The organism is Catenovulum agarivorans DS-2, assembly GCF_000568405.1.
GTDB lineage: Bacteria > Pseudomonadota > Gammaproteobacteria > Enterobacterales > Alteromonadaceae > Catenovulum > Catenovulum agarivorans_A.
In genome coordinates this window covers 1-57,671 of the sequence record NZ_ARZY01000023.1, presented here as the reverse complement: position 1 = coordinate 57,671, position 57,671 = coordinate 1, and the positions used below count along the sequence as shown (strand labels likewise).

Genomic DNA, 57,671 nt, shown 5'->3' with positions numbered 1-57,671 from the left:
GAAATGATCCAATAAATGCCTTAAGTTGTTTTTCGACTCTAACATCCTTAAAACAAGCTAATTGAGAAGTAACCGCGGAAGAATCTAACCCACCACTCAAAGAGGTTGCCAGTTTGACATCTGTGCGAGTTCTAATACGGCAGGCATCTTCAAATAAATCTGTCAGCAAATCCGCATTCACTGTTTCTTCAACTTGAAACACACTCTCGTATGTATCCCACCATTTAGATATTCTAAGGTGGTTTTGTTCGACGACTGCAAACTCCCCCGGCAACAGTTTTTTTATATTTGAATATATAGTTTCTCGATGAGCTTCAACGCTTTGCGGAAATATCAAAGCATTATTCACATTATTAAGGTCAAAAGTGATACTCCCGTCTAAGTGCTTAAATGCTTTCTGCTCTGATGCAAATGAGACTTCGCCTTCGTATTCTTTATAATACAAAGACTTAACACCGAATCTATCGCGAGATAAAAATAATTTTTGTTTTAGATCATCCCAAATAGCAAATGCCCACATTCCATTAAATTTTTGAAGACAATTTTCACCCCATTCAATATAAGCAGCCAATAGAACTTCAGTATCTGATTGAGTATAGAAATAATGCCCTAGCCTCTCTAAATCTGCTCTAAGTTCCAGATAATTATAAATCTCTCCATTAAAAACCAAACTATATCTTTTATCGTTGGATAAAAAAGGCTGATTTGCATGTTCATGAGTATCAACTATCGAAAGTCGACAGTGTCCCAATCCAAGAAAACCAGAGGTAGAAATATATACATTTTGAGCATCCGGACCTCTATGGGTAAGCGCGTTATTAAAATTAGCTAAGCGCTCTTTATTAACCTGCCCGCTAAAACTAAAAATGCCACTAATACCGCACATATTATTCCCCTAGGTAAAGCCAAGTAGAATTAAATTAACTCTGGCAAACATTGTTTTATATTTTCTTCAACTGTAAAAAAACTTACTTCTTTATCAATTGAGCGCTTAAATTTTTCGATGTCTTCTTTTGTGATATGTTTAATATGGTCTGCAATTTCTTGTAAAGACTCATTTAAAAATGATAGACCGAACCCGTATTTATCCGTATACATCTTCATATCAATGGAACCACTTGTAATAACGGGTAAGCCTGCATACAAAAATTCAAAATACTTATTTGGTAAGGCATACTTGTTTTGACTGCCGTTATCAGGCAATAAAAACAGCCCCAAATCGTATACCATGGTTGATTTTATTATTTGCTCAGGAGAAACAGCGTCAATTAACTGAACATTATCAGTTTTATCAACGAGCAATTCGATCTCTTTAATATATGAATTTCCAGGTTTATATACCAACATTAAATCAAGCTGAAAGTTTGAACCAAGTAATTGCATTAGTTCAATCATTTGATGTAATTCACGTTTTCTGTCGCAGGAACCGTGATGTATAAGCCGAATAGGTGTACCAATTGCTTTATCTAGTGCGTTGACCCTATAACTCGAATGCGGATAACTTGGAAATAATTCGGGTTTTCGACCTGTGAGCGCTTGATAATACGTTTGTAGAGAGGGGGACACTGTAGTTGTTTTGTATACTTTTGGAATTAACTTTTTACAGGCAAATTCGGCTAATTTTCCGTGAGTAGACAGCCATTTCTTATTATTAGCCAGTTGAAGTGGATAACATTCACGCGCATCAAAAATCACTTTCGTTTTTTTAAACTCGATAAAATGAGGTAACAGATATAATTGATATACGAATATATAATCAAAATCGCCATCCTTAACATTACCAACATCATAACAACGACTTTTATACCCTAAGGCGAAATTCAATAAGTTAAATTTTATAGCGAGATCGACTAATTTACGAGTTAGTGGGCTGTGTAAATTTTTATTTAAATGCCAAAGTAAGTTGCCCGCTTGATTGTTTTCATTTAATAAAGGCCTGCATATGTGTTTAACTTGATGCCGTGCTGCTAAAGCCATAAAAAGTCTTCGGGCTCTCGGGCACTTTTCAAATTCATTTTCCATCACTAGCAATATTTTTTGAGACATATAGCGACCTACAGTGTAATAAAGTGACCATTGAAGCCAGCCGTTCTTGCGCTAGTGATCATTTCTTTTTTGTATACCTCGCTCGCGATTATCAAATATTCACAAGGCTCATGACTCAAGTTGTCTATTGACCAAACTTCACGTTTACAAAAATAAGCTTTTCCCTGTTTTACTGATGAGTCATACCATCTGTTAATGTTTATTGGTTTATCGTGCAAGTACTGAATTACTCCCCGCCCTAAATCCCCTGCCCCGAAAATGGAAACTTGGGTTAATTTTAACTTTAGAACCTTTGATGCTAATAACCTATCCGGTGGATATATATAAGACGTAATCTTATCAAACATATTTTTATGCGCTTTGTAATTCCGTATATATAAATATCGGACTAACATGTAAAAACTTTAATTTTCAACTTTCTCAGATGATTATACAAATTTAGCCATTTGCATACCGCTTTAGAATCTCGTTTAAAATCAATTCTGCCGTATTTCCATAACCATAAAGGGTTTGTTCAAATAAATGTTCAAGTGATTGTGAAGACATTTTAATATAAGACGTGTATAAATCTTCAGCTCTAGTCAGTATATTTACACCTAAGTCACATAACTCAACCCACTCAGTTTCTTCTCTCAATGTGAGGCAAGGCTTATGATGGAAAAATGCTTCTTTCTGAACGCCTCCTGAATCAGTTATAACTGCTTCACAACTGACTTCCAACCAAACCATTTCAAGATAACTTACGGGTTCAATTAACATTAAATTGTCGGGAACTGTTATATTCAAAGCACTTAACTTTTGAAGGGTTCTGGGGTGAATAGGACAAATTAAATGATACGGGAGTTTAGCGCATGCTTCGATTATTGCACTAAGTTTTGCTGGGTTGTCGGTATTTTCAGCTCTATGAATAGTCAACAGAAAAAATTTTTCAATTTCTAATTTTAAACTGTCTGGTTTTTTGGCAAGCTTTTTATAATAGAGTGCAGCATCATACATTATGTCGCCAACTTCGCATATTCTTCCATGTTCAATTCCCTCGTTCTGTAAATTTTTTGAAGCTGTTTTCGTGGGCGAAAAAAGTAAATCAGATACATGGTCTGCCATCACACGATTAATCTCTTCAGGCATAACTCTGTTGAACGACCTCAAACCTGCTTCAACATGAACGATAGGGATGTTTAGTTTAGAGGCTGATATCGCCCCGGCTAAGGTCGAATTAGTATCACCATAAACTAATACAATATCCGGTGTTTCCTTAAATAATACCTTTTCAATTTCGATAATCATTTTGCCAGTCATATCGCCATGACTTCCGCCATGAATACCTAAATTATAATCAGGCTCAGGTATACGCAGTTCATCAAAAAACACCTTGCTCATATTGCTATCAAAATGTTGACCGGTGTGAACTAAAATCTCTTTAACTGGGTTTGCAGGATCATATTTTTCGCGCAAAACACGACTGAATGCAGCAGCCTTAATAAATTGGGGTCTTGCACCAATAATCGTAACAATTTTAATCAAAATATCCCCTTTAAAAATTATTGTTGAACAGACTTACAATATCTAACGTTTTTTACTTAACCGTTGGTAGCATTCATAGCACAACTTAGACTCATGTGGGTCTGTTGCTAACTCTGAAAGCAATAGCCAAAAGGCCTCTACATCCGGAAAACGGTAAATAAGATTTTTTGTCTTTTGATAGTCTCTTGATGCATGCAACTCTTGAATTAATAAAAGTAAGTCTGGTATTTCCGTCAACTTAATAGCTTTTCCGGGAAGCTTTATATCTAAAGAATTAAGTTGTGCTTCGATCTCTGATTCATACTCAATACTACTGATAAACAGCAAATCATATTCCATAGAGGTTAACTCTGATATTGGAAAGATCTTAGCTTGCCCTTTAAATGTGACTTGTTTAACTGAAGAATCAACATATCCGAGAATCTTGTGTTGTGGCCATTTGGAGGCTAATAAATTATAGATAAGTTCTCCAAATTGGCCGGCCCCCCAAATGACTATCGTGTAAATGTCATCTGAGATACCAAGGTGTAATTTAATCCGTTCTTCCAAAATGTCCATTAGTGACTCGACTCTAGTAAAGCAATATTAATTAAGGGCCAATGAGATAATAGCTTAGAATAAGAGTTACGTTTTATTAATTCGTTGATCGTATTAATTAACCCTACACCGTCAAATGTTGTTGAGTTTCTAACTTTAATATCATTCAGGCGTTCCTGAATTTCAACAGCCAAACCGGCTTTTAACCAAGAAATCATAGGGGGCGTAAAACCAGATTTATCGGTTCTATTTGCAATTTGCTCGGGCAAGTAAATTAAACCATCTCTTAGAAATCGTTTAGTTTTCCCTTCTGATATTTTAAAGCTTTGAGGTGCTCTAAATGCAGCAAGAACAAACCGATAATCAAGAAAAGGAGATCTTACCTCTATACCATGCTTCATTGATAACCGGTCATAGTTTCTCAAAATATAGGGAAGTGTTAAGTAATGAAAATCTTCGTATAACTTTCTAAACAGCAAACCCTCTGATAAATACTCTCCATCGTCAACTTCTGCCACTTTTAATTTAACAGGGTCCTTGTCTGAGTTTATAAAACGTCGTAAATAAAGCTTGGAGCTACTCCCTTTCATATGGAGTTTTTGAGGATCAGTGGAAAGCTGAAGAATATTTCCTTTCAAATAAGCATTGTTTCGCAATGGCTTAGTATTACTTAGACTAATAATACCATTAGCTAAATCACTAATTGAATTTCCGTTATAAATACTTTCTGCCATATAAGCATTTATATGTCTGGGATAGCCCCCGAAAAGCTCATCACCACCATGCCCTTCAATCGAAACCTTATACCCTTGTTCACGCATGGCTGCATATATTTTTGACTGTCCGATAGCAGGTAACTCGTTTATATCTTCTAAGCACAATGCATTTTCAGAAAAAGAGTTAATAACATCTTCTTGATCGATATTAACTCTAACAAAACTAATGTTATTCTTTTTACAAACTTGTTCCGCCCATTTAAACTCATCACATTCTAGATCATCAAATGAACCAATAAATGCCTTCATCTCATGATGAGGTTTAGAATGTTTTGCAATTTGTGATGTTATAACTGACGAGTCTATTCCGCCACTCAATGCGGTTGCGACTTTGGCATCACTCCGAGTACGAATTTCACAAGCTTCGTGAAATATAGACTGTAGCTCTTCTGTACCACTATTATTCCGCCCTAACTTTTTTAGTTCACTGTATGTATCCCACCACTTATATATTTGTAATTTACCGTCCTTGAAAAAGGCATATTCACCAGGCAGGAGTTTTTGCACATCGCGATAAATAGTAAAACGTTGAGACTCTATAACTTCTGGAAAAGATATTATTTGATTGAGATTATCAGGATCAATAGACACGGAATGTTTTAGACTAATAAATGCTTTTTGCTCTGAAGCAAAAGCAAAGCGACAGCCAATATTTTGGAAATATAGGGACTTAACGCCAAACCTATCTCTGCTTAAAAACAAACTTTGCTCTAAGTCATCCCAAATTGCAAAAGCCCACATCCCATTAAACTTGGACAAACAATCTGTTCCCCATTCTAAATATGCGTGAAGTAGAACCTCAGTATCGGATGTAGTGAAAAATTCATGACCCAAGAGTTTTAGCTCAGATTTAAGCTCAATAAAGTTATAAATTTCACCATTAAAAACTAATATATACCTACCATCGGAAGACTTGAAAGGTTGATGTGATGATGTTGTCATATCTAATATAGACAACCTACAGTGCCCCAAAGCAGCACGCTTACGGGGTGACAAATAAACTGCTTGGTAATCAGGTCCACGATGAAAGAGTGAATAATTGAACTTATCAATCTCGCTGGCCGATACTCCGGCCTGCATGTCAATAATACCTGTAATACCGCACATTAAGTCACCAATAAATTACAATTCTAATTCTGGAAAGTTGCTTCGTATATTATTTGCTGTCGTCCATGTTTTTGTTTTTTCAGCAACATTTTGCTTAAATCGAGCAATATCAGCAGTTGTCAATTGACGTATAGACTCTGCTATTTCTTCTATACTTTCCTCTAAAAAACCCACTCCAAGGTCATTTTTATCAATAAGCGTTTTCATATCTTGGGAAAAGCTGGTGATTACAGGTAAGCCAGCGAATATAAATTCAAAAAATTTATTCGGCAAACAATAACGGTTCTGGCTTTCATTTATTGACATAATATATAAACCGAGATCATATTCAGCACAAGTCCCTATAATGTCATCGGGATGAACTGTATTAATAAATCTTACATTTCGTAAGTCTGCTGCCATGGCTTTCAATTTACCAATGTAGTTCCCTTTCATCATAGGCACTAGCATAAGATCTAACTGATAATCATCACCTAATAAGCGCATAAGCTCTATCATTCGTTCAATACCACGATTTTCAATTGCTGCACCGTGATGAATAAAACGCAGTGGAAACTGACTGTTTAAATTTGGCTCTCGTATTCTCAACTCTTCTCTAGGATAACTTGGAAAATAATGTACATCTCTTTTGAGCATAGACTGATACATTTCTACTAAAGAGTTGGATACAGTGAGCATTTTATAGGGTTTTTTAAGATATTTTTTACAAGTATATTCAGCCAACTTACCATCGGTATTTCGCCAAACAGTATCATCCGCCATTTCTAGCGGGTAATATTCTCTAGCATCAAAAATGACTTTAGTTTTGGTAAAATGAGAGAAATAAGGAAATAAATATAAGTCATGAACAAAAATGATATCAAACTGTCCATCAGATATGAGAGGAAATTCATATCTATCAGATTCGATCCAACTTGCTAATTTAAACAATCCGCATTTGATGGAAACCTTTTTTAAGTAACGAATAAATGGAGATTGAATTTTCCGATACAAATAGCCAAAACGCTTTATATCTTGTTGTTCGCTTTCGTTGATTTCTGCGGGACAGAGATAACTAACTTCGTGCTTGTTTGCAATCGTTAAAGCCAAACGCCTTGGTCTGGGGCATTTAATAATAGGGTTTTTAAATACAAATAATATTTTTTTATTTATCATGGCTTCAGCTTAACAATGGTTCCGGAGTATAAGTTATCTTCAATAACCTTTTGAATTTGCTCGGTAAAAGCTTCGCTAGCAATAATAATAGCTTCAGAACGATCATGCTTTAATTCTGCATAAGGCGTTAATGTATGACCTAAATAGTGATTATTTTGAGTTGCTATCTTAGAATCATACCAATGTTCCAGCTTTATCCCTTTACCCGTTAACAAACTAACGACGGCAACGCCAACTTCTCCAATTCCATAAACTGATACAGTTTTATATTGGTGTTTTTGTACTTGTCTAACAAGCAGTTGGTCTGCAGATAAAAAAAATTTCTGAATCCTGTTAAGCACTCTATACAAACCTTTTAAAGCAACCTTATAAATATATATCGACACAAATTCTCAGGACTTTAATTAAGGCATTATCGTCGATGCTCCAATATTTGATTAGGTACTAATTTCATAATGAGATTTGCAGTAAACATTGTTAGTGTGCCCCTTCACTCTCGGATATAAACTGCAAATGTTCAGCTGAAAAAATTTTCGAATATCAGCGTCATCAACTAAGTACTGTCTAAAAATTAATGATTTGAATTTGTGAACATTATGGAACGCCTACAATTGTAAAGCATCCCAATCAATTGTTTTACAGATAAAATCTATAGATTTATCTGCTATAACTGAATCAAACAACATAGTTGGCACAAGTTCCAACTTGGAATGTATAACGCCCCTGTTCCCTCCCATATCAATCATTCTGCTTACTAATTCTTCGTACTCAGCAAATACTAAATATTCTCTATATTCAATAAAATATTGATATTTCTCTGTAGCGGCCTTCACTCTTTCATAGTATTGAATAAGAGATCTATCATTGTGCTCTGATTGAACTGATTGAATTTTTGGCGCGATATATCGACTAAATGGGCACAAAAAATCATATTTTAAAATTGCATAAGTTAAATGCTCTTTAACCCAATACAGTTTTTCACCTCGTTTAAAAGATTCTTTTCCTGAGTGACCAGATAAAAAATTCGGTTGCAAGAGAATACTAGAGTTATATTTTAACTTCGAATAACTGAATTCGGTAACATTATCTCCTAACCAAAATACATTTGCTTGATTTACAGGCATCTTATTAATGTTAGCAATAATAGAATCAACCTGAGTTTGACTTTCAACTAAGAAAGCAAAACGAATATGTTTAAATTCGCCAAGTTCGCAGTTGCCCAGTATACTTGGTTCATAATACTTTGGAATCACAACATCCTTAGCGTAGAATTGTTCACAAAAGTTCTCAAACATATGCTGAAAAGGTATCTCAGTAAAATAAAGAGTTTTATCTGTCCACGATTTGAGTAATTTCTTTTCTCTTTCACATAAAAAAGATGCTGATAAATCAAAATTGTCAAAGACAACTGGAATAGCAACTTTAACTTCATTTAAAAACTCACTCCAATATTGGATTATTTTTAAAATATAATTGGAAAATACTTTTTCATCAGTGATGCTATTACACTTACTGAGCAATGCGTTGCAATAATTAACTGTACCGTAAAGCAAGTAAAACAATAATGACTTACCATGTGAATACGATGCAAATAACATTTCTTTTTGCTGATTGATTAAATTTTCAACGTCAGAAAATGACAGGGTTGGTAAACTAACTTGTTCCATTATACCATCTAATTCAAACTCGAAATTTTTATCTCGGAATTTATTCTTAAACTGTTCCAAATAATTTTGCGCATTTTCGATAGACACAAATGCTTTATGTTTAAACGATTCTAATGCTTCGTTTTTTACTGATACAGAGTTAGTTAAAAGCACCATCTCTTTATCCAATGGCGTTGTAGCAAAAATTTTCGCGCCATCGGAACAGTTAAAGCAATCAATCTTGCTATTCGCAAGTGTCTGCTCCAATATAACTTTAGATACCTTAAATTCGTGTTTGGTGAAAACCGTGTTCCTAAAATTACCTGGTACAACCATAGAGGTATTATTCTTTTCTCTATAGTTATACATTTCTTCACCTGTATCTTTGTAATAGCCAGACTCTTTTGAGTGATGCTTTTTATCGTCAGCAAAACCAAGATCAACCCCAAACAAATATATTTGGTTAAAGCCAATTTTAGAGAATATATTTAATGAAAAGTTAGAGACGGTTGGAAAAGCAAATTGGAGTTCTTCATACACTCCCTTACCAATAACCTCTATGGCTGAAGCGGTTGAAGATTCCCCTTCTTTAAAAGATAAATATACATCTTTAAATAAATCACAGGTGTCAGGATGAATACCATTACAGCTAATCAAGCTGATATTTTTTAGGTATTCAAAATCACCAATTCGGCATATCCAGTCAAAGGTAGAACGGTTTTGTTCTATTTCCGCATGAAAATCTGGCACTATGCCATTTTTGTATAGCGGCATTAATGCGGTACCACACGAAACAACAATAGCCTGCTCGCGCCATTCTTTAATAACTTCAATAGATTCATCTAACGAAGGTCCGTTTCCAACTAAAAAGACTGGCACTTCTTTTTGTTGTACCGTTAATTGTTTGGCTGGATGTTTGATTAAAAAAGGATAGCCTCTAGATATGGTTTCAGTTGTATGAGCAATACCATATTTCGCGTGATCATAGTACTCACCCATAGATATTACTACTTGCAACTGCTCACGTAATTGTGCAACTGCCTGAACCAATGTTGAATTATAATAAGCTTGGTAAAAATAAGTACTGGCTAATATATAGGGGCCTATCGAATAAAATTGGTTGAGTAAGTCTTTAAATAAATTGGTGCCATCATCTCCGATATTTAAATAAATTCGAGCGCCGGATTCATCTATATTTTGCAGTATTTCAGCCCAATTGATTGCAAATAGAGATGCATAAAAATAATCACGGTTGGGCTCACATATAAAAAGTTTTTCAACCTTATGTTGTGCAAAAAGAGCCTCTATTTGATAGCCAGTGCCTATACCAAACATAATCAGTGATTTTATGGTTTCTGGCAGGGCGCCTTGTTCTTCTTCTAACGCCTCTAAAAGTTTTTCAGTTTTTTCAACAAATTGGTAATGCAAATAGTGTTTTAATTTGGTGCCTTTATATCCCAGAACCAAACCGTCTTTATTTGGAAAAGTCGCAAAATTATTAAAATTTAATGCGCCTTCTTCTCTCGGAAAGTCTCCATGAAAACAGGCAAGTTGCTGCTTCTCAATTAAATTAATTTGTTTATTTGAATTTTCGGCAATAGCCCAATATTTTGGCTTGTAAGATTTAAACTCTTTTGCAATTTGAGGAAAGTACTTTTCAAACGCCTTGATATTGGTTTGGTAAAGTGAGCTAGTCTCCTCACAAACTGATTTGAGCTGGGTTAAATCAATCGCTTGTGTCCAAATTGGCAGGTAGGTATTTTTATTTTCAACTTTCGATTGAATACCATTGGCTAAACAATGATGCCATCCTAATTGAAATGAAGTCACAATCGAATCAAAAATAGGATGATGATAGTGTTGATATAAAAAACCTTCAGTTGCGGGATACACAGCTAAAAACTCTTTTAAGTCTGAGATGATATCCCGCCCATCTTTACCTAATTGCAAATAGATGCTAGTGCCTTTTTCTTTTGCTAAGTCGAGTATTCCATCCCAATCAGTAGCTAATACCGAACATTGAAAGTATTGAATTTCTGGTTCATAGATGACTAAGTGCTTAATCTGTTTTTGATTAATTAGCAATTCAATATGCTTAGCCAAACCAATTCCAAGTACAACAACTAAGTCACAATTATCAGGTAAAGCATCCCGCGAAATTAATTCTTGATAATTTGTTTGCGATTCTAAACTTTGTCTAGGTTCATCTTGTTCGTCGGCTTTAGTTATAGGCTTGTCATTTTCTTGATGGGTAAAAGTAATTAACTGGGGGAATCTATTAAATAATTCAAACTGTTGGGTAACTTCGGATTCTGGCTCTAATCCATACAGAGTTCGACCATTTCCATAATCTACTATATTTTTTTGTTTGTACTTATTGCAGAACAAACTGATATTACTACTTCTAACGTTTTGTACATATTCAAGAACAGAGGGGATATGATAGCTAAATGCTTGGATGTTTTTAGCATGGGTACGAGCGATATCAGCAGCTAAAAAGGTTTCTATTTCTTGTTGTTTTTCTTCATCCTGCTCTACATGTAATCGAATATCTTTTAACATCTAATTTCCAAGTGTGTTGTTAATTTCAATCTCTGATGCTAGCTTTGAGCCACATATCTCATCCAACATGTTATGTAGGTTGGGTATTATTTTTAATAAAGACTGGAACTCATTTATACAAAAAGTCAGTCTTTGTTGACTTCTAATCAAATCGAATAAAAAGTTGACCTTTTCTGGACGCCCTTCTCTACACAACTGAATGCTAAAGTGCACCATAAAGTCGTAATCTTTTAAAATACCTTCACCATACTTTATACAGTAATGATTGTATAAAGATTCAATCAAAAATTGATCTCGATGCCTAAATTTATAACTTTTGTTTTCCTTGAATTTTTTTTGAAAAACATTCGCTAACTTTTTTAATCTGGTTTTGTCTAAAGATATAAATGCATGACTCGGAATAAGATAATTATCGCTAGAATAACCAAGCATGGCAGCCGCATTTACTGTACCTTGCATGTGTAATTTAACGCTTTCACTTTCGGGCAATGAATACCAACTTGCTCTAATAATTGGCTTATTCCCTTCAAAATAAAAATTGGGTGTAACATCACCACTTAACATCAAATCATCATTGCCTAAAATAAACTGCTCACTTAAAGAGTCAAGCGTATGCAATGCAGTAACTATAGCTCTTGAGTTAAAAGTTGGTAAATATTCCGGGAAGTCTTTAAAAAGCTCACTATGATCAACGATTTCAATTCTATCTAAAAATAGTTTATCTACATCCAAAAAACTTGGCACTTGCTGATCAGTAATCAAAATAATTTTTCTATACCATGGTGCATACTTTTTTATAGAACGCAGGCAATACTTTAATTCATCACTTTGTACAAATCTTAGATCACTGACCGACTCTTCAAAATCATCTTGGCTTTTGATGCTTAGCTCATCATGCGTTAACTTAGACAAATAAGATGCTCGTTTGGCTTGATGCTTTTTGTCATTACCATCAACCCAAATAATTACAAAGTCAATCTCTGATTGCGTCATATCTTTCATTTTTTATAAAGGAAAAAGTGACCGGTTCTCACCTCGTTCGGCAAATAATCAGGCACTATAGTATTCAGTAATTCAGGGTTATCCAATACAGCGCTATGCTGTTGATGTACATTAAAATATTTTTTCAGATGGTATAAATTATATGAGTAATTCCGCTGGTGATGGATTAAATGTCTTTCAAATATACTAGAACAGTAAAATTTAAAGTTGCGGTAATAGGCGACATAATTTTTAGATCTATAATTTTCTTTTCCTTGTAATAATGTACTTTCTCTAATGAGCAGTATTCCGTTTTCAGATAACAAACTGACTAATAACTTAAATAATTCCTCAACATTTGATTCATGGGTATACATGAAAATGTCGCCGATAAAGATAAAATCGTAACCATTTTCAACTAATTTGCTAGAGTTAGATATATCACAGCACTGGTATTCGACATTCCCAAGTGTATTTTCAGCTTTGTTGTCAGCAATTCGTTGCTCACTTAAATCAATACCAATACAACGCGAGAAGGTTTCAGCCAAAAATTTTGTATAACGACCATTGCCACACCCGACATCAAGGCATGTCTTATACCCATTGGCATACTGCCGAATAAAGCTATCAATAGTGACTTTTTCATATTTAAAGCGCGCATCTACAATAAATGGGTCGTTGGTGATATAACCACCATCTAGATATTTACCATAAGCTTGCGCCCAAAAGTTACTAATAATGTGTTTTTCTGCTTCGACCGTTTGGTATTTATTTGAATCGAATGCCAAATGAATTTTATCTTGCAAGTAGTTATATTCTTGCTCTAATTTTTGTTGTTGCAGCTCTATTTCAGATAGCCGAGCTAAAGCATCAATAATATCCTGATTATTTTTATCCATAATACTTCTCTGCAACGTAGGCTTTTATGCGCTCATAGTCTTCAATATAATCTACTTCAGCCCAGAAATTACCTTTAATATCCTTTACCATAACAGGTTTAATATCACTACTACGGTAAAATATATCTTCCCACCAATAACTGTGTTTTTGCTGTTGAATTAAACTATTTAAAACACTTTTGCAAAATTCAATATCCCTAGCAGCTATTTTGGCAATACCAACATATTCACCTGTTGTCTCATTAGCGGTTAGTTCTTTACCGTATTTAATCAGCACGTTTTCTTGCCAGTTAAATTTATAATCAGCGCCTTCAATCCGAGTACTATCTGCTAGAAACAACGGCGAATCTTCGGCTTGTAATAAAATGTCGATTACGGCTTCTTCAACAAACACATCCGCATTCATTATCATATAATCATCGTCAGCGTTTAAAAATTCTTGGGCAAACCATGTGGAAGCAATCGAATTTGTTACATCAAAAAAAGGGTTTTCAAAATGAGTATATTGATATCCTTCGAGCTGCTTTAATATGTGCTCCTGTTTATAACCAGTTACAATGGCAATGTCGTGAATCCCTTTCCTCTTCAACATTTCAAACGTGTACTTTATCAAACTAACATTGTTAACTGGTACACAACATTTTGGGATACCATTTAAATATCGGCTAATGCGTGTTCCTACGCCAGCGGCCATTAGCAGTGCTTTCATGATAACCTCTCTTGATAAAATTCATTTAGAGCTTCAATTAATACATCAAAATGTGCTTTATCAACATGTCCCAGATGAGCGACTCGAAATACTTTTTTGGATAAATCGCCCGCACTTGGAGTTAAAATTAGATTGAATTTTCTTTCAAAGTATTCAACTAAATAATCTGCATTTTGTGCCAACGGCGACAATGCTGTGACTGAGTTTGATAAGTCGTTCACGTAATTTTTTAACGGTAGGTGACAAATTTTTTCTCTAAAATAATTAACCAAATCAGCTCGTTGAGCAATTAAATTGCTTATCCCTATTTGAGTTAATTGAGTTAATTGATATTGCAGTTGTAGGATTATTGAAACGGGTGGGGTAAAAGGCGTTTGCCCCCTTTGCATATTTTTTAAACTTTCTTTGAAGTCAAAATATAATGAAGGAGACTGTTTTACATTACGAATAGCTTTTGGACTTAGTATAACTATGCCTAAGCCTGGAGGTAACGCAAGTCCTTTGTTTGAACTTATAATCAGCGCATCTATATTATGCAATTGCATGTCGATTGGATCAGATAAAAAGGCACTAATTGCGTCAACAATATGCAAAGCACCTTTATGTTTACAAAGCTTACCTGATTGCTCTATGTCTAATTTTCTGCCTGTAGTGGTTTCACAAGCATTAACAAATAGGGCATCAAACTCTAGTTGTTTAAAGTCATTGTAGTTAATAACTTCATTAACCGTGTATTTGGCGTCATGTACATCAAGGTTTTTCCGTTGACAAATATCCACAAAACGCTGACCAAAGCCCCCCGTATTTATAACTAAAGCTTTGTCTGATTTTTGAATAAAATTATCAACACATGCCTCCATAACCCCTGTACCTGAAGATGCAAAAAAAAGTACTTTACTTCCAGTTTCTGCATTCACAAGGTCTAACAACTTATGCTGGCAATCTAACATTAGGTTAGAAAACGCTTTATTTCTAAAATATGGCACTTGGGTTGCCCCTATGGCTAAAACTTCAGCAGACATGGGAACCGGACCAGGTGTGTACAATCGGGGTATGCTACTCATGTTTTGAATACGGTTGAGTTACTTAACATAGTTATGTTCCATTCTTTATTTGGTGTTTTCCAATCACCATAATGTTTTGTTAAATACGCATCAACGTTATCAGGGATCCTAATATTTTGCCCTCGAAACTCTTTTATTTGAGTGTTGAGCATATGATAAGCGGGCATGGTAATCGCCCTAGAAGACATCAAATAATTCATCTCATCACTCTTTTGGTATTTAATAAAAACATCTAAAGACGGAGCAACTGTTTTGTTGGTCTTAGGTTTTAATTTAAAAGATCTTAAATCGCCGATATTTATATTTTTAAAATTATGTTCTGCGTAATACGCATCTAGTTCTAATTCAACATCCCGTTTTTTATATATCTTGTCTATGGCTTGTTCAATTGCGAGTTCACACTTTTCAATATGAGTAGAACAAACAGCTATATCTAAGTCATCGTCCCAAGGGATTAAAGCATCGTCTCGAATGATGCCTAATAATGTTCCGGCATCAACATAATAATTGATTTGGTGTGCTTCTAGCTCTCGACATACATCTAGCAACAAATTTTCAGCTAACGCCTTTTTGGAGCTATTTAGGCCAAACTGAGCAACAGAATCAACTGAGTTGAACACTGAAATTTGATTTTCATTAATGGCGAGTTCGACAAGTAGTTGCTGCTTAATCTGCTCAAAATATTCGCTTGCTATAATAATTTTGGTCGGGTTTATATTTGATAATTCGTGTGGAGATTTGATTGGTAAACCATCTATATGTGAAGTATGTTTATTTTTATCATTATCTATAAATGCGCAAATATTTAATTTAGCTCTGAGGCTCTCATAGGCTAACCGGCCCATTTCACCTGCACCAAAAATTACGTTTTTATCACTTTGCAAGCTGTTCATATTTTAAAATACTCATAAGCCTTTTTATTGTTATCGCCCACTAAATACAAAGCTTTACTTTAAAGCAAACACATCAATCAAATCCAAACCATCCCAAACTGTATCAAATGCCAATGCTTGGCCGATTTGCACGAAGCGTTTACCCACTTGCAAAGCCTCCCCCAAGGTTTGGTCGTCAATAATCACCGATTGCAGTTTTTCACTGTTGGCAATTGCAGCTACATCTTCAATATCAGTTTGCAACACTAAACCATTGCCTGAGTGGGCAACTAACATTTCACTTGTCAAATTTTTGACTTTACATTGACCTAACGGCCCTATGCTTTTTATCTTAGCAAATGACTTGCCAGTATGGTTGGCTAATTCAATTCCATGTTCTACCGCAAGTTTTTGCAGCAGTATATGCTGCTCTACTTTGTTGCTCATGGTCAGTTGGTTGCGACTATTCGGCAACAAGTTTTCTATGTTTAACCAAAAGTCTTGTTGTTTTTCTTCTGGCACATTTAGCCAATAAATTGCTTTGGGTGACGAGCAAGCTTGTTGGTTAAATGGCAACACATCGGTCAAAAACTGCTGTGCGGTTTGTTTGATATCTTTGTTTAAACTCAGTAGCGCTATTGAATATCTATCTGGAAACTCTATTTGTTTGGTATTGGGCTCAATTTGGCTAATGGCTGCTATGCTTTGGTCACCGCCCCAAATTACCCTTAAATCACACCATCGGCTTAGTTGCGCGGTTACATTTTCGAGTTGCGCTGAATATTCGGCCACGGCTAGGTAATTAGCTAACAGTTTACCTGTTGGGCTTTGGCAATATATTTTTAAGAGCTCCACCAGCATGCTGGTAATATCACCACTACGCTCACTGATGCGCACTATATTTTGGTTGCCACATAAAACCGACAGTAAAGCCGAGTACAAAAAAACTGTATCGACATTAGCCGGTGCTATATGAAATACCTTACCGGCTGCTCTACCAACTAGGGGGCGCACCTTGTCGGATGCAACTTGCTCAGTTTGCAATTGTTTTAAATGCGCAGGCCTAAACCAATAAGCTAACGCGATAATTTCTGGAAACTGTTTTAGCTCAGCTTGCTTTAAAATAAAAGTCGAAAAGCCTGCAACTGCCTCAACTAACTCATTCTGCCAAGCTAGGTTGTTGTGAGGGTTGGCGAAGTTCTCAGTTTTCAGTGGCCATTTAACCGCTTCGATAAATTTAAGAGAATGTGTCACTACACCCCCTCACTTGCGAATTTGGCACTCGGCCGTGCAAAGTAAAATATTTGCCTAAACGACCACATGGGCAGTCATCTTCGCCATGAATAACAGCTAAGTCTTCGGTTAATATGCTGTGGCCTGGGTAACTAGTTGGTAGCGCTGAGTTCACTTGCAGCAGGCCTTGTTGGCCATTTTTTAATTGTGCCAAGCTGTTAATATCACGCACGACTACGTCTGACCATACAGGGCAATGTAAATGACCATGCTCGCATTGCATATAAATAGTGCCGGTTTGTTCAACCATACCATAGTAGTCATGCACACTGACATCACCCAGTTGAGCATTTATTTGTTGTTTAAAAGTTTTATCATCCACGGCTTGCTGCTGCATTTTTTTCCATCCTCCGCCGTGAATTAATATCGCCTGCTGCAAGTTAAACTTTAATCCTAAGCTTTGTAAAGCTTGAATAAATTGCTGCCAAACAATAAACGTAAAACCAAAAATAAATATTTGTTGGTTGTGATATTGCTCAATAAAGCTTTTAACCTCATCAATACGCAACTGCATGTTTTCATCAAGCGCGTAGCAATGGTTGCGACCAAAAAACGACATGCCTTGTAAACCAGCCGCACGTGCGCTCATGCCGTTTTTATTTTGCATGGTTTCTTTAGCATCAATAATCAGCATGGGTCTGCGCTGTTTGCCTAACCAATGTTGCAGCGTTTTCACCAAAATTTGGCTTTGTAATTTAGCTGAATCAGCGTCTAAATAAATTTGTGATTGACGGCCACTGGTGCCAGATGAGCGCATTAAACGAAACACCTCTTCATCTTTAATGCTTTTGAGGCCGTAGTCTTTAAATAACCTAGCTGCGACTGGTGGCACTTGATCTATGTGTTCGATATTACACATGGGTGAATTGACTTCGCCAATACAAGTTAGTAGCCGAGCATACTCAGGGCAATGTGTTGCATGATGATGAGTCAACCAATTTAACCTTTGTTGCAAAAACGCCTGCTTTTCCGCACTATTTAAGCCATACACTGGAAATTGGCTGAATACAGCAGCATTGTTATAGTCATCAATTTGCATATAACACCTGCTGTTTTAATTTAGTGTAATCAACTTTGTTGTTGGCTGTGAGCGGGGGTTGCTCTATGTACGCTGCCTGTAGGTAGCTTGCGTGTACCGATAACAACTCACTTGCATGTTGAATTAATTGTTGCTGAATTTGCTCTGAGTGATTTGCTGCTAATTTACCCGTCACCACTAACACTAACTTATCATCGTCACCTGATGCGAGTATTTGAGCGTGTTCGGCTAAGTTTCTAGCTAAATCTGATTGGCTTAACCAAGCTTCAACTTCATCTAAATTTATCCGCTTACCCACTATTTTGATAAAACGTTTGAGTCGACCAGTTATTTTGTAGTCGCCTTCAGCATCACACTCGGCTAAATCGCCTGTAGCTAACCATTCGGTTTTCTCTACCTGTTCGAGCATTTGTCTGTTGTGTGCTAAACCTAAACTCACATTGCCTCCACGATAGTACAACTCACCCGTTTGGGTTGTTTGAGTGCTGCTATCTTGGTTATCGGCGTGATCAGCTAGATCATTAACCAGTTTAAATTCACCACCCCGAATAGCTTGGCCAATATAGCCGACTTTTTCTGGTAGTTTATCCGGTTGCAGATAAGCCATACGTGCAGTCGCTTCGGTTTGCCCATACATAATAAAAAGCTGTTTGTGACATGAGCCATCATTTTGTTGCTGGATATATTCATGCAATTGCAAAATCAGGGCGTTATCTAACCGACCACCCGCTTGGGCGAATAATCTTACCGACTGCAGTGGCAAACGTTTTAAACCTAAACGTAATAACATTTGATAGAAAAACGGCACACCATATAAACAAGTAGGCTGATACTGCTTAAATAGCGCCCATAAGTTTTTATCCATAGGTGTTGAATTGCTCAGCACCAGCTGACTACCGCTTGCGATATGAGTATGAATAACCGACAAACCAAAACTGTAAAACATGGGCAAGGTCGTCACTACAGAATCATTCGCTGTTAGTTGTAAATATTGGCAGATAGATTGGCAATTCGCTTGCAGGTTATCCGCAGTTAATTTGACGTATTTGCAACTGCCAGTAGAGCCGCTGGTTGTCAGCAATAATTTGATATCTGGATGAATAGTTTGTGCTGGTAAAAACTTTAACGGCAATTGTTGGATTAGACGCTGTGCAGTGCTGTGTGCTTCGGCTAATGCCGTTAGCAACGAGTTAGTCAGGCTTGTATCTAACAATAGGTTTATCTGATAATTTTGGACAATTTGTTGCTGTTTAAGCTTATCTTGGCCACTTTCTAGCAACAACAGACAATGTTGGCTGCGTAAAAGCGCAAAATACACCACTAGGCAATTTAGGCTGTTGTCACTTTCTATCGCAATTAAACATTTGCCATGTTGCTCAAATAACAACTGAAATACTGTTTCGACTTGGCGAACGGTTTTATCAAACTCAGTATAATTCAACTGCACACCTGTTTCGCCATCAATAATCTGGCTAGTCGTGTTTTGTGCAATTTGTTGAATATATTGATAGCTGTAAAAATGCATGTTGTTTTCAGTATTTTATTTTTATATAGCTAAGGTAAGGTTAAACCGCCATCTACTGCAATTTCTTGCGCGGTAATGTAGCCTGCTTTGTCGGATAATAAAAATTCAATTAACTCAGCTACATCATCAGCTTGACCTAAGCGTTTGAGCATGGTTTGTTGTTGCAACGCCTGTTGCTGCTGCTCGTTATAGTGCGCAACCAACTCGGTTTGTATAAAACCTGGTGACACACAATTTACCCGAATACCTTGAGCACCTAACTCTTTCGCCAAACTTTTAGTTAAACCAGATAATGCTGATTTTGCTGCGGCATAAACGCTCTGCCCTGCCGCACCTTGGTTTGCGACTACTGACGAGACAAAAACAATCGAACCTTGTTTTTGCCTAAGCATAAATCGGCTGGCATATTGGGCAAGCTCAATTGCACTGGCGACATGCAGTTGTAATTGCTGGTGAATTTCCGCTGGTTTTAACATCATCAACGGTGCTTCGTACAAACTACCAGCACAGTGCACTAAACCATAAAGTGGCAGTTTAAATTGCTGCACTTGTTTAAATAAACTGGCGATAACACCTAGCTCGGCTAAATCTGCTGTTAAACATTCGATACGGATAGCTGAATTTGTTGTTAGCAGCTGTGCTTTTACCTCGGCCAATTTATCAGCATTGCGGCCGTGCAAAATAAGATTATAACCAGCTAACGCCAATAGCTTGGCACTCGCAAAACCTATACCGCCCGATGCGCCTGTTATTAAAATTGTTTTATTGCTATTTAAAGTTTGCATGCTGGCTCTTGGGTTTAGTGATTTTAGCAGAGTATGTTTATCTGCTTGGGTGTTTACGTGGAGGAGGGGTTTTAATTATCGCAAAAACGCTGTAAATACATCCTTGTACGCTCCGCTTTTTCATCCCTGAAAAAGAGGTTTTGCTCCCAATTAAATCCCCACCACCACTATTAACCGTTGTGCAATATTCGATTGGCGAGCAATCTTAGTACTTAGCCACAATTTCTTTTGCCTTGGCAAAAGAACTCATATCAATAATATCGTCGGTATCCAGCATAATATCAAAAGCCGCTTCTATCTCAGCCACCAGCACCATATGTGCGGTTGAATCCCACTTTGGGTGCTGGCTGTATGCTAATTCGTCAGTTACCTCTGCAGCATCTATTGCTAATGCGCTGACAAAAGCTTCGGCGAGTTTATCTGTGTTAATTTCTGTCATAACAAAACCTAATTTGAACGGTTGCGACTTAATAAGCGCTTAACCATTTGAGTCGCTTTTTTATAGTTATCGGCAGTCAAACTAATTTCTATAAATTCATTGTCATCAGCTATTGGTGTGAGTTGGTATCCCAAAGCTTGATTATATTTTAACGCTGCCGAATTGCTGCTACGCACTTTACTTTTCAATTCAATAATTTGCAATTGTTCAAACAGATAATCATTGAGTAATAACGACGGCGCAAACGCTAACATGTTGTTGCGGTATTCTGGTGTGGCGATATATAAACCAACTTCGGCTAATTTACACTCAGTTAGGTTTAACCCGTCAGAGCTGCGTACGTTTATTGAGCCAATAAGCTGTTGTTTATATTGGATGATGTAATGCAATTGCTGCTGACTGTGTTCTATTTTATCAAACCAAGCCTGATGCTGCTCTGCTGAGATCAGCGCGGTATCACCCATTTGCGCCCGAATATCATCTTGATTACGCCATTCGCGTAGTAATTGAAAATTTTCTCTAGTGACAGGAATCAATTCTATTGCATAGCCTGTTAATACTTTTCTCATAGTTTTGAATTTAATATCTGTTTACTTTCTTATTGCGCAATTAAACACTTCAATACAACTCTGCAGCCAATTTAAAGAAGGTGGATAGGTGTGTTAGGTTCAAAACTTCCAATCGGTAGGGATACCGTTTGAGAGCGGGCCAAGGATGGCCTTGCAGCGGTTTTGAACCTAATACCCTATTCAACTTCTTGTTGCACAGTTACTCGGTACACACTTCAGTGCAATCAAGCCCACTTGAAGCATAATTTTCTAAAAACGCTGTAAACCCAATCCCTGGGCGCTCTGCTTTATCATCCCTGATAAAGAGGTTTTAGAAAATTAGCTCTCAAGTACGCTTTTATCTAACTTCTTTAGCGCTGTTAGAAAAGAAGTTTGTAAAAACTTATATACCTTCGATTTGCACATTTAAAAACTTCAACAAACTGTGCTGCCAATTTAAAGAAGGTGGATAGGTGTGTTGGGTTCAAAACGTCCAATCGGTAGGGATACCGTTTGAGAGCGGGCCATGGATGGCCTTGCAGCGGTTTTGAACCTAATACCCTATGTATCTTCTTGTTGCACGGTAAGTAAGTGCAAACAAGCTGAATCGAAGCATAATTTTCTAAAAACGCTTTTCGCCAGTCCATGGCCGCTCTGGAAAAACAATCCCTGTTTTTCAAGGTTTTAGAAAATCAGCATTCGACTAAGCTTTTATCGACTTCTAGTGTTGCTCAACTACACAACCGAACCAATACATTCTCAGCCCCTTTAGCAATTGGTTTAGACAACCCCTGCTGAAGATCCAAAATACGCTGATATTTAACCAACCAATCACCATTGCACATATTGTTAATTAACCAAACCAACTCATCGTCAGGCAATCCATCCCGACAATCTAACAACTCAACCCAACCTTGCTTCTTAGCAACTTCTGTATTGCGAACTTGATTATCTGCAACAACTAACAAAATAGCCGGTGTCTGCATCGAAAATAATTCAAATTGTGCAGAGCCTGCGGCAGATATCACAAATTTAGCAGAGGCAAACAAAGCCGCCATATTCTCTGGTGCATACACGTAATTGATGTGCTCAGGTAACTGGTTAATTTGTGTTTTTAATTGTTCAGCATGCGGATAATTTTGCCCTATCACCACTGTGATTGGTTGCGGCTTTTCAAGTGATTTTTCACATGCTTTTACCACTAGCCAAGTTAATTCGAGTGGGTCTGTGCCACCCATGGTAATTACAACACCTTGTCGCTTATTGGCGGCAACCAAAGACTGCTCAGCAAATTCTTGGCGTAACAATCTAAATTCATCACCTGCAATTATTTTATCCATAGCCAACCAGTTTGAATAATCAGGCACAGTTTGTGAATTTACCGACGGGTTAACTATGTAGTCAGCTAAATACGGCGGGCAGTCAGCGTTGTCGTCTATTTGCACTAAAGTGGCCGCTAGCTGTTTGCAGCTTTGTTGTAACCGCTGTTTAAAGTCAGCAGCATAATGATAACCATCTAAAAAAACGAAATTGTGTGCTGATTTAGCTAAATATTTAGCAAGCACTTTATGTAAGTTGTCTCCAGCTTGTCGCTCTGTTTTGGGTAAAGGGTAAGCTGCTAATAAAAACTCTGCTTGCAGCATTTTCTCGGCGAACTGAATATTGTTTTCAGCACAAATAAACACACAATCAATACGTTGCTTTTTCGCAGCCTGCGCCAGAGCCAAACAGCGCATAAAGTGGCCGGCACCTATTTTAGGGTTAATATCGACAACAAAAACAATCACTCGTTTTCAGCTTTAAAATCAACGATATGTTCAGAAAATAGCGCAGAGCCTGCGGTTAAATCTTGGCTGAAAGTTTGCCCTAGTACTAGTGGTAAATACTTAGGTGCTAAACCTATTGCTGGGCGAACTATTTTGACATTGTTTTTATCAATTACCTCACCCGCTTTGACATCTTGAGTAACAAAAATTGAACGACGATAGTATTTTGATTTTTCTTCTGCCGCACTGCCGCCATAGGTCACCTGCCCCATAGCTGAAAACGCTTGCTGGCTATTTTCGACTAACTCAGCAAATTCTCGTGGCTCTAATGAAAATGCAGCATCAACGCCACCGGCATTTCTATCCAGCACAAAGTGTTTTTCAATCACACAAGCACCTAAAGCAACGGAAGCGACTGCAACGCCTATACCGCGTGTATGATCAGACAAACCGATGTTACAACTAAATCTTTGTTGCATATCAGTGATTGTAGATAAATGAGTATTTTCTGGGCTAGCTGGGTAAGTGCTGGTACATTTAAGCAAAATAACCTGTTTATTGCCTGTCGCGTAAGCTGTTGCTAATGCTTGCTCTATTTCTTCAATGCTCGCCATGCCCGTCGACATTATGATGGGTTTGCCAGTTAAAGCCGCTTTTTTGATCAGCGGTAAATCGGTTAGTTCAAATGAAGCGATTTTATAACAAGGTACATTTAAGCTTTCTAAAAAATCGACAGCGTCTTCATCAAACGGAGAGCTAAATGCAATTAAACCTAAGCTGTTTGCATACTCGAATAATTCTCCATGCCATTCATAAGGTGTGCAAGCTTGCTGATACAGCTCATGCAAATGTGCGCCATACCATAACGAGTCTTTTTCTTGAATGCGAAAATTATCTGAGTCGATCGCCAGCGTCATTGAATCTGCGGTATATGTTTGCAGTTTAATTGCATCAACACCTGATTCAGCTGCAGCCGCAACCATTTGTTTTGCCAATGCTAACTCTTGGTTGTGATTGCCAGATAACTCAGCAATGACAAAAGGTTTATGTCCTTCGCCAACTTTTCGACCTGCTATTGAAATTGATTCTGCCATTGTTAACTTGCGTCCGTTTTATACTTTTGCTGCAACTATTTCATCAACACATTCAATCACTGTCTTAGGTTTGACACAGTTACAGAGTAATTGATTATCTGCTGCATCATTGGCTGCGATTTGTTGTAAACACGCTGGGCACTCGCCTGTTGGATCCGTTGCAAAATCAGGCATCAATATTTGTGGCTCAGTTGCACCTGAGATCAACAAAGTTTGTGTACCAGCTGCTTTTGCTAGCCATAGAAATTCACTCGGCGGGGTGATGACTAAATCACAAGCAGCTAGTTTGGCGAGTTTTTGTTGCATCGGCATATCGGTAAAAGGTTCTGACCAAACAAATACACCTTTGTCTTGTAACTGTTGTTTCAGCTCATTCAAATGTGGGTAATTAGGTACAGCATTAGTAGCTAATGCAACTTTATATTTACCTGCGGCTTGCGCTAACAATTCAGCATCTGGTTCAATCGCAATTTTCATATCAAATTTAAGCGTGGTAAAACCGCAGCAAGTTTGCAGAAAATGTTGTGGGAAACCTTCCTGTGGTAGGTCCGCTGTTTGCCACCATGCCCCATATAAACTGTCCATTTTTGGAAATGTACTTAACATAAACGCCATTGGGTCATTTACATATTCGGGTTTTAATTGCTGCGCCTGAAATTGGTCAATCAACTCTTGTACTGACAGACTCATGTAGTTGCCCATTACACGCTCACCAGCATCTTTTAAAAAGCGCGCTAAAAAGCATGGCATAAAGCTGGTGTCTAAATTGATAATTTGATCGTACGCTTCGCCAACAATCTTTTCTGCTAAGCCTAAAAATGATTCCATCGCTGGAATAAAAGCATCAGGCCAGTCTTGCCGAGCCAGATTAATATGTTTTACCGTCGGCTCTGCCAATTCGACAATCTCTTTACCTTGGCCAAAACTCAAAAAGGTAATTTCTGCATTTGGGTATTGCGCTTGATAATAACGAATGGCAGGTACAGCAATTGCGGCTACATCTGCAACATTGAGTAATCGCATGATTAAAATTTTGATTGGTTGTGCTGATGTCATAATTTACCTGCTATTTAAAATTAATTGCTCTATACATTAATTCGGCTGTTTGCCAATCTTCTAAAGTATCAATATCTTGTACACGTGATCTCGGCATAAAAATTGGGATGCTATGTTTGGCAAACATGCCTTTTCTATCGACAAAGTCTTGGCTACGCCCCCAATAAAACTGCCCTGCATCGTGAAATGCTTCAACTAAATCTTGTGAGCGTTTGCCAATAAAATCTTTATACATAGGCTCAACACCTGTGACATCTTCACTATGTGCTTGTAAAGCTCTTTGTACCGGAAACGGGAAGGTGCAAACAGAAAATGCAAAACACTTTTCTGGTTGTGTTTGCAACGCGTTAAAACCAGCCAATAAGTATTCGGCTGTTAATAAAGGGGCGGTTGCATAGATACAACAAGTGTATTGGTAGTTGTGTCCTTGCCCACGCATATAGTTAATTGCATGATTGACCACAGGCGTTGTACCTGTGAAATCATCCGCCAGCTCTTTGGGGCGAATAAATGGAATATCAGCGCCATAATCTTGAGCGACTTCAGCGATTTCTTCACTGTCGGTTGAAACAATTATTTTATCAAACAACCCTGTCTGTTTCGCTGCGGCTATGCTGTAGGAAATTAACGGTTTACCTTCAAATAGTTTGATGTTTTTTTTGGGGATGCGTTTACTACCACCACGCGCTGGAATAATAGCTATTGCGGATTTTGACATAATACATCCATGAGTTGCTCTATTACGTAATCTTGCTCAGCAATTGTCATAGTCTGATACAAAGGTAAGGTTAAGGTGTTTTTTGCATATGTTTCCGCGTTGGGAAAGTCACCCAGTTTAAAACCAAGTTGTTGATAGTAAGGTTGTAAATGTACCGCAGAATAATGCACATTTGCTTGAATTTTGCGTGTAAGCAACGCGTTATAAACTTCTAGCCTGTTTTGCCCATTGAGCTCAATTGCAAATAAGTGCCAAGCGCTAAAGTCTAACTGCTCTTTGTTTGGCAATTTAATCCGCGCTTGTATTTCTAACTCTGCAAACGCGTCAAAATATCGTTTCGCTAACAAACGCCTTTGTTGAATAAATGAATCAAGTCGGTTTAACTGACTAATACCCAATGCGGCTTGCATATCACTCATGCGGTAATTATACCCAAGCGTTAATTGTTGATAGCTCCATGGTCCTTCAATTTCACCTTGCATCAATTCCGCATCGCGGGTAACGCCATGTTTAGCGAATAAAGTAGCTTGTTTAAGCAAGTGTTTATCATTGGTTAATAGCGCACCACCTTCTGCTGTGGTAATTGATTTAACCGGATGAAAACTAAAAATGACAAAGTCAGCATACTGGCAATGGCCAATTTTAGAACTATCAGCTGAATATACACCACCTAGCGCATGGCAAGCATCTTCAATAATCTTGACATTAAATTGCTTGCACAAGTCAGCAATAGCCTGCATATCGCAGCTAAACCCAGCGAAATGAACAACAATTAAAGCCTTGGGTAATTTGTTTTGTTGTGCTGCTTGCTGGAGTTTTTGTTTTAACGCCAGCGGACAAATATTGCGACTGCTTGGATTAATATCAACAAAATCGACATCTGCGTGGCAAAAACGAATACAGTTGGCGGTCGCAACAAAAGTAATTGGGGTCGTCCACACCACATCACCTTTTGTTACCCCTAATGCTAAACAAGCTAGGTGCAAAGCTGAAGTGGCACTATTGACTGCTAGTGCATAATGCGCATTTGTGTATGCGCACAAGGCTTGTTCAAATGCCGGTACTTGTTGCCCTTGCGTGAGAAATTGATTTCGCAGAACATCAACAACTGCATCTATATCTGATTGGTCGATGTGATGTTTGCCGTATGGGATCATAAGTCTTTGTTTAACTCTACAAGCTCTTCAATAGATAGAAAGTGTGGGTTGGTGCCTGAGTGATACTCAAATTTATCACTCACAGCTTGGCCTTTTTCACCCAGTTTGTTTTCAGAGTAATCTACATTGCGCTCAAAAAACTTAATCGCTGGAGTAATTACATAGTGATCATGGAATTCTAGTGTTTGATGGGCCACTTCTTCCGGCACCATAATTTCATGCAATTTTTCGCCTGGGCGAATACCGATAAGCTCGTGCTCTCGACTACCCGAGATCGCTTCGACTAAATCAAGAATATTAACCGAGGGTATTTTCGGCACAAAAATTTCGCCACCACGCATGCGCTCGAAACTTTTTACAACAAATTCCACCCCTTGCTCTAGGCGCAACCAAAAACGAGTCATTTCAGTGTGGGTAACAGGTAGGGGTAACTTTCCTTGTTGTACACGTTTTTTAAAAAAGGGTACAACCGAACCTCTAGAACCAACCACATTGCCATAACGCACCACAGCAAAACGTGTTCCATCAGCACCTGAAATATTATTTGCCGCAACAAATAGTTTATCTGATGCCAGTTTAGTTGCACCGTATAAATTAACAGGATTGGCCGCTTTGTCGGTGGATAATGCAATCACTCGATTAACCCCAGCTTCAATCGCAGCCTCAATGACATTTTGCGCGCCCATAATATTGGTTTTAATACATTCCATCGGATTGTATTCTGCTGCTGGCACTTGTTTTAAAGCCGCAGCATGGACCACATAATCCACATCACGCATTGCGGTGATTAAACGGTCTTTATCTCTTACATTACCTATAAAATAGCGCATCGCCGAGCTATCAAAAGATTCTTGCATCTCGAACTGTTTAAGTTCATCTCTGGAAAAAACAATTAGCTTTTTAGGCGAGTAGTGAGTCAAAACATACTTAATGAAACAGTGGCCAAATGAACCGGTGCCGCCAGTGACTAAAATTGATTTACCATTAAACACTACAAGAATCTCCGAATTATCGGTATTGTCGAATTGCCTTTCGCCCTTTTACCAATTTGGTTAAGTCAGTTTTCGCTTGTTTAACTAGCTGATTACAAACATGAATTAGCTTATTATTGACCTCAGATTCAGCTAAAGCAAATTGTTTTTGTTTTTCTGGTGTAGAAGCCAACTGTTCGAGTGTATTTTGTACGCACTCATCTCTTTGATCAATTAGCGCGAGTAATTCAGAATCGTTTACATCATCAGCCAACAATAACTGAGAAATCAGTTGGTTAAGATCAGATAATTCGGGTGGTGTATAAGAGTGGTTGAGTTCGGCTTCTGTAAGTTTGCCAGAAACCGAATGGGTATGACGACTGACATGACTATCTAGTTCAGCACTCATAAATTAAACAGCACTTTGTTGTTTTTGCCGCTGCATTTCATATGCTTGCTGTTTTGCTTCTTCAGGGATAGACGCCCAAGCCGTTTTAATCGGCAACATTAAAGAGATCACCTCATCAATTATGCTTTGGCTATTTTGCACATGCGCATCTGTTAAACGATTAACCATAAAATCGTACAATGCAAACAGATTATCTGTCACCTCACTTTCAACTGAAAAATCTAACGTATCGCGCAAGTTAACAATAATGGCAGACGCTTTTGATAGATGGACTGATTTACCTTCAAAATCTTTGCGTTCCATACAGCCCTTTGCATACGCCATTTTATCTAACGCCCCTTGCATTAACATCAAGGTGATTTGATGTGGGTCTGCTTGCGCGACCTGCTGTTTAATATTACCTTTTTGGTATGCATTAATACCGCGTTTAAACATAATAGTCACCTATTCTTAGAAAAATGCCGTCGACAGCGACGCATTTAATGCACTACCCGTACGCTGTAACTTAGCCACGGTTAAATCTAAATTAATGTATTTATTTCTTAGCAATTGTTCGTAATCAGCCATCTGGACTTCAAAGCGAGCCCTGTCATCATTTAAAAGCTCTTTCTGATCTTTAAAAGATTGCTCGCGCGTACGTAACAAACCACCAAAAGTTGTATATTCATAGACAAAGTCGTAAAGTTTGTTGGCAATACCTTCATCGTCGTCAGCAAATAAAGAAGCAATTTCGTCGTAATAGTCGTCAAGTGCATCATCTAACATCTCTTGCCCACTACCTAAACCAAACTCATCAGTCTCGGATATTTGTAGCTTGCCATCATCATCAAACGACACGCCTATTTGAAATAGTGTCCCTAACGACGATGAGCTGACACTTGATGTGATAATTGAATCTAAACCAGACTGAATACTACGTGCCATGTAGTCACCAGCTAACGCTCCATCCTCTTCTAGCTCAGAGGTACCGTAGCGTGTCAAAGTTTTGATTTCTGAGATTAGCGAGTTGTAATTATCGACAAAATCGGTAATTTTATTTTTTAGTCCATCTTTGTCATAACCAACTTCTAGAGTTGACGCTTGAAAGTTACCTAAGCTATCTGTGCTACTTAATTCCAATGCTTCAAAGCTTACGTTCTCAATTACATTTTCAAACGTATTGTTTTCGCTTTCAACAGCTATATCGTCTATCGTCGCTTGAGCATTAGTTGCATTTATTGTGGTTACATTGCCGTATGTGGTGGTTTCAGTGGAATCAACCGTCGCAATATGCTCAAGGTCGGCAATATCATTGTCGTTAACAATTTTTAAATCGTTGCCTGCGCCGGTCGTTTCAGAAGAAAATACTAACTTCGCACCAGCAGCGGTCCCTGTATCAATAATACTGGCATTTATGCCAAAATCATTACCACTTGCGTTGTTAACCGCCGAGCGCAGCTCTGCCAATGTCATCCCAGAAGTGACATTTACGGTAAAACTATCGCCAGTAGAATCAATTTTAAAGGTCAATGTGCCAGCGCTTGCAGAAACAGAGCTCGAAGAACTCGCAAATTGACTATCAGCCGTTTGAATACGACTACCTGCCGCCAATTGTTCTATGGTAATGTCGTAGGTACCAGCAGTTGCGCTATTTGACGCCTCTGCTGTGAAAGGACCAGATGCTTCACTGTCGCTTGAAGCATCTGGATGTGTAGTCATAGCTTTACGTCCTTGCAATTCATAACTACTTCTTAAATCATCAACAGATGATTTGAATTCATCCATTTTTGACTTTAACGCACCAATTCCTGATATAACAGCTTCCAAGTCTTCTTCACGAGAATCAAATCTGTCTTGTTTGGGTTTGCGTTCAGCTTCTAATAGCTGCTGAACAAGACCACTTAAATCTAGGCCTGAACCAACACCAATTGATGAAACTGACATACATACCTCACATAAAAGATTAGACTTCGCGGTTAATCAGCACTCCTATAGCTTCGCCTGCATCATCTCGCAGTTCGCCTATGCGCTGTGCTAACTTTAACATTTCTTCTGACGGTATCTGTCGAATAACTTCTCCAGATTCCGAATCTGTTACTTTAATCACTGAGCGATTACTTGAATCATCATAATCAAAATTTAACTGGCGATTTTGCGCATTGATAAATTCTGATACTTCAGCAACAGCTTGTTCTAAAATGTTTTCATTACCCTCAATAGCAGTATCGGCTTCAGCTTCGGTAACTTTAGCGGATTCTGATACTTTTATTTTAGGATCGTTAGCAGTTGATGCAACCGAATCGTCGGAATTTTGGCGATTTTCCACTGAATAACGACTAGGCTCTAGCTCGTTACTAGCATAAGCAAATAGGCTGCCACTTTTTTCTAATTGCATATCCATAATCACCTCCGTCAATTCAGTTTGTTGATAAAGCTAACAAATAAACTCTTTATTAGCTTTACCAAAAACTTACATTAACCTAATAAAGATAATGCACTTTGCGGACGTTGGTTAGCCTGACTTAATACCGACAAACTCGCCTGTTGCACAATTTGGTTACGAGTTAATTCTGCAGTTTCTGTCGCGAAGTCAGTATCACGAATTTGAGAACGTGCAGAAGAAACATTTTCCACAACATTACTTAAATTACGAATAGTTGACTGGAAACGATTTTGCAATGCACCAAGGTCTGCACGAGCACCACCAATTGTTGAGATTGCAGCATCAATTGATGTCAACGCAGCAGATGCACCATCTGTTGTAGCAACAGTTAAGCTGCCAATGCTTAAACCTGAAGCACCATAACCTCCAGAGCGTGACAAGTTAACTGAAATAGTTTGGCCACCATTTGCACCCACTAAGAAAGCAGCTGAGTATGAACCAGTTAATAAATCTACACCGGCGAACTGAGTATTTGCACCGATACGGCTGATTTCAGTTTTAAGTGCAGAAACTTCTTTTTGTAGTGCAGCACGGTCAGCTGAGCTGTTGATACCGTTTTGCGATTGTACCGCCAACTGGCGAATACGCTGCAAAGACGAAGTAATCTCTTGCATTGCACCTTCAGCAGTTTGCACTGTAGAAATACCATCATTCGCATTTCGTACCGCTTGGTTTAAACCTTCAATTTGGCTAGTCATACGAGCTGAAATTTGCATACCAGCAGCATCATCCGCTGCACGGTTAATACGGAAGCCAGAAGACAAACGCTCAAATGAAGTGTTTAAACGTGTTGATGAATCCATCAATTGACGCTGAGCATTCAATGATGAAACGTTAGTATTTACAAACATACCCATAGTAGTTACCTCCTGAGAACTGCTTTAGGTTCCCTCAAACCTGTATAAAGCGAGTCCGCCAAAAATTTAACTCTTGCGAGTCACCTCAAAAAGCTTTGAAAGTCGGCCCTCAACCTCATTTCAAAATTTATAATTCCCCTCATTTAAAGTTATCGGCCTTTTCTGAAGATCCTTTAGGATTTTTTTGATATTTTTTTGGATTTTTTATGTTTCCTATATAAATCAGATATATAACTAGAAAATTCACCATTCAATTCGTTAATGTTTTGCTGTGCAAGCTCTTTTGCCACTAGTATTTCCAGTTAAATTAACCCAAGTTAGTCAACTGTCCTTTATTAGCGAATTTACATTTTGCTGAATTTATATAGAATGACGCTCGCAGTGGAGGTCTGCTTGATTATGTTCAATCTATTCACAAGACAAAATTTACGTGGTGACGTTTTAGGTGGTATCACAGCGGCAATTGTGTCGTTGCCTCTAGCACTGACATTTGGCGTTGCGTCTGGTTTAGGCCCTGAAGCGGGTTTGTATGGCGCATTGCTGGTCGGCTTATTTGCTGCCGTTTTTGGTGGTACGCCTACGTTAATATCAGAACCTACTGGGCCGATGACAGTTTTAATGACAGCCGTCATTGCTTCTTTTATCGCTTCAGATCCGGAAAACGGAGCTGCCATGGCATTCACGGTTGTGATGATGGCGGGTGTATTTCAAATTCTATTCGGCGCGCTAAAGCTGGGTAAATATATAACGCTTATGCCCTATAGCGTGGTTTCAGGTTTTATGTCGGGTATAGGTTGTATATTAATTATAATGCAGCTGGCCCCAGCGTTAGGCCAGGCCTCACCAAGCGGAGGCGTTATCGGCACATTAACAAGTTTGCCTGACATCATCTCAAATATAAGTTTGGCTGAATTTGCTTTGTTTGGTGCAACACTTGCGCTGCTATTTTTAACCCCAAATAAAATCACCCGCATTGTTCCAGCTCAATTGATTGCATTGGTGTTAATAACCATTGCGTCACTCTACTTAATTGATGGTTCAGACATTCGCCGGATTGGGGAGTTTTCGGTAGGCTTACCCGAAATAGTCGTTCCCACTTTTACCGCAGACCAATGGCAAACCATGGTTTTAGAGGCTTCAGTACTGGGTATGTTGGGCTGTATTGATTCAATGTTAACCTCAGTCATAGCGGATAATCTAACTCGAACTGAACATAAGTCGAATAAAGAATTAATGGGACAAGGCGTTGGTAACTTAATGTCTGGTTTGTTCGGAGGCCTACCTGGAGCTGGTGCAACTATGGGTACAGTTGTCAATATTCAAGCTGGAGCCCGAACCGCGTGGTCTGGCGTTACACGTGTTGTCGTTTTAGGTATTGCGATATTTGGTGCGGCATCTTTAATTAGCGTTATTCCACTTGCCTTGCTTGCTGCCATTGCTGTTAAAGTAGGTGTGGATATCCTCGACTGGAGCTTTATTAAGCGAGCACATCGAGTTTCGTGGCAATCTACCCTGATCATGTATTCGGTATTAACCTTGACTGTGCTTGTTGACTTAATGGTAGCCGTTGGTATTGGTTTATTTGTTGCCAACATCATAATCATTGAAAAGTTAAGTCAAACTCAGTCTAGGCAGATTAAAGCAATATCTGATATGGATGATGAATTGCCATTAGCACCAGCTGAACGTGAGTTATTAAACCAGGGTAAAGGTAATATTTTGTATTTTTACCTCAGTGGCCCAATGATTTTTGGTGTGTCTAAAGCTTTGTCACGTGAACGTGCGTCTATTGCTGCCCATAAAGCGGTCATTATCGATTTAAGCGACGTTTCATTGATTGATGATACGATTTCATTATCGATCGAAAACATGATTGTTGAAGCGCTCGAATCGAAGAAAGAAGTTTGTGTTGTCTACCAGTCAGAGGCTAATAAAAACAAACTTTGTACTATGAGTGCTGGTAGCTTGCCAGAAGATATGTTTGTGCGCTCACGCCAAGAAGCGTTAATTAGAGCAAATGAATATCTAAAGACGACTGAAGATGAAACATTTTCAGCTTAGCTAAAGTGAACGCTCGTTTACAACAAATACCTAAAAAGGCGCTATTAAAGCGCCTTTTTAATATTGTCTAAACGGGCAGAATTAATTTATAGGTCGTTTGTATCCAACATCCGGTACTTGATAGCTAAATGAGTTAACTCAACATCACCACTAATTTTCAACTTTTCAAACATTCGATAGCGGTAACTATTAACTGTTTTTGAACTCAGATTAAGTTGCTCGGATATGTCCTGAACTTTTTCACCACGTGTTATCATCATCATAATTTGTAGTTCTCGTTCAGACAATACATCAAAAGGATTCTCATCTTGCCCACCAAATTGCGACAATGCCATTTGTTGGGCTATTCCGGCGCAATATAGCGCTGACCTGAATGTACTAGCCGAATTGCTTTGATCATTTCATCTGGTGCGGCACTTTTAGTTAAATAACCTGCTGCACCTATCTGCATAACTTTTGACGGAATAGGATTTTCTGTGTGAATCGTTAGAAATATCACTTTAGTATCTGGGCAGTAGCGGACAATTTTTTTGGTCGCTTCCATCCCACCGATCCCCGGCATATTCATGTCCATCAATACAATATCCGGATTGTTTTTACGACAAAACTGTACCGCTTCTTCTCCAGTCTGCGCCTCACCAACAACTTTAATACCACGAACTTCACTTAAAATCCGATTAATCCCTGTACGTACTAATTCATGGTCGTCAACCAATAGTATGTTTATCAACTCAGACTCCAATTTATTATTGTGTTCAGGTTAGCTTTCCTAGCTAGAAACTACCTGCCTAATATGCTTTTAGGCATAGGGTGATTGTTATAGAAACGTCAACAAAAGTAAAGAATTAGATAACAGTTAAAGCAGTTATCTTGCCATTTTGTTCCGCAATGACAGAACGAGCTCGGCTTCCGCGCGGGGAATTTCACACTCAGTCATAATCTCTTCAACTGAAGCGCCTTTTTCTGCAAGCTTAGCGGCTCGACTATATAGTTTAGATTCAGGTTCAAACAATTCAACCTCATTAAACTTTTGCTCAAGCTGCGAGAAATACTGACCGAGAGTCTTAACGGTTTTGCCAACTCCAACAGTTGATTGACGGATTTCATTCAACTCTAGGTTCAATACTTTAATGTCTCGTTGTAATTGATCTATTTTTTGCGATGCGGCTCGCTCATTTTGCAGCAATTGTTGTTTTAGCTGCTTGATTAAAAAGAATGCAAGCAACAGGGCTAGCATCAACACAGCAATACCGCCCCAAATCAAGTTTATTTCCATATATTAGAAAGTACTAAGCTCGTCCCACTCTTCATCACTTAACAGTTTATTTAGATCGACAAGAATCAGTAATTCTGCACCACGGTTAGATACCCCTTGAATAAACCTAGCACTTTCTTCAGTACCAACATTCGGTGCACTGTCAATTTCAGAAGATTTAAGATATACCACTTCAGCGACACTATCGACCAAAATGCCAATAACTTGTTTTTCTGCTTCAATAATGACAATACGTGAGTTGTCTGTTACCTCTGATGGGTTCAAACCAAACCTAGAACGAGTATCAATAACTGTGACTACATTGCCCCGCAAATTAATAATGCCGAGCACATAATCCGGAGCCCCTGGTACAGGCGCAATTTCAGAATAGCGCAATACTTCCTGAACCTGCATAACATTAATACCATAGGTTTCATCATCTAGTTTGAAGGTAACCCACTGCAATATTTCATTATCGGCCGCATCTGCCACAGTACTTCTGCTTGCACTATTCATATTCTAAGCTCCGACTTATGTCACTTTTTATCAAGGCTATTAAGGCCTTGTTCTAATAATTGAATTAACTGATTAACATCCAACAAAGCACACATCTTCTCTTTGACTAACCCGGCTAACCAAGGTCGTTTACTGTCTGATGCACGCCACTTTATATCATCTGGTGACATAGTAACTGTGTTCACCAACCCTTCACAGGCTAAACCCCAGTTACTATCCCCCAACATAATTAAATATTTGTAGTCTAACGATTGTGCCAAGTTTTCATCATATTTTTCGGGCATCACCCAAAGCGCACTATCAACAACATTGAGCTTTTGTTCACGGTGAATCATTAAACCTTTAAACCAACTAGGCTTACCAAACAATGGAGACACTTCCGCAATATTGTGGATTCCACCAAGCTCAGTAAGCGGCACCGCCAACACCAAACCCGCAACCTCAAAATAAAGCGCCTGAAAGTCATCAACGGGTATTGCCTTTTCAGGTGTTGCTGGCGGCTGGGGTGGTATCTGCTCTAATTCTTGGGGCGCTTTAACTACCTCAGTTGGTGCTTGCACCTTTGGCTCTTCAATCACAGGCTCAGCCGGAATTTCAACCTGCTTAAGCAATTCTTCAACCGGTTTAACTCGCTCTGCCTCTGGTGCAAAAGGCCGAGGTTCGTCTTTTAGTATAGGTTGGATTTGACGTTTTTGTGCAGGCGCAACGGCAACATCGCTGTCTTCATTCAACAAGGCATTGAGATATTCCTCCATCACCTCTTCATTTGCAAATGCACCTTTACTCATAGCGCTAATCATCTAACTCCGATACAAAAGTCAATAACGAATTATACGCGAATACCCCTCTCGACTTAGGTGCATACATAGAGGGCACTAATTGCTCTAAACTTGCATCTCTAAATTTAGTGTCTACTGGTATTACACTTGACCAAACGTCATCACCATATACTTTCTTCAATTCTTTATATGCTTCTAAAGAAGCACGAGTCCTTTTATCAAACATTGTTGGGACTATAGTGTACTTATAATGCTTTTTTTGTGATTTTGCCATTAAAAACAAAGTTCTCATCATTCTTTCTAAGCCTTTTAATGCTAAGAACTCAGTTTGTACTGGTACTAGTATTCTTTCACATGCAGCCAGTGCATTAACCATTAATACGCCTAACACTGGTGGACAGTCGATTAAAGCATAATCATATTCGTCTTCAAGCATATTAATGGCTTTCTTGAGCACTAAGCCCATACCACCTTGATTACCCATTCGGCGATCTAAAGTTGCCAACGCCATGGTTGCGGGTAATATATCCATGTTATCAATGGAAGTCGGGCACAACATCTGCAGCAACTGTTCCTTGTTCATCGAGTTGCGTTTTACAAATAAGTCAAAAACACTATTATCTAATTCTTCGGAATCAATTCCAAAATAGTATGTGAGTGACGCATGTGGATCTGTGTCAATTAATAACACCCGTTTACCGCGCTCTGCGAGGATCCCACCTAGCGTAACTGTTGTTGTTGTTTTGCCAACACCTCCTTTTTGATTGGCAACTGTCCATACTATCAAAAGTGACCCTTAATCATTGCAAATTAAATTCACCTATTATTCTGTCAGCCATTTGATTTAATGCAATAGATTCAGACGAAATTCCTGCATTGGCGACAGCTTGAGGCATCCCATACACTACACACGAATCTTCATCTTGAGCCCAAATGGTAGCGCCTTGCTGTTTAAGAAACTTAGCACCGTCTCTTCCATCAGCGCCCATGCCGGTCAAAATAACCCCTAGCACATGCCCTCTGAACGCTTTGCCAACAGAAGCAAAAGTAATATCAACACTCGGTTTATAGGTAAGTCTATCTGAGTTATCTTCTTTTATAAGTATTTTTGCACCTGTCCCAACACCCTCAACTATCATTTGTTTGCCACCCGGTGCAAGATATGCGCAGCCAGCTCTTAACATATCACCATTTGACGCTTCTTTTACTGAAATTTGGCACATACTATCTAATCGAGCGGCAAAAGCAGAGGTGAAGGCTGCAGGCATATGCTGAATCAACAATATGGGTACCGGAAAATTTTTGGGAAGCTTGGTCAAAATCGTTTGTAGCGCTACAGGCCCCCCCGTTGAGGTACCAATAGCCATAAGCTTATAACTCGCACTCCCTCGGTTCGAGTTTTTGCGCCTCGACTGAATTTGTTCAAGTTTATCTTTATTGCTGGTTGCTGTAATCGCTTGTTCTGTTGCTTCAACTTTAGCCGCGCGTTGGCTCCTAGTCGCAAATCGACTAGCTCCAGCAGATTTTAGTGCAGCCATACGCATGCTAATGCGTCGTTTAGAAATTTGTTTAATGCGAGTTTGCAAAAGACTGACCGCTTCTTCTTTATTACGAGCGATGTCTTCAAATTTTTTTGGCAAAAAATCTAGCGCACCAGCATCTAGCGCATCAAGTGTTGCTTGCGCGCCATCATGGGTTAATGAAGAGAACATTAAAATAGGCGTGGGATATTTTTTCATTATCTCACGCACAGATGAGATACCATCCATGATGGGCATTTCCACATCCATGGTTATCACATCTGGTTTAAGCTTTATGGTTTTATCTAAAGCGTCTTTACCGTTTAATGCTGTATCGACAACAGTCAAGTCAGGATCTTGATCTATTATCTCCGACACCCGTCTTCTAAAGAAACTTGAGTCGTCTACAACTAAAACACGAATCGGCATGAATTCCGCCCTAATTATTTATAGTAGGCTAAACTCAATTAGCGTTTAGCATATTTTTTAAGCATTCCTGGCACATCAAGTATTAAAGCAATACCACCATCACTGGTTATTGTTGCACCAGCCATACCTGGCGTCCCTTGCAACAGTGCATCTAGCGGTTTGATAACCACTTCTTCTTGGCCAATTAAAGAATCTACAACAAACCCAACTTGTTTGCCCGTACCTACTTGAACCACCACCACATGGCCATAACTGCGATCGCCACGCTTGTTATTGTTTCGAGTAAGCCAGTCTTGTAAATAAAACAGTGGAATCGCCTTTTTGCGAACTATCATGGTTAGTTGACCGTCCACTGTGTTGGTTTTCTTCAAGTCTAAATTAATGATTTCACTTACCCCAGCTAAAGGTAAAGCAAAAGTTTGTCCAGAAACAATCACCATCAAAGTTGGCAAAATTGCTAATGTGAGTGGTACTTTAATATCTAACTGCGTACCTACTCCTTTTTCAGATTTAATAACCACTGAGCCGTTGAGTTGAGTGATTTTGGTTTTTACCACATCCATTCCAACACCTCGGCCCGAGATGTCAGAAATTTGTTCTTTAGTAGAAAACCCTGGCGCAAAAATTAAATTGTAAGCTTCTGAATCTGACATTCTAGTTGCGGCATCTGCATCTAAAATACCATTATTGATGGCTTTTTCTTTGAGTTTTTCTGGATCCATACCTGCACCATCATCCGCTATGGTCAGCAAGATATGATCACCTTCTTGTGAAGCTGATAACCTAACCGTACCACAGCGAGCTTTACCGTTAGCAGCACGCACATCTGGCATTTCAATACCATGGTCAACCGAATTACGCACCAAATGCACCAACGGGTCAGCTAGCGCCTCAACTAAATTTTTGTCTAAGTCTGTATCTTCACCCTCTAACTGTAGCGTGATCTCTTTATTCAGTGAACGGGCTAAATCTCTAACAACGCGAGGGAATCGACCAAAAACCTTTTTGATCGGCTGCATTCGCGTCTTCATAACGGCACCTTGCAGATCTCCAGTCACCACATCCAAATTTGCTATCGCTTTAGACATATCTTCGTCGTTGACGTTAATGCCCAAGCTGACCAAGCGATTTCTCACTAAAACCAACTCGCCAACCATATTCATAATTTGGTCTAAACGCTTGGTATCGACTCGAACAGTTGTTTCTGCCGCTGGCGCTGGTGCCGGTGCTTTTTTCTTTTCTACCGCAGAAGCAGCAACTGGCGCTTTTGCTGCTGGGGCTGGAGATGGCGCGGGTGCTGGAGTCGCTTTTGGAGCTGGCGCCGGAGCCGCAGTTGGACTTGGTGCAGGTGCAGCTGGTGTTGGTGCTGGATTTGGTGCCGGTGCTGGCGCTGAACCTTCAGCATTTGGACCTTTGCCTTTGCCGTGCAGTTGATCTAATAAAGCTTCAAATTCGTCATCTGATATTTCATCACCTGAACTAGTAACCGCCGCAGGCGCTGGTGACGGTGCTGGAGCAGGAGAACTCGATTCTTTGGTGCTAAATTGACCTTTACCATGCAGCTCATCTAACAAAGCTTCAAATTCATCGTCGGATATTTCATCACCTGAGGAAGCAACCGAGGCTGGAGCCGGAGCTGGCGCGGGTGCATCATTGCTAGTTGGACCTTTGTTAGTTCCATGAAGCTGATCTAACAACTTCTCAAATTCGTCGTCAGTGATTTCATCTAACGGCGCAGAGCCATCAGAGGATGCTTGAGCTGGAGCCGACGGTTGTGGGTCTTCTAGCGCATTATCGAAAAATTCAATATCGTCGCCCGCAGGTTCTGGTGCTGCTTGCGTAGGGCTCGGTGCTGCGATAGGTGGTTCATCAGCCGATGCTGGTTCACTGAGCTTATGTAATGTTTCAAGTAATTCTGGTGTTGCAGGTTCAGGTTCTTCGCGATTCTGAATTTGTGCGAACATCACGTTGATCGTGTCTAACGCTTGTAATATCACGTCCATCAGTTCAGGTGTTACCTCTCGCTGACCTTTACGCAATATGTCAAACACATTCTCTGCACCATGACACGCATCAACAAGCGCTGTCATCGCAAGAAACCCTGCACCGCCTTTTACCGTGTGGAAACCACGGAAAATAGCATTTAGTAGATCTGAATCTTCTGGATTATTTTCAAGCTCCACTAGCTGTTCAGATAACTGTTCCAGAATTTCAGCCGCTTCGACCAAAAAATCCTGCAATATATCTTCATCTACATCAAAGCTCATGGAACCTGTCCCCTAATTAAAAACCTAAACTCGACAAAAGATCATCCACTTCATCTTGATTAGCAACCGCATCCACACGTTCTTCAGCGTCAATTATTGGCCCCTCTGGCCCCTCATTAACTTTTTCTTCTGCTTTTTCAGTGGATTGTGGTTCACCAAACACAGTCAGTAAATGAATCAAGTTGTCTTCTACTTCTTTTACTAATTCAATTACTCGGCGAATGACCTGGCCTGTTAAATCTTGAAAGTCTTGTGCCATTAATACATCATTTAATCGCATTTTTAAGCTTTCGGCATCACCTTGGGATTTCTTTAATAAACTATCTAAATCGTGGCATAAGGTTTTAAATTCACTTAGCTCAATTTGACGATTCATTAATTTATCCCAAGTAGGAATAATATATTTAATGTTGTCGTCTAACCCTTCTGCGATGGGTAAACAATCTTCTACAGCATCCATTGTTTTATTGGCTGCTTTTTCAGTCATTTCCATCACATAACTTAGACGATTCTTAGCGTCAGGAATGTCTTCAGTCGCTAAGTTGGTGATCCTCTCATCTAGCTGAAATTCACCAATTGAATTGTGTAACTGTCGCGTCAGCTTGCCTACTTCTTCAAAAAGCTCTGCAGACGCAGCTTGCGTAGCGGAGTCGATAATTTGATTGGCGGTATCGTTATCACCTTGTTCTAAACAGGTAACTAACCGTTTAGCGTCTTCCAGACTGATTTTAGGAGCATTTGGCAACAATAGATTTCTCCAAGAAAACTTAACCTAAACGTTCAAATATCTTATCGAGCTTCTCTTTCAGCGTAGCAGCAGTAAATGGTTTAACAATGTAACCATTCACACCAGCTTGCGCCGCTGCAATTATCTGCTCTTTCTTAGCTTCTGCTGTTACCATAAGTACTGGGATGTGCTTAAGTTTTGCGTCTGCTCTGATAGCTCTAAGTAAATCTATACCTTGCATGCCCGGCATATTCCAGTCTGTTACGACAAACTCAAAATCACCATTTTGCAACATTGGCAAAGCGGTTGCGCCGTCATCTGCTTCTGACACATTTGTAAAACCTAGGTCTCGCAGTAAGTTCTTAATAATGCGTCGCATAGTTGAGAAGTCATCTACAACTAGCACTTTCATATTCTTGTCCAAAGCTTCCTCCGCTCGCGATTATTATCTAGCAAATCAAATTATATCTGTTGCCAGCTTTTTAATCTGGCTTTTAATCTGTGCATGGCTTGGCTGTGAATTTGACTCACCCGAGATTCACTCACATCTAAAACCGCGCCAATTTCTTTTAAGTTCAATTCTTCATCATAGTACAAGGATAAAACTAACGCTTCCCTTTCTGGTAAAGTTTCAATGGCCTTGACTAAAGCACCCTGGAAAGCACCATGTGCGATATCTTCAAATGGTTCGTCAGCATTTTTGCTGTCTGGGCTACCGATGACATCTTCAGTTACGCCCAAATCTTCGATACCAATTATTTTTCCGCAATTAACATCGTTTAAAATATGATGGTACTCATCTAGCGAAATATCAAGTTTTTCAGCAACTTCTGCGTCTCTCGCATCTCGGCCAGTTTCTTTTTCAACTTCGGCAATGGCCTGAGAAATCATTCGACTATTTTTGTGGACTGAGCGAGGCGCCCAATCACCACGACGAATTTCATCTAGCATTGCGCCTCGGATACGGATACCCGCAAAGGTTTCAAAGCTTGCACCTTTGCTACCGTCAAAATTCTTTGAAGCTTCAAGCAAGCCAATCATGCCAGCTTGAATTAAATCATCAACCTGAACACTAGCGGGTAAACGTGCCATCATATGATGGGCAATTCGTTTGACCAACCCGGCATGCATCTCTACTAATGCCTGTTTTTGGTCTACTGTTTGGTAAGCCGCCACTTTATTCACAACAGACTAAGCTCCTGGTGCAACCAATTGTTCAATGAAAAATTCAAGATGGCCGGTTGCATTATCTGGTATCGGCCACCGACCTGCTTTTGCGGCTAAAGTTTTAAATGCAATAGCGGCAGGTGATTTTGGAAATACGTCAACAATTGTTTTTTGTCTTCTAACTGATTTACGGATGTTTTCATCAAAGGGGATTATGGCAACCAATTCAATTGCAACATCTAAAAATCTATCGGTAACTTTAGAGAGTTTAGCAAACAATTCTTGTCCTTCACGCATTGAGCGCACCATATTTGCAACTATTTTAAAACGGAATACACCAAAGTCGCGATTCAGTACTTTCATTAGCGCGTATGCATCGGTAATAGAGGTTGGTTCATCACATACAACCACCATGACATCTTGAGCTGCTCGAGAAAAGCTCAGCACCATATCTGAAATACCAGCGGCAGTGTCGACTATCAAAACGTCAAACTCTTTTTCTAGTTCACTGAACGCTCGAATAAGCCCTGCATGTTCTTGTGGTGTAAGCTCCACCATATTACGTGTACCAGAGGTGGCTGGTACAATTTGAATGCCGTGAGGACCGGTAATCAGGATATCATCTAAGGTGCACTCGCCAGCTAACAAATGAGATAAGTTTTTCTCGACACGTAAACCTAACATCACATCTACGTTGGCTAAACCTAAGTCGGCATCAAAGACTAACACACGTTTGCCTTGTTGAGCCATTGCAACGGCCATATTCAGCGAAACATTGCTTTTACCAACGCCGCCTTTGCCACCTGTGACTGCAATTACTTTTACTCTTTTTTGCTTCATATTTCGAAGGCCACTGGCCTGATCACCTAACTGGTTCATTATCTTCATAAATTCTTATTTATATATAGGCTGTCTTGCGCTATCTGTAAACCAGTATGGATGAGAAAAATCTCTTTCGTCCAATAATCCGGCTGCCTTATCGGTTAAATACTGTGCACTTGCTGCTTTTATATCCTCTGGCACGCGCTGACCATCAGTAAGATACCCGATCGGTAAGGCATTTTGAATGGCAACGCTAATAATTTCTCCTAAACTCATGCTTTCGTCTAATTTAGTGAAAATACAGCCAGATAAAGAAATTCGTTTAAATTGCTGAACAGCTTCCATCAACACTCGACGTTGGGCAGTTGCTTGTAAAACTAAATAACTACGAATTTTAACATTAGTTGATTTCATCAAGCTATCCAATTGTTCTGCTAGGCGCAGATCTCTTTGCCCAACACCTGCTGTGTCAATTAATACTAGTTTACGATTACGTAGTTGGTGAAGTGTATCGGCTAATTCTTCTGAATGCGACACAACTTTACATGGACAACCAATTATTTTTGCATAAGTTTGTAATTGTTCATGTGCACCAATACGATATGTGTCTGTTGTCACCAATGCAACCGAATCAGCTCCGTGCTTTTTAGCAAAATGAGCGGCTAGTTTAGCGACAGTTGTCGTTTTACCTACGCCAGTAGGCCCTAATAAAGCAACAACACCACCGCGACGCATAATGTCATTATTTGTAACATTGATTTGATTGGTCAATAAATCTAACGCGTGTTCCCATGCTTCGTTTTGGTCAATATCACCAGGTAAAAAACTCGCAATTTGATCGGCAACATCACTAGCAATGCCCATTTTATTCATGCGGTCGACTATGTATGCCCGAATTGGCTCACTGCGTGCCATCTCTTGCCACATTAAACCGGATACTTGATGCTGTAATAAGTTACGTAACTCTGCCATTTCAGCTTTAATCGAGTTCAACTCATCATTGGCTGGCGCAGCGTCCACTTGCGCTGAAGTTGGTTGGCTGACCGCTTGCTGTTTTGATGCCTGCAAAAGGGGTGAATTGCGCCAGTCGTCTTCTGCTTCGTCTTGATCGACTGCCGCAGCCAAAGAGCGCATCATACGTTGTTTATTCGCTCGTAAATTTTTTTGCATGTCACTTTCTTGACGTTCGCTGCGGCTCGGGGCAAAACCCGCTGGCGCTTTATTTTGTCTTTGTAATAAAGATTGCAAGCTATCTGACATTTTAATCTCTTCAGCATCATCTTGCATAGGAGCCGCTTGAGGCGCTGCAGCTGCAGGCTGAGAAGTCGCCGGTGTTGGCTCTGCATCGATAGCAGCAACGATCTCAATCCCTTCTGGCACCTTAGTATTTGACATAATGACCGCATCAGGCCCTAAAGTCACTTTCACTTGATTCAGTGCCGAACGAATATCTTTTGCTACAAACCTTTTAATTTTCATCAGTCCTCCTCAGCTACGCAAAACTGCAATGCTCAGACAAATATTTGACGTTACTGCCCTATCGAATGAACGATACGTATTTGTTTGTCATCTGGTATCTCTTGATACGACAGTACATGTAATCCAGGCACAGTGTGTTTGGTAAACCTAGCCAGCACATTTCTCAGTATGCCAGAAGTCAACAAAACCGAAGGCTCGCCATTCATCTCTTGTTGTTGAGATGATTCTTGCAAGGCATTTTGAATGCGCTCTGCAAGTCCTGGTTCAATGCCCCCACCTTCTGCACCACCTGCTTGCATAGACTGATGCAATATTTGCTCCAACTCTGGTGACAAAGTTATGACAGGCAATTCATCCATGCCGCTGGATATCTCCTGAACAATCAATTTTCTCAATGCAATTCGGATTGCAGCGGTTAATACATCAGGGTCTTGGCTCTTGGGTGCGTACTCAACTAAGGTTTGAACTATGGTACGCATATCGCGAATAGCCACACCTTCAAACAATAAGTTTTGCATTACTTTAACCACACAAGACAAACTCAACATATCCGGCACTAGACCTTCTACCAGTTTTGGATAGGACTTGGCTAACATATCCATTAAGTTTTGTGCTTCTTCATGGCCAATTAACTGCCAAGCATTATTGGTTAGTAATTGACTCAAGTGCGTTGCCACTACAGTTGATGCATCAACAACTGTGTAGCCAAGTGTCTGGGCTTGCTCTCGCTGATCTGGGTTAATCCATACTGCCTCTAAACCAAATGCTGGATCTGTTGTTTTCACCCCGTTTAATTTGCCAAACACTTGACCTGGATTAATCGCCATTTCTTTGTCGTGATAAATTTCTGCTTCACCAATTACCACGCCCATCAATGAAATTCGGTAGATGTTTGGTGATAAATCCAGGTTGTCACGAATATGGACGGCAGGGACCAAAAAGCCCATTTCTTGCGATAGTTTTTTACGCACACCTTTAATACGAGAAAGTAACTCTCCGCCTTGAGACTTATCAACTAAGGGAATCAGTCGGTATCCAACTTCTAAGCCAATGACATCCATTGGTTGTACATCGTCCCAACTGATTTCCTGAGGCTCGGCTGCAGCTTGAGTATTTTCAGGTAGTGCTTTGCCTTCGGTTTGAGTGCCTTTTGTTCCCTCAACTGCACTGCGTTTAATTAGCGAGCCCGTTTTACTGCCGCTAAGCGCAACGCGTTTTTGACTAAGCCAATAAGCAACGCCAGCAACAACGATTGCTAGACCAATAAATGCCAAGTGTGGCATCCCTGGCACAATCCCCATCACCAATAAAATGGCTGCGGCAATATACAATGCTTTTGAATTACCTAATTGATCGGTTAGCTGATCGCCTAAATCAACAGAGGTATTTTGCCGTGTTACAACAATTGCAGTACCAACTGACAACAACAAAGACGGTATTTGCGCGACCAAACCATCACCAATGGTTAGTAGAGTATAAATTTCGATTGCATCTGAAAAATTCAGTTCATGTTGCACCATACCAATAATCAAGCCACCAGCAATATTGATTAGCATGATCAACAAACCCGCTATCGCATCACCTTTAACGAATTTACTCGCACCATCCATAGAACCATAAAAGTCGGCTTCATCGGTAATTTCTTTACGGCGCTTAACCGCTTCTTCTTGGTTAATAAAACCGGCGTTTAGGTCAGCATCGATTGCCATTTGTTTACCCGGCATACTGTCCAAAGTAAAACGTGCACTCACCTCAGAAATACGCCCAGCACCAGCGGTAACAACTTTAAAGTTGATTATCATTAAAATGGCAAACACAACTAAACCGACTGCATAGTTACCACCTATCACCACTTCACCGAACGAGGCAATAACTTGTCCAGCCGCGTCGCCACCATTGTGACCTTCGAGTAAAACGATACGAGTTGAGGCTATGTTGAGGGCCAACCTTAAGACAGTGGCAATAAGAATAACAGTTGGGAATGCACCAAAATCCAAGGGTTTGAGCGTGTATATAACAACCAATAATACCACCATAGACAAAGCGATATTAAACGAAAACAGTATATCTAAAAGTATGGATGGTAGGGGTAATACCACCATTGCCAAAATAGCAAGCACAACAAATGCGACCCCAAAGCCAGTCATTTGTTGTAGGTTTTCTTTATTAAAATTGAATTTTTGCAAAGCTTGCGTCAATTGCATACGTCAATAATCCAACACCCAAAAATAAGTGGGAATATCTTTGCAAAAAAAGGGCCAGGGTTACATTAAACCGCTTGAAGAATATCGTATAACAAGGTTGGGTCTGTTTTGGGAGATGTTGTTTGCTCTTGTGTTTGTTGTGCAGCCACTAACCGATTGCGCGCATGAACAGACAAGTTATCAATAACATGCTGATCTATTTTGCCTTTATCATTGAACTGAGACAAAGCGGGTGGATTTAAATACGCAACCAGCTTATTCATGGCTAATCCCGCAAAATTAAGTGCATAACTTTGGTCTAACGCGGATTCGTACGCTTGCTCGTCTGCCGAAACTTTGAAAGCATCAACAACACCTAATTGCTGTTTCAATACAGCCTCATCTGCTTGCTCCGCTTGTTGCTGTTGAGTAGCAAGTTTAAATTGAGCATTTTCACAAACATTGTCATCAAGCATTGCCAACAGCAAAGAAAAATCACCTCTTTGGTTTTGTCCCAAAGCGCGATTTAACGATGCAGCGATATGCCCTTCATGAATAACTTGCATTTTGATTAATATTCAATCAACTTGATGAAAACTTACCCTTATCATCGACCTGGATAAAAAAAACTTAAGTTTTTTTATAAAAAAGCTTTACAGCAAAAATTAATTTGATAGTATTCGCCGCGTCTTCCGGAGGGGTTCCCGAGTGGCCAAAGGGATCAGACTGTAAATCTGACGGCTCTGCCTTCGCTGGTTCGAATCCAGCCCCCTCCACCACTTCTTCTTTATATTTTTTCTGTTGTTACAATCTCTTACAAAACACCTTGCAAGTCATAAAATTAAAGTAAATACTCAGACCATTCGTTTTATAATTTTTTTCTATTATGCAGTCAGGAACCTTATACAAGGATAAACGCTTTCTAGTTGTCGACGATCAGCGACCATTCCAAGTTATGCTCAAGGGCATACTACTAAACTTGGGTGTAAAAGAAGTCCAAATGGTAACCAACGGCGAAGCGGCCATTTCTGCAGCAAAAAATCATGAATTTGATTTTATTTTGGTGGACTACAACCTAGGTGGGCATCGAAAAAATGGCCGGCAAGTGATTGAAGAAATTAAAACTAAAAAACTCGTGCCCCCTCACTGCATCAGCATTATGGTTACAGGTGAAAACCACAGGCCTATGGTATTAGGCGCTATAGAATTGCAACCAGACGATTATGTGATGAAGCCATTTTCGCAAAATGTGCTTAAACATAGATTAGACAAGGCGCTGCACAAACGAACAAATTTGTTGCCCATTTACCAAGCGATGCACGAAGAAAACTTCGAACAAGCTATGAATGAGTGTACTCGACTGATCAGTGAAAATAATCGCTACCGCAATTTTTGTAATAATCTACTTGCCGAGCTGCTGTGTAAACAAAAACAATATGAGCAAGCAGAATATCTATTAACCAAATTGTTAAAAGTAAAACCCTACACTTGGGGACAAATACAACTTGCAAGGACTTATCACCACCAAGGAAAACACCAACAAGCTATAGTCATTGCCACTGAGGTGATGAAACAAGCCCCCATGATTATAGATTCTTACGACCTGATGGCAGAAGCATTTCATGCGAGCGGTGATTTAACCCATTCGTTAGAAATGGCCATTCGAGCAGCAGAACTTTCGCCCTATTCCGTCGAGCGCCAATACCGACTATGTCAAATAGCCCAATCAAGCGATATGCACGATATTGCCAAAGATGCTTGCAAAGCTATTTTAGAAATGACGCGAAAGTCAGTTCAACAAGATAGTGTTCACCTTCTAAATTATATTCGCGCAACCATTAATGCTGCAGAGCACAGCGAAGAAAAATCAGAGCAGAATAAACTTAAACAGGAAGCAGTGATTGCACTGCAACGAGCAAAACAGGACGAATTAATCGGCAATATTAATAACTACTCTGTTTTTGAAACATTATGTAATGCGCGTATTGAAGCCATGGATAAACATTTGATCGCGGCGAAAAAGCAATTATTTAAAGTGATGTCTGCCCATGCTCAGGATGAAGAAGCAACGGATGATCCCTACGCGTATGAAAAACTAAGCTTACTGTATACCATGGGTGAATACGAATTGGCTGAGCATGTCGCAGATGAGTGTAAAGACGAAAGAGTCAATAAAAATCCCTTTATCAAAAATACCATTAGCCATTTAAAACAAGAAAATAAAAAACGCCAACGCGGGTTTAAACAGTTAAATCAAGCGGGAATCGACGCATACAAGAAACAAGATTACATTTTGGCATTCCATCAATTTGATAGCGCACTCAAGTTTGCCCCTATGCATACAGGCGGCACATTAAATTTAATTTTAGCGATAATAAAATTAATAGAAACCAGTGAAAAACAGCCCGAAGATCTATTAAAACGCATAAAAGCAGCCTTTCAAGCATTAGATGGTATCGAACTGCCGAGCAAACAGTTTGAACGCTATAAAGAACTAGAAAAACAATACCATAGCCTAATGGAAAAGCTGAACCCACCGCAGAAAAAATGGCGCTAAAACTTGCGTAAATAGCAGCTTAGTTTAGGCTTAGGTTAAGCGCCTCTGAAGCAAAATAATAATCGAAGATAAATATATGCAAGACAACAAGTTTGGTACCTGTAAATACTGTGCACCCGACGGTAGCTTCTGCCAAGAAGTTGATATGGGCAACGGCTACTGCTTTTGGCATGACCCAACCTTTGATAAAAAAGGTATGGAGTTAACCGACAAGCTAGAGCGATACGCAAGCAGTGGCGGTATTACCCAAGGTCTACAGCTGAAATACGCCAACCTCGAAGGCGTTAACTTAGTCAGACGAGGTAGCAGTTTAGGCTATGACTTTTCAGGCTCTGATTTTTATCGTGCAAATTTACGACATTCTCATTTATTCAACATTCGTCTCGACAAAGGCTCGTTAATGAAAGCCGACCTTACTGAAGCGAATTTACATTGTGCCAAATTACAAGATACCAACTTATTAGGCGCGAAACTCATCCAAACCAAACTAGATAATATCCAGCTGGGCAACAAGTTACTTCAAGAAACGACCGCCCTTCAAGCGTTAAAAGAAGACAAACAAGAGATTGCGATGGATAACTTTGAACAAGCTGAGGAGATTTATCGCGATGTTCGTAAAGCCTCGGAAAATCAAGGGTTATTTGATTTAACTGGCTACTGCATCCATAAAGAGCTGACTATGCGGCGCATGCAAATGCCTAAACTATCCAGAGAGCGGATCATCTCTAAACTAGTTGATTTATTTTGCGGTTATGGCGAACGCCCAGCAAATGTCATTGCCTTTTCAATGATGCTGATATTTACCTGCGCGTGTGCCTATTTTATGCTTGGGGTAAATTTCGCAGAAGAACGTATCCAATTTAGTCCTAGCCAGACTTGGTCACAAAATATCAACGAGTTTTTCAGCGCACTGTATTATAGCGTTGTCACCTTTACAACCTTAGGTTATGGCGACATTACCCCTACAGGGCCTTCTCGCATAATAGCAGCGTGTGAAGCGTTTACTGGCAGTTTTACTATGGCGCTCTTTGTAGTGGTATTTGTTAAGAAAATGACCCGATAGCGCGCAATTTAGCTGTTATTTTAGCTTATCCATGAAAAGCTCAGTGAACTTTTTCATTTTAGGTGCAACCACAAATTGGCAATAACCTTGTTGAGGGTTTTGGTCAAAATACCCTTGATGATAACCCTCTGCAGCAAAAAAAGCTTTTGCATATTCCACTTGTGTGACAATTGGGCTTGAATAATTGCGCTGAATTAACTGGATAAAATCATGGGATACCTGCAATTGTTTGTCAGTTAAACAAAAAATTGCACTGCGGTATTGCGGCCCAATATCATTTCCTTGGCCATTCAACTGAGTTGGGTCATGTATGGTAAAAAAGACCTCTAATAGCAGAACAAGATCTATTTGTGCTGGGTCATAGGTTATTTCAACCGCTTCAGCATGTTCAGTCAAACCACTGCAAACATCCTGGTAATTTGCAGTATCTTCTGAACCACCACAATAGCCAGATACCGCACGCTCGACGCCTTTTAATCGGTTAAAAGCAGCTTCAATACACCAGAAACAGCCACCCGCAACAATGATCTTTTCCATGTTATGTCCTTAGTAAATCACTTAAACTGTAAATCGATTGACCATTTTATTCAGTTCGTTTGATAAATGACCAATATCTTGCGCCAACCCCTCTCCAGTATGGGCAACCTCATTGGCAGCTTGGCTTTGTTCATTCAGTGCAAATAAGTTTTGACTAATATCATCCGCTACCGTACTTTGCTCTTCGGTAGCTTGTGCAGTTTGTGACGACAGGTCGCTAACCGCTTTAGCTGATACCATTAACCCTTCGAATACATTTTGCGTTTCAGCAAAACCTTCAACGGTTTTGTCGACATTGTTTTTACCACTATTGATTGCCTGAGACGACTTAGCAACATTGTGCTGCAGTTGTTCAATCATTTCTTGAATATGATTAGTGCTTTCTTGAGTCCGAGTAGCTAAAGTTCTAACTTCGTCGGCAACCACAGCAAACCCTCGTCCTTGCTCCCCTGCTCTAGCTGCTTCTATCGCTGCATTTAAAGCGAGTAAATTAGTTTGCTCAGCAATACTGCGGATAACATCTAAAACCGATGCAATATCAGCAGAGCTTTTTTCTAACTCGCTAGAAGAGCCTAACGCAGTATCCATATCAGCAGAAAGCTGCAAAATGATATTATTTGCACTTTTCACTACACTCAAACCTTGTTGTGCATGTTTAGTCGACTGCTCGGCTTCATCTGCTGAATTAATCGCTACTTGTGACATTTCTTTATTTGACAAATTCATCTCATGCACGGCACTAACGATTGAATCGGAAGCTTTGTTCAGTGTATCTGTAATGGTTTTAGTTTGTGTTGAAGATTGGCGTAACGTTTCAGTTAGCTCAGCGAGTCTATTCGATTGTTGCAATATAGATTTAATTAATTGACGCAAATTACCGACAAAACCATTAAATTCGCCCGCAAGTTCACCGAATTCGTCTTTACTACGAGCGTCAATCTGTTTAGTCAAATCACCATTACCAGTAGCTATTTGGCGAATTTGTCTGGTTAGATTTTCTATTTGTTCGGTTAAAGCTTTGGGTATGATATAGCTAAACCAAGCTGCCGCAGCCAATACGATTAACGCAATTAGGATTGCCGTTTGTTTAAAAGCACTTACATCGCTTTGCAATTGCTTGTTGAGCTCATCTGATTTTTGTTCAGCGGCTTCACCTGCTTTATCCAAAATTGCACGCAGCGCTGCAAATTTCTTATCTGTTGCTAGAATAACCCTTTGTTTATCAGCTTCACTGCTAAAACTTTGCTGCACCATATTGTCTGAAGCTTTGTACCAATCGTTAAACAAAACGTCAAAATCACGGAAACGGTCAACAACATCGGGAAAGTCAGCCAAATAACGACGATATGCTTCAAACCTTTGTTTGACTTGCAATGCGTTTTCTCGTCTGTCTTGGTCATTTGCGTTTTTGTCACCTATTGCGTTCAACATATTTAATTCAGCGACTTTAGCTTGATATAAATCTCTATCAGCATTAAGAACGACAGCAATCGACTTTAAGAACTTTTCCGATTGCGCTTCCAACGCGTCTTCTTGTAACGAAAGCAAATAAGAAAGTGTGAAAAACACAAACAAGAGCGCCACAGCCAACGCGACAATTGGCCAAGAGCTTTTAACTCTAATACTATGAATGTTCATGGAATTTCCCTGCCTATGTTTAAACTATTCACTATCATTTAGTTATTAAGCAAACCTAAATACTAAATAAAAGCTTAGTCAATATACGGCTGTTAGCAAACTTTTACGCGAAAAATCAAAGCGTTTGCAAGCAATATAGTGTTTGTCCACTAGCATGATACTTGGCTTCAAAAGGCGTTATCGCTGGCAAGGGGTTTTCAATGGTAGATAACTGACTTTTTATTGAATAGAGTGTCAAACCAGCTTGGAATTCTTGTAAGTAAATCAACCAGTTTGAGCGCAACTCAATATTAGGGCATAGTTGTACTATCTGTTTAAATACTGGCGCGCCATGCCAGCGTCTTTTTATATGCTGACTTTTTGGCCATGGGTTGGGGTAATAAATCTTATGCTGGGAGATTGGCATTTGACTATCAACCAGTAAACGATACAAATCGTTTAGGTCTGCACGCAACAACATCAGGTTAGGATAATCTTCCCGACCTTGTCGATTAAGCCTATCGGCTGACTTATCTACGCCAATTACACAATGGTCAGGAAATTTTTGCGCTAACTGCCGGCTGCTCTCGCCTACCCCGCAGCAAGCGTCAAAAATGATCGGTTTGCTAACCGTTTTATCTACATCTGAAAATTGCACAAATTGACAAATTTGTTCAAATGCTTGCCTCGAATGTTCAGCAATCGGCTTTAAGAATTGGCTATTTTTATGTTTTAACACAATTGACTCTAGGTCTTTATGTATGCCTTCTTGATTAGATACAATGGCACGAGAGTTTGCTTGCATTAGTGTCTAATCCCCACACCTTTTTTAATCAACATGGTTGCAGTAGTAAACAACACTATGGTTAGGCCAATTAATATACTATACGCCACTGTTAAGTTGATATCTGAAGTTCCTAAGAAGCCAAATCTAAATGCATTGACCATATAAATAATTGGATTCGCTTGGCTAACTTGTTGCCAAAAACCAGGCAACATAGAAACTGAAAAGAATACCCCCCCTAAGTAGGTCAAAGGCGATAATATAAATGTAGGCACTATGCTAATGTCATCAAAGGTTTTAGCATACACAGCATTTATTAGGCCTCCTAAGGCAAACAAAATGGCGGTCAGTAATAAGGTGGTAATAATAACCCAAAAGTTATAAATTTGAATATCAACAAAAAACAATGCAACCGCTGTAACAATCGCGCCAACTAATACAGCTCGGAGAACACCACCTAATACATAGCCCCAAACAATCACCCAAGTAGGCACAGGCGCCACTAATAATTCTTCAATATTGCGTTGAAACTTGGCACTAAAAAATGATGAAGACACATTGGAATACGCATTGTTGATAACAGACAACATAATTAACCCTGGCATCATAAATTCAACGTATTCAAATCCGTTGACTTCACCCACTCGGCGGCCTATTAAACTACCAAACACCACAAAATATAGCGTCATAGTAATAGCTGGTGGTACAAGTGTTTGCACCCAAATACGTAAAAAACGATTACATTCTTTATAAACGATGCTTTGCAATGCAATCCAATAATTTGCTTTGATCATGCTGATTCCTGTTGTTTACCTTGTTCAACCAAATTAACAAAAAGTTCTTCTAGGCGATTGCTCTTATTGCGCATACTCAACACATTAATGCCCAAATTTGAAAGCTCAGCAAATACATGGTTAAGCGAATCACCTTTGTTAATTTCAACTTGTAATGTATGAGGGTCTAGCAGGTGTGATTTGGCACACACCAGCGATAGCTCGTCTACATCTTTGGCTAAATCTAAAATAAAAGTTTCTACTGATAACTTGCCCAATAGAGCTTTCATGCTGGTATTTTCAATAATTAACCCTTGGTCAATTATTGCGATATTGCGACACAAACTTTCGGCTTCTTCAAGATAGTGCGTAGTTAAAATAATGGTGACGCCACTTTGATTGATCTCTTGTAAGAATTTCCACATTGAGCGGCGAATTTCGATATCAACACCGGCAGTTGGTTCATCCAAAATCAATAACTTAGGTTGATGCATCATGGCACGCGCTATCATTAAACGCCGTTTCATACCGCCAGATAAGTTTCGTGCAGGCGTATTGCGCTTTTCCCACAAGTCCGTTTGTTTAAGGTAAGTTTCACTGCGCTCTATCGCAACTTTACGTTCAACCCCATAATAACCTGCTTGATTAACGACAATTTGTTGCACAGTTTCAAATTGATTGAAGTTAAATTCTTGTGGCACTAACCCTATGTGTGCTTTAGCTAGCTCTAATTCTGAGTCTAAATCATGGCCAAATACTTTTACCTGACCAGAGGTTTTATTCACAAGTGCAGTTAAAATGCCTATTGTGGTTGATTTGCCCGCACCGTTTGGCCCAAGCAACGCAAAAAAGTCACCTTCAACTACCGTTAAGTCGATGCCCTTTAGCGCTTCAACTTGACCTTTATATACTTTTTTTAACTGTGAAATTTCCAATGCATTCATAATGTTATTTTCACTTGTCCTATTTATTTTGGTTTATAACCCCAAGGTTTAACCATGGTTTGCTCAACACCAATATGATCTAAAATGCGTGCAACAACGAATTCAACTAAATCGTCAATAGTTTTTGGTGCATGGTAAAAGCCTGGGTTGGCAGGCATTACGGTCACGCCTAAATGGGCAAGTTTCGCCATATTGTCTAAATGAATGGCCGAAAACGGCATTTCGCGCGGCACGATAATCAATTGACCTTTTTCTTTAATCACTACATCAGCCGCGCGCTCAATTAAATTATCACTTGCACCATGGGTAACCGCAGAAACCGTGCCCATAGAACAAGGGCAAATCACCATATATTTAGGGGCAGCAGAGCCAGATGCAACTGGTGAAAACCAATCATCTTTGCCATAACATAAAATTTGCTCAGGCTGGGCTTGGCAATATTCAGTTAAAAACGCCTGTGCTGCTTTGGGCTGGCTAGGTATATCTAACTCAGTTTCGGTTTTTAATACCACTTTAGCTGCGGATGAAATAAGCAGGTGCACCTGCCAATTAGCTTTAACCAAAGCTTGTAACAACTTTAGCGCATACGGCATACCCGATGCGCCAGTCAGTGCTAAGGTTAATTGTTGTTGATTCATTAAGCTAGTTGCTCCAATGCTTTGATAATTTTTTGATGAATACCGCCAAAACCACCATTACTCATAACCACTATTTTATCATTGGGTAATGCGTAGTCGGCTATTTTAGCGGCAAGTTCATCGATATTTGCACATACTAGGTTGTGCTGTTTCAAATTTTGCGTAACTTCGTCTAGAGACCACTTTAACCCTGGATCTTGATATAAAAATACGGCTTCAGCTAAATTGAGTGACTCGGCTAGCTCTTGTTTATGAAATCCCATTTTCATCGTATTTGATCTCGGCTCTAACACAGCAATCACTCTACCTGATTGATTATTGGCAACAACCCCTTGCAGCGTGGTGGTAATAGCTGTTGGATGGTGGGCAAAATCATCAAATACACTAATTGAATTAACTTCACCTATTTTTTCTAAACGACGTTTAACGTTTTTGAATTCAGCTAATGCGGCAATGGCGTCTACTGGCTTAACCCCAGCGTGGCGCGCCGCAATTATTGCCATTAATGCGTTATGTGCATTGTGCTCACCTAATAATGGCCAATTAAGTAGCCCTTGTAATTCATCATTAAAATAAATTTCAATTTGAGTACAGTCTGGACTTACCGCTTTATACGACCACTCTTTGCCAATTTTGTTTTGCTCACTCCAGCAGCCCATTGCCAATGTATCTTCAACATTTTTATCGTCTTGATGGCTAATAATCAAACCAGACTGCGGCACAATACGAACCAAGTGATGGAATTGTTTTTTAATGGCAGCGAGGTTTTCAAATATATCCGCGTGATCAAATTCTAGATTATTCAAAATTAACGTGCGTGGATGGTAATGAACAAACTTACTGCGTTTATCGAAAAAGGCGCTGTCGTATTCATCTGCTTCTATAACAAAAAAGATTGAATCACCTAAACGAGCGGATATTGCAAAGTTATTTGCCACCCCGCCAATTAAAAACCCCGGTTTACAGCCTGTGTGCTCGAGTATCCAAGCCAGCATGCTGGATGTTGTGGTTTTGCCGTGTGTACCAGCTACAGCCAATACCCATTTGTCTTTTAATACATGTTCAAACAACCATTGTGGGCCAGATATGTAGGGGATGTTTTTATCTAGTACAGCTTCGACCACTGGGTTACCGCGCGACATGGCGTTGCCGATAACGACTAAATCTGGGTTGATATCAAGCTGTGCAGGATCGTAGCCTTGAACCAGCTCAATACCTTGTGATTCTAACTGGGTGCTCATAGGTGGGTAAACATTTAAATCTGAGCCTGTTACTTTGTAGCCGAGTTCTTTGGCTAAAACAGCTAAGCCGCCCATAAATGTTCCGCAAATGCCCAAGATATGTATATGCATGATAATCCGTGTATTTGTTGGTTGTTATTAATGGTGATGTACTCAAGCTACTGCTTGGGCATAAATAATACCAGCTATCTGTGGTGAAAGGATCAGTGTTGGGAAATTTAGCTGGGTTTATAAAGGCCGGGTGCAATATATTCAGAGCTAGTGTTGTGAATACTGTGCAATATGTACAGGGTCAGGCTTACATTCACTAAAACAGAAACGCTTTAAACACAATCCCTGTGCGCTCCGACTTTTC

53 protein-coding genes, 1 tRNA gene and 1 pseudogene (1 of these 55 running past the window's edge) are annotated in these 57,671 nt (G+C 39.4%); 4 read left to right on the top strand and 51 right to left on the bottom strand.

Translation table 11 applies throughout. The features are described 5' to 3' along the window. The 30 genes from asnB (DS2_RS12425) to DS2_RS12275 form a co-directional block, all read right to left on the bottom strand. Positions 1-886: the beginning of an asparagine synthase (glutamine-hydrolyzing) gene (asnB, locus tag DS2_RS12425; RefSeq protein ID WP_035015134.1), read on the bottom strand. It extends 974 nt beyond the left edge of the window; 886 of the gene's 1,860 nt are visible here — the first part of the coding sequence; the start codon lies at positions 884-886; its stop codon lies off the left edge, out of view. A gap of 29 nt (positions 887-915) precedes the next feature. Beyond that, positions 916-2,046, bottom strand: a complete 1,131-nt coding sequence (locus DS2_RS12420; RefSeq protein ID WP_035015133.1) for a hypothetical protein — start codon at positions 2,044-2,046, stop codon at positions 916-918. A 438-nt stretch (positions 2,047-2,484) separates the two neighbouring features. Beyond that, positions 2,485-3,570: a non-hydrolyzing UDP-N-acetylglucosamine 2-epimerase gene (gene wecB / locus DS2_RS12410; RefSeq protein WP_235188599.1), complete on the bottom strand. Its 1,086-nt coding sequence runs from the start codon at positions 3,568-3,570 to the stop codon at positions 2,485-2,487. A 42-nt stretch (positions 3,571-3,612) separates the two neighbouring features. Further along, on the bottom strand, positions 3,613-4,128 hold the full coding sequence (locus tag DS2_RS12405) for a hypothetical protein (RefSeq protein ID WP_035015131.1): 516 nt from the start codon (positions 4,126-4,128) through the stop codon (positions 3,613-3,615). Next, positions 4,128-5,990 (bottom strand): asparagine synthase (glutamine-hydrolyzing), encoded by a 1,863-nt coding sequence (gene asnB, locus DS2_RS12400; RefSeq protein ID WP_035015130.1) that lies wholly within the window; start codon positions 5,988-5,990, stop codon positions 4,128-4,130. Before asnB (DS2_RS12400) ends, DS2_RS12405 begins: the two co-directional genes overlap by 1 nt. Positions 5,991-6,005: 15 nt before the next feature. Continuing rightward, positions 6,006-7,145 carry a hypothetical protein gene (locus DS2_RS12395; RefSeq protein WP_035015128.1) on the bottom strand — a complete coding sequence of 380 codons (1,140 nt, stop codon included), beginning with the start codon at positions 7,143-7,145 and terminating at the stop codon, positions 6,006-6,008. Beyond that, the gene (locus DS2_RS12390) at positions 7,142-7,531 is read right to left on the bottom strand and encodes a hypothetical protein (protein WP_152537600.1); all 390 of its coding nucleotides are present in this window, start codon (positions 7,529-7,531) and stop codon (positions 7,142-7,144) included. Before DS2_RS12390 ends, DS2_RS12395 begins: the two co-directional genes overlap by 4 nt. Before the next feature lie 219 nt (positions 7,532-7,750). After that, positions 7,751-11,353, bottom strand: a complete 3,603-nt coding sequence (locus tag DS2_RS12385) for a 6-hydroxymethylpterin diphosphokinase MptE-like protein (RefSeq protein WP_051479845.1) — start codon at positions 11,351-11,353, stop codon at positions 7,751-7,753. Continuing rightward, positions 11,354-12,346, bottom strand: coding sequence for a stealth family protein (locus tag DS2_RS12380; RefSeq protein WP_160168566.1), 993 nt, complete (start codon positions 12,344-12,346; stop codon positions 11,354-11,356). It abuts the gene before it with no gap. A gap of 5 nt (positions 12,347-12,351) precedes the next feature. Beyond that, on the bottom strand, positions 12,352-13,233 hold the full coding sequence (locus DS2_RS12375; RefSeq protein ID WP_035015125.1) for a class I SAM-dependent methyltransferase: 882 nt from the start codon (positions 13,231-13,233) through the stop codon (positions 12,352-12,354). Then, positions 13,226-13,942, bottom strand: coding sequence for an NTP transferase domain-containing protein (locus tag DS2_RS12370; RefSeq protein ID WP_035015124.1), 717 nt, complete (start codon positions 13,940-13,942; stop codon positions 13,226-13,228). Before DS2_RS12370 ends, DS2_RS12375 begins: the two co-directional genes overlap by 8 nt. After that, the gene (locus DS2_RS12365; RefSeq protein WP_051479844.1) at positions 13,939-14,964 is read right to left on the bottom strand and encodes a pyridoxal-phosphate-dependent aminotransferase family protein; all 1,026 of its coding nucleotides are present in this window, start codon (positions 14,962-14,964) and stop codon (positions 13,939-13,941) included. Before DS2_RS12365 ends, DS2_RS12370 begins: the two co-directional genes overlap by 4 nt. Before the next feature lie 38 nt (positions 14,965-15,002). Further along, positions 15,003-15,899, bottom strand: a complete 897-nt coding sequence (locus DS2_RS12360; RefSeq protein ID WP_035015122.1) for a LicD family protein — start codon at positions 15,897-15,899, stop codon at positions 15,003-15,005. A 54-nt stretch (positions 15,900-15,953) separates the two neighbouring features. Further along, positions 15,954-17,132 carry an acyl-CoA reductase gene (locus tag DS2_RS12355; protein WP_035015121.1) on the bottom strand — a complete coding sequence of 393 codons (1,179 nt, stop codon included), beginning with the start codon at positions 17,130-17,132 and terminating at the stop codon, positions 15,954-15,956. After that, a complete protein-coding gene (locus DS2_RS12350; protein ID WP_051479843.1) occupies positions 17,116-18,210 on the bottom strand; it encodes an acyl-protein synthetase in 1,095 nt (364 codons plus the stop codon). The genes DS2_RS12355 and DS2_RS12350 overlap by 17 nt, the downstream gene beginning before the upstream one ends. Further along, positions 18,200-19,735 carry an AMP-binding protein gene (locus DS2_RS12345; protein WP_051479842.1) on the bottom strand — a complete coding sequence of 512 codons (1,536 nt, stop codon included), beginning with the start codon at positions 19,733-19,735 and terminating at the stop codon, positions 18,200-18,202. Before DS2_RS12345 ends, DS2_RS12350 begins: the two co-directional genes overlap by 11 nt. Positions 19,736-19,764: 29 nt before the next feature. Next, the gene (locus tag DS2_RS12340) at positions 19,765-20,520 is read right to left on the bottom strand and encodes an SDR family NAD(P)-dependent oxidoreductase (protein WP_035015120.1); all 756 of its coding nucleotides are present in this window, start codon (positions 20,518-20,520) and stop codon (positions 19,765-19,767) included. A gap of 205 nt (positions 20,521-20,725) precedes the next feature. Beyond that, positions 20,726-20,959: an acyl carrier protein gene (locus DS2_RS12335; RefSeq protein WP_035015119.1), complete on the bottom strand. Its 234-nt coding sequence runs from the start codon at positions 20,957-20,959 to the stop codon at positions 20,726-20,728. 8 nt (positions 20,960-20,967) lie between these two features. Continuing rightward, the gene (locus DS2_RS12330; protein ID WP_051479841.1) at positions 20,968-21,528 is read right to left on the bottom strand and encodes a GNAT family N-acetyltransferase; all 561 of its coding nucleotides are present in this window, start codon (positions 21,526-21,528) and stop codon (positions 20,968-20,970) included. Positions 21,529-22,238: 710 nt separating this feature from the next. After that, the gene (gene pseG, locus DS2_RS12325) at positions 22,239-23,294 is read right to left on the bottom strand and encodes a UDP-2,4-diacetamido-2,4,6-trideoxy-beta-L-altropyranose hydrolase (RefSeq protein ID WP_035015118.1); all 1,056 of its coding nucleotides are present in this window, start codon (positions 23,292-23,294) and stop codon (positions 22,239-22,241) included. Then, positions 23,291-24,367: a pseudaminic acid synthase gene (gene pseI / locus DS2_RS12320; RefSeq protein WP_035015117.1), complete on the bottom strand. Its 1,077-nt coding sequence runs from the start codon at positions 24,365-24,367 to the stop codon at positions 23,291-23,293. The genes pseG and pseI overlap by 4 nt, the downstream gene beginning before the upstream one ends. An 18-nt stretch (positions 24,368-24,385) precedes the next feature. Next, the gene (locus DS2_RS12315) at positions 24,386-25,423 is read right to left on the bottom strand and encodes a hypothetical protein (protein WP_035015116.1); all 1,038 of its coding nucleotides are present in this window, start codon (positions 25,421-25,423) and stop codon (positions 24,386-24,388) included. Between the two features lie 10 nt (positions 25,424-25,433). After that, positions 25,434-26,141: a pseudaminic acid cytidylyltransferase gene (gene pseF, locus DS2_RS12310; RefSeq protein ID WP_035015115.1), complete on the bottom strand. Its 708-nt coding sequence runs from the start codon at positions 26,139-26,141 to the stop codon at positions 25,434-25,436. Further along, positions 26,123-27,298, bottom strand: a complete 1,176-nt coding sequence (gene pseC / locus DS2_RS12305; RefSeq protein ID WP_035015114.1) for a UDP-4-amino-4,6-dideoxy-N-acetyl-beta-L-altrosamine transaminase — start codon at positions 27,296-27,298, stop codon at positions 26,123-26,125. The genes pseF and pseC overlap by 19 nt, the downstream gene beginning before the upstream one ends. After that, positions 27,295-28,290, bottom strand: coding sequence for a UDP-N-acetylglucosamine 4,6-dehydratase (inverting) (pseB, locus tag DS2_RS12300; protein WP_035015113.1), 996 nt, complete (start codon positions 28,288-28,290; stop codon positions 27,295-27,297). The genes pseC and pseB overlap by 4 nt, the downstream gene beginning before the upstream one ends. 16 nt (positions 28,291-28,306) lie before the next feature. Beyond that, on the bottom strand, positions 28,307-28,678 hold the full coding sequence (locus DS2_RS12295) for a hypothetical protein (RefSeq protein ID WP_035015112.1): 372 nt from the start codon (positions 28,676-28,678) through the stop codon (positions 28,307-28,309). A 3-nt stretch (positions 28,679-28,681) separates the two neighbouring features. After that, the gene (gene fliS, locus DS2_RS12290; RefSeq protein WP_035015111.1) at positions 28,682-29,113 is read right to left on the bottom strand and encodes a flagellar export chaperone FliS; all 432 of its coding nucleotides are present in this window, start codon (positions 29,111-29,113) and stop codon (positions 28,682-28,684) included. Between the two features lie 15 nt (positions 29,114-29,128). After that, positions 29,129-30,601, bottom strand: a complete 1,473-nt coding sequence (gene fliD / locus DS2_RS12285; RefSeq protein ID WP_035015110.1) for a flagellar filament capping protein FliD — start codon at positions 30,599-30,601, stop codon at positions 29,129-29,131. 19 nt (positions 30,602-30,620) lie between these two features. Continuing rightward, on the bottom strand, positions 30,621-31,058 hold the full coding sequence (locus tag DS2_RS19945; protein WP_051479840.1) for a flagellar protein FlaG: 438 nt from the start codon (positions 31,056-31,058) through the stop codon (positions 30,621-30,623). A 74-nt stretch (positions 31,059-31,132) separates the two neighbouring features. Next, the gene (locus DS2_RS12275; RefSeq protein ID WP_035015109.1) at positions 31,133-31,957 is read right to left on the bottom strand and encodes a flagellin; all 825 of its coding nucleotides are present in this window, start codon (positions 31,955-31,957) and stop codon (positions 31,133-31,135) included. 399 nt (positions 31,958-32,356) lie between these two features. Between DS2_RS12275 and DS2_RS12270 the strand changes: the two genes are divergently transcribed. Then, entirely contained in the window at positions 32,357-34,018 is a 1,662-nt protein-coding gene (locus DS2_RS12270; protein ID WP_200870145.1) for a SulP family inorganic anion transporter, read from the top strand. Between the two features lie 86 nt (positions 34,019-34,104). Here DS2_RS12270 and uvrY read toward each other — a convergent pair. From uvrY to DS2_RS12200, 14 genes and pseudogenes are all read right to left on the bottom strand, one after another. Continuing rightward, positions 34,105-34,748, bottom strand: a pseudogene (gene uvrY / locus DS2_RS12265) (UvrY/SirA/GacA family response regulator transcription factor). A gap of 135 nt (positions 34,749-34,883) precedes the next feature. After that, entirely contained in the window at positions 34,884-35,294 is a 411-nt protein-coding gene (locus DS2_RS12260; protein ID WP_051479839.1) for a DUF2802 domain-containing protein, read from the bottom strand. Between the two features lie 3 nt (positions 35,295-35,297). Next, positions 35,298-35,789 (bottom strand): chemotaxis protein CheW, encoded by a 492-nt coding sequence (locus DS2_RS12255; protein WP_035015107.1) that lies wholly within the window; start codon positions 35,787-35,789, stop codon positions 35,298-35,300. Between the two features lie 20 nt (positions 35,790-35,809). Beyond that, a complete protein-coding gene (locus DS2_RS12250; protein WP_235188598.1) occupies positions 35,810-36,589 on the bottom strand; it encodes a chemotaxis protein CheW in 780 nt (259 codons plus the stop codon). Further along, complete coding sequence (locus DS2_RS12245) at positions 36,582-37,355, bottom strand: ParA family protein (RefSeq protein ID WP_035015106.1); 774 nt, start codon at positions 37,353-37,355, stop codon at positions 36,582-36,584. Before DS2_RS12245 ends, DS2_RS12250 begins: the two co-directional genes overlap by 8 nt. 13 nt (positions 37,356-37,368) lie before the next feature. Next, a complete protein-coding gene (locus DS2_RS12240; protein ID WP_035015105.1) occupies positions 37,369-38,517 on the bottom strand; it encodes a protein-glutamate methylesterase/protein-glutamine glutaminase in 1,149 nt (382 codons plus the stop codon). 38 nt (positions 38,518-38,555) lie between these two features. Then, positions 38,556-40,784: a chemotaxis protein CheA gene (locus tag DS2_RS12235; RefSeq protein WP_035015104.1), complete on the bottom strand. Its 2,229-nt coding sequence runs from the start codon at positions 40,782-40,784 to the stop codon at positions 38,556-38,558. 16 nt (positions 40,785-40,800) lie between these two features. Next, the gene (locus tag DS2_RS12230) at positions 40,801-41,532 is read right to left on the bottom strand and encodes a protein phosphatase CheZ (RefSeq protein WP_035015103.1); all 732 of its coding nucleotides are present in this window, start codon (positions 41,530-41,532) and stop codon (positions 40,801-40,803) included. Positions 41,533-41,551: 19 nt separating this feature from the next. After that, positions 41,552-41,935 carry a chemotaxis response regulator CheY gene (gene cheY, locus DS2_RS12225; RefSeq protein ID WP_026016871.1) on the bottom strand — a complete coding sequence of 128 codons (384 nt, stop codon included), beginning with the start codon at positions 41,933-41,935 and terminating at the stop codon, positions 41,552-41,554. 38 nt (positions 41,936-41,973) lie between these two features. After that, positions 41,974-42,696, bottom strand: coding sequence for an RNA polymerase sigma factor FliA (locus DS2_RS12220; protein ID WP_035015102.1), 723 nt, complete (start codon positions 42,694-42,696; stop codon positions 41,974-41,976). Positions 42,697-42,702: 6 nt separating this feature from the next. After that, complete coding sequence (locus tag DS2_RS12215; RefSeq protein WP_200870146.1) at positions 42,703-43,557, bottom strand: MinD/ParA family protein; 855 nt, start codon at positions 43,555-43,557, stop codon at positions 42,703-42,705. Positions 43,558-43,572: 15 nt separating this feature from the next. After that, a complete protein-coding gene (flhF, locus tag DS2_RS12210) occupies positions 43,573-44,979 on the bottom strand; it encodes a flagellar biosynthesis protein FlhF (RefSeq protein WP_035015101.1) in 1,407 nt (468 codons plus the stop codon). 50 nt (positions 44,980-45,029) lie between these two features. Then, the gene (gene flhA / locus DS2_RS12205) at positions 45,030-47,183 is read right to left on the bottom strand and encodes a flagellar biosynthesis protein FlhA (RefSeq protein ID WP_035015099.1); all 2,154 of its coding nucleotides are present in this window, start codon (positions 47,181-47,183) and stop codon (positions 45,030-45,032) included. Between the two features lie 65 nt (positions 47,184-47,248). Then, positions 47,249-47,728: a VC2046/SO_2500 family protein gene (locus DS2_RS12200; RefSeq protein WP_035015098.1), complete on the bottom strand. Its 480-nt coding sequence runs from the start codon at positions 47,726-47,728 to the stop codon at positions 47,249-47,251. A 128-nt stretch (positions 47,729-47,856) separates the two neighbouring features. Here DS2_RS12200 and DS2_RS12195 point away from each other — a divergent pair. The 3 genes from DS2_RS12195 (at position 47,857) to DS2_RS12185 (ending at position 50,782) form a co-directional block, all read left to right on the top strand. Then, a tRNA-Tyr gene (locus tag DS2_RS12195) sits at positions 47,857-47,941 on the top strand. Between the two features lie 107 nt (positions 47,942-48,048). Continuing rightward, positions 48,049-49,719, top strand: a complete 1,671-nt coding sequence (locus tag DS2_RS12190) for a response regulator (RefSeq protein WP_081754264.1) — start codon at positions 48,049-48,051, stop codon at positions 49,717-49,719. Between the two features lie 76 nt (positions 49,720-49,795). Further along, the gene (locus tag DS2_RS12185; RefSeq protein ID WP_035015096.1) at positions 49,796-50,782 is read left to right on the top strand and encodes an ion channel; all 987 of its coding nucleotides are present in this window, start codon (positions 49,796-49,798) and stop codon (positions 50,780-50,782) included. Positions 50,783-50,797: 15 nt separating this feature from the next. Here DS2_RS12185 and msrA read toward each other — a convergent pair whose 3' ends face one another. The 7 genes from msrA to mpl all read right to left on the bottom strand — a co-directional run bounded on the left by msrA (position 50,798) and on the right by mpl (position 57,427). Continuing rightward, entirely contained in the window at positions 50,798-51,319 is a 522-nt protein-coding gene (gene msrA / locus DS2_RS12180) for a peptide-methionine (S)-S-oxide reductase MsrA (protein ID WP_035015095.1), read from the bottom strand. Positions 51,320-51,340: 21 nt separating this feature from the next. Beyond that, a complete protein-coding gene (locus tag DS2_RS12175; protein ID WP_035015094.1) occupies positions 51,341-52,957 on the bottom strand; it encodes a methyl-accepting chemotaxis protein in 1,617 nt (538 codons plus the stop codon). A 115-nt stretch (positions 52,958-53,072) separates the two neighbouring features. Then, positions 53,073-53,741, bottom strand: coding sequence for a tRNA (guanine(46)-N(7))-methyltransferase TrmB (gene trmB, locus DS2_RS12170; protein ID WP_035015093.1), 669 nt, complete (start codon positions 53,739-53,741; stop codon positions 53,073-53,075). Beyond that, positions 53,741-54,514 (bottom strand): ABC transporter permease, encoded by a 774-nt coding sequence (locus DS2_RS12165; protein ID WP_035015092.1) that lies wholly within the window; start codon positions 54,512-54,514, stop codon positions 53,741-53,743. The genes trmB and DS2_RS12165 overlap by 1 nt, the downstream gene beginning before the upstream one ends. After that, the gene (locus tag DS2_RS12160) at positions 54,511-55,437 is read right to left on the bottom strand and encodes an ABC transporter ATP-binding protein (RefSeq protein ID WP_035015091.1); all 927 of its coding nucleotides are present in this window, start codon (positions 55,435-55,437) and stop codon (positions 54,511-54,513) included. Before DS2_RS12160 ends, DS2_RS12165 begins: the two co-directional genes overlap by 4 nt. Before the next feature lie 23 nt (positions 55,438-55,460). Further along, positions 55,461-56,075 (bottom strand): flavin prenyltransferase UbiX, encoded by a 615-nt coding sequence (locus tag DS2_RS12155; RefSeq protein WP_035015090.1) that lies wholly within the window; start codon positions 56,073-56,075, stop codon positions 55,461-55,463. Continuing rightward, entirely contained in the window at positions 56,075-57,427 is a 1,353-nt protein-coding gene (gene mpl / locus DS2_RS12150) for a UDP-N-acetylmuramate:L-alanyl-gamma-D-glutamyl-meso-diaminopimelate ligase (RefSeq protein WP_035015089.1), read from the bottom strand. The genes DS2_RS12155 and mpl overlap by 1 nt, the downstream gene beginning before the upstream one ends. Between the last annotated feature and the right edge of the window lie 244 nt (positions 57,428-57,671).

Coding starts and splice junctions, on each gene's coding strand:
- flhF (WP_035015101.1), bottom strand. CDS start 44,979: ATGAAAATTAAAAGGTTTGTAGCAAAAGATATTCGTTCGGCACTGAAT.
- DS2_RS12385 (WP_051479845.1), bottom strand. CDS start 11,353: ATGTTAAAAGATATTCGATTACATGTAGAGCAGGATGAAGAAAAACAA.
- DS2_RS12335 (WP_035015119.1), bottom strand. CDS start 20,959: ATGACAGAAATTAACACAGATAAACTCGCCGAAGCTTTTGTCAGCGCA.
- fliS (WP_035015111.1), bottom strand. CDS start 29,113: ATGTTTAAACGCGGTATTAATGCATACCAAAAAGGTAATATTAAACAG.
- DS2_RS12270 (WP_200870145.1), top strand. CDS start 32,357: ATGTTCAATCTATTCACAAGACAAAATTTACGTGGTGACGTTTTAGGT.
- msrA (WP_035015095.1), bottom strand. CDS start 51,319: ATGGAAAAGATCATTGTTGCGGGTGGCTGTTTCTGGTGTATTGAAGCT.
- pseF (WP_035015115.1), bottom strand. CDS start 26,141: ATGTCAAAATCCGCAATAGCTATTATTCCAGCGCGTGGTGGTAGTAAA.
- mpl (WP_035015089.1), bottom strand. CDS start 57,427: ATGCATATACATATCTTGGGCATTTGCGGAACATTTATGGGCGGCTTA.
- DS2_RS12215 (WP_200870146.1), bottom strand. CDS start 43,557: ATGAACCAGTTAGGTGATCAGGCCAGTGGCCTTCGAAATATGAAGCAA.
- flhA (WP_035015099.1), bottom strand. CDS start 47,183: ATGCAATTGACGCAAGCTTTGCAAAAATTCAATTTTAATAAAGAAAAC.
- DS2_RS12405 (WP_035015131.1), bottom strand. CDS start 4,128: ATGGACATTTTGGAAGAACGGATTAAATTACACCTTGGTATCTCAGAT.
- DS2_RS12370 (WP_035015124.1), bottom strand. CDS start 13,942: ATGAAAGCACTGCTAATGGCCGCTGGCGTAGGAACACGCATTAGCCGA.
- DS2_RS12260 (WP_051479839.1), bottom strand. CDS start 35,294: ATGGAAATAAACTTGATTTGGGGCGGTATTGCTGTGTTGATGCTAGCC.
- DS2_RS12200 (WP_035015098.1), bottom strand. CDS start 47,728: ATGCAAGTTATTCATGAAGGGCATATCGCTGCATCGTTAAATCGCGCT.
- DS2_RS12240 (WP_035015105.1), bottom strand. CDS start 38,517: ATGCCGATTCGTGTTTTAGTTGTAGACGACTCAAGTTTCTTTAGAAGA.
- DS2_RS12185 (WP_035015096.1), top strand. CDS start 49,796: ATGCAAGACAACAAGTTTGGTACCTGTAAATACTGTGCACCCGACGGT.
- DS2_RS12255 (WP_035015107.1), bottom strand. CDS start 35,789: ATGAATAGTGCAAGCAGAAGTACTGTGGCAGATGCGGCCGATAATGAA.
- DS2_RS12250 (WP_235188598.1), bottom strand. CDS start 36,589: ATGATTAGCGCTATGAGTAAAGGTGCATTTGCAAATGAAGAGGTGATG.
- DS2_RS12330 (WP_051479841.1), bottom strand. CDS start 21,528: ATGAGAAAAGTATTAACAGGCTATGCAATAGAATTGATTCCTGTCACT.
- DS2_RS12375 (WP_035015125.1), bottom strand. CDS start 13,233: ATGGATAAAAATAATCAGGATATTATTGATGCTTTAGCTCGGCTATCT.
- DS2_RS12295 (WP_035015112.1), bottom strand. CDS start 28,678: ATGAGTGCTGAACTAGATAGTCATGTCAGTCGTCATACCCATTCGGTT.
- DS2_RS12275 (WP_035015109.1), bottom strand. CDS start 31,957: ATGGGTATGTTTGTAAATACTAACGTTTCATCATTGAATGCTCAGCGT.
- DS2_RS12340 (WP_035015120.1), bottom strand. CDS start 20,520: ATGCAAACTTTAAATAGCAATAAAACAATTTTAATAACAGGCGCATCG.
- DS2_RS12350 (WP_051479843.1), bottom strand. CDS start 18,210: ATGCAAATTGATGACTATAACAATGCTGCTGTATTCAGCCAATTTCCA.
- DS2_RS12380 (WP_160168566.1), bottom strand. CDS start 12,346: ATGACGCAATCAGAGATTGACTTTGTAATTATTTGGGTTGATGGTAAT.
- fliD (WP_035015110.1), bottom strand. CDS start 30,601: ATGTCAGTTTCATCAATTGGTGTTGGTTCAGGCCTAGATTTAAGTGGT.
- asnB (WP_035015130.1), bottom strand. CDS start 5,990: ATGTGCGGTATTACAGGTATTATTGACATGCAGGCCGGAGTATCGGCC.
- pseC (WP_035015114.1), bottom strand. CDS start 27,298: ATGATCCCATACGGCAAACATCACATCGACCAATCAGATATAGATGCA.
- DS2_RS12420 (WP_035015133.1), bottom strand. CDS start 2,046: ATGTCTCAAAAAATATTGCTAGTGATGGAAAATGAATTTGAAAAGTGC.
- DS2_RS12190 (WP_081754264.1), top strand. CDS start 48,049: ATGCAGTCAGGAACCTTATACAAGGATAAACGCTTTCTAGTTGTCGAC.
- DS2_RS12165 (WP_035015092.1), bottom strand. CDS start 54,514: ATGATCAAAGCAAATTATTGGATTGCATTGCAAAGCATCGTTTATAAA.
- DS2_RS12365 (WP_051479844.1), bottom strand. CDS start 14,964: ATGTCTGCTGAAGTTTTAGCCATAGGGGCAACCCAAGTGCCATATTTT.
- DS2_RS12360 (WP_035015122.1), bottom strand. CDS start 15,899: ATGAACAGCTTGCAAAGTGATAAAAACGTAATTTTTGGTGCAGGTGAA.
- DS2_RS19945 (WP_051479840.1), bottom strand. CDS start 31,058: ATGGATATGCAATTAGAAAAAAGTGGCAGCCTATTTGCTTATGCTAGT.
- trmB (WP_035015093.1), bottom strand. CDS start 53,741: ATGCAAGCAAACTCTCGTGCCATTGTATCTAATCAAGAAGGCATACAT.
- DS2_RS12395 (WP_035015128.1), bottom strand. CDS start 7,145: ATGATAAATAAAAAAATATTATTTGTATTTAAAAACCCTATTATTAAA.
- pseI (WP_035015117.1), bottom strand. CDS start 24,367: ATGGCAGAATCAATTTCAATAGCAGGTCGAAAAGTTGGCGAAGGACAT.
- DS2_RS12175 (WP_035015094.1), bottom strand. CDS start 52,957: ATGAACATTCATAGTATTAGAGTTAAAAGCTCTTGGCCAATTGTCGCG.
- DS2_RS12345 (WP_051479842.1), bottom strand. CDS start 19,735: ATGCATTTTTACAGCTATCAATATATTCAACAAATTGCACAAAACACG.
- DS2_RS12315 (WP_035015116.1), bottom strand. CDS start 25,423: ATGACATCAGCACAACCAATCAAAATTTTAATCATGCGATTACTCAAT.
- DS2_RS12160 (WP_035015091.1), bottom strand. CDS start 55,437: ATGAATGCATTGGAAATTTCACAGTTAAAAAAAGTATATAAAGGTCAA.
- DS2_RS12155 (WP_035015090.1), bottom strand. CDS start 56,075: ATGAATCAACAACAATTAACCTTAGCACTGACTGGCGCATCGGGTATG.
- DS2_RS12235 (WP_035015104.1), bottom strand. CDS start 40,784: ATGAGCTTTGATGTAGATGAAGATATATTGCAGGATTTTTTGGTCGAA.